A 56,453-nucleotide genomic window follows, 5' to 3' on the forward strand; every position below is an offset into this window, starting at 1 on the left:
GTGGCGAGCAGCGGCAGACCGATCAGCAGGCGCGGGGAGGGCATGGGGAGACTCCGGGGCGGCAGAACGGGGGCCATGCTGCCATAGCCGCCACCGGCGCAACAGCACGGCGGGGCGTCGCGGCTCAGGCCAGGAAGTCCGCCAGTCTCGATGCCTGCTGGAGGACGCCTTCGAGGATGGGGTCGCTGGTCGCCGCCGGGAAGTCGGCGGGCAGGTCGGCGGCGAGGTCACCGACGATCCGCTCGGCGGAGCCGGCGATCTCCTCCATCAGCGCGGTGACGCGTTCGGGCGAATAATCGACCTGCTCGGCGGTGGCGATGAAGTGCCGGGGCGCCATCCGCGACCAGCGGTAGTGGCGATTCTTGCCCTTCAGGGCCATGGCCATCTTGGCGCGCTCGGCGGCCATGCTGCCCTGGCGCATGAGCGGGTAGGCCGAGATGACGTCATACATCGGCGTCATTCGATAGGCGCTTCCCGGCTCGAGGAACAGGCTGAAGTTCTTGGCATGCCCGTCGATGGCGGCCAGCAGCCAGAACAGGATCTGGGCCTTGAAGAAGCGCTCCCGGTCCACGCCGGCCTGCTGGGAGCCGCGCAGCAGGCGCATGGCCTGGGCGATTCCCGGGCCGCCGTCGCTCTCGTACTTGAGCGCCGGGGCAATTCCCAGCGCCTGGCAGAAGTCTTCCTGGGGCAGGCGCATGAGCCAGGACCCGTCCCGCGACCAGCGGCGGTCGAAGCGTTCGACTACCAGCACCTCCTGGTCGCCGAAGCGGGCGAGCGCGGTCTTCGCCGCCGGCAGGCCGAAGGCCTCCAGCAGGCGCAGGCACAGCCACTCGTTGGCGTTGCTCTGGCGCAGATCGATGTTGCTGTGTTCGAGAAAGCCGATCGGCAGCTTGAAGATGTGACTGGTGGGTGTGCTGCCGGTGGGGCGCTGCCAGCGGCCCTGATGCCAGAGTAGCGCCGTCTTTTCCTGGGCGCCGGCCAGCGAGATGCGAAAATCCTGGCCCTCGGCCATGCCCAGCGGAGCGTCCTGATAGCCGGACAGCAGCGCCTCGATGGCGTGATCATCGAGCGGCTCGGCGGTGACGCCGTGGACGTCGCCACTCGGGGCATCCTCGGGGGTGAGCTGGATGGCGCCGACGCAGTCTCGGCCGATGCTCGCCAGCAGGTCGAAGGGGTGGCGCGTCGGCACTCGGAAGCGGGCCTGCATGCGGGCGCGGATCGCCTCCGAGTCCGGCAGCAGGTTGTCGAAGAAGTTGTAGACTCGCTCGCCGCGGTACGCCGCCGTGGAGAGCGGCAGCGAGAGCGAGACGGCCCGGGCGCCGGGGCGCTCGATCCATTCACGACGGTACTGGAAGGCCATGGCGCCGGAGCGCGCCAGGCTCAGGGTGCCGACCTCGATGCCGTTCATCGCGACGGTGAGATTCGCCATGGCCTACCACTCCTGGTCCCAGCACGCCTCGGGGCTTGCCGATTCCTCGGTGCTGTCGCGTTCGGTGACGTGAAGCTCCAGCTCGAGGGCCGACAGCAGCTTGAACAGCGTCTCGAGCCGGCTGCGCTCCGGGTGGTGCTCGAAGCCGGAGACGGTCGCCTGCTTGATGCCGATCTGCTCGGCGGTGGCCTGCTGCGTCAGCTGGCGGCGCTTGCGCGCGTTCTTCAGCGAGTGCGCGAGCATCTCGGGTGAGGTGATCTTCATGGTATCCCCTGTAGAGGATAAAAAGACGTTTATCCGCTATAGAGGATATTAGCACAATATCCTCTATAGCGGATATTACGGCGTCATCTCGACATGCGATGGCACTGAGCCATTTGCTAGGATGAGCGTTCTACTCAAGCTGGCCAGGAGGTGTGCCATGACGGACCTTCACGACGATGCCGATTTCCAGGCCCTGATGGGCGATGTGAAACCCCTGTCGCGCGGCCAGGGCCGGGCGCATACCGGCCAGACCCGCCGCGTGCCCACCGAGGCGCAGCTCGCCAAGCGCGAAAGCGCGGCCGGTGACGGCGCGGGTCGCGATATCCTCTCCGACGACTTCGTCGATCTGGTGCCGCCCTTCGATCCGCTGGACTTTCGCCGCGACGGCATCCAGCGCGGCGTGGCGGAGCGCCTGCGCCAGGGCGGCTATCCGATGCAGGCCAGCCTGCACCTGCTGCGCCGCCCGGTGGAGGAGGCCCGACAGGCGCTGCCGGCCTTCCTGCGCGAGGCCGTGGAGCACGACCTGCGCTCGGTGATGATCGTCCACGGACGAGGCCGCGAGATCGACAGCCCCGCCAACGTGCTGCGCTCCTACCTGGCCAAGTGGCTGCCGGCCTTCGACGAGGTCCAGGCCTTTGCCTCGGCGAGCCAGGCCGACGGCGGCCTGGGCGCCACCTGGGTGATGCTGCGCAAGAGCGAACGGGCGAGGGCGGCCAACCGGGAGCGTCAGCAGAAGCGCCGGGGTTGATGCCGGAGGCGCGACTCAGAAACGACGAAGCCGGCCCTAGGGCCGGCTTCGTGCGTTCTGGCGAGGCGATCCGTCAGGCGACTTCGCCCTTGTGGGCCTCGCGCAGGCGACGGCGGAACAGCGGTTCCGGGTCGTCGGTACCGGGCTGGTAGCTGCGGCTGAAGGTGCTCAGGGCGTTGAGGGCATCCTCGACGATCTGATCCTCGCGCAGCAAGAAGGCGTCGAAACCGCAGCGCGACATGTAGAACAGCTGGTCGATCAGCACGTCGCCGATGGCGCGGATCTGGCCCTGGTAGCCGTGCCGCTCGCGCAGCAGCCGGGCAATGCTGTAACCGCGGCCGTCGGTGAACTTCGGGAAGTCGATGGCCACCAGCGGCGCGGCGTCGAGCTCACGCGCCAGCGCGTCGGTCATCTCGGTGTCGCTGGGCAGCCAGGGGGCGACGTCGTCGCCCTTGCTGGAGGCCTGCCAGTCGGCCAGCGGCAGCAGGGCCGGCTGGCCCTTGGGGCGCTGGGTGGCGTCCTCGCAGAGGACCCACTCATCGGTCACGACGCGGCGGTCGGCGATCAGGGGGCGAGAGGTCTGCTCAGGCATAGACACGCTCCTTGAAGGGTTTGAGGCCGATGCGGCGATAGGTGTCGAGGAAGGTCTCGTCGGGGGTGCGCTCGCCGACATAGACCTGCAGCAGCTTGTCGATCACGCCCGGCACGTCCTCGCGGTAGAAGGAGGGGCCGAGGATCTTGCCGAGCGAGGACTCGTTGCCCTGGCTGCCGCCCAGCGAGATCTGATAGTACTCCTCGCCCTTCTTGTCGACGCCGAGGATGCCGATGTGGCCGACGTGGTGGTGGCCGCAGGCGTTCATGCAGCCGGAAATGTTGAGCTCCAGCGGGCCGAGGTCGTAGAGGAAATCCAGGTCCTCGAAGCGCTCCTGAATGGACTGAGCCACCGGGATCGACTTGGCGTTGGCCAGACTGCAGTAGTCGCCGCCGGGGCAGCAGATCAGATCGGCCAGGGTGCCCACGGTGGGGTTGGCCAGGCCGAGCTCGTCGAGGCGCTGCCAGAGTTCTTCGATGCGGTCCACGGCCACGTCGGTGAGCACCAGGTTCTGCTCGTGGGTCACGCGCAGTTCGCCGTAGCTGAATTCGTCGGCCAGGTCGGCGATGGCGGCCATCTGCTCGGAGGTGACGTCGCCCGGCGAATGCTCGCGGCGCTTCAGCGACAGGGTCACGGCCTTGTAGCCGGGGACCTTGTGGTCGGTGACGTTGTTGGTCACGAAGCGACCGAAGGCGCGGTTGTCGGCGCGCAGGGTCTCGTAGGCCTCGATCGCCTCGGTGCCGATCTCGCGACGTTCGGGATCGACGAAGTGATCGGCCACGGCCGCCACGGCCTCGTCGGTGAGGGTCTGGGGGCCGTCCTTGAGGTGCGCCCACTCTTCCTCGACGCGGCGACGGAATTCGTCGATGCCGAGTGCCTTGACCAAGATCTTGATGCGCGCCTTGAACTTGTTGTCGCGGCGGCCAAACTGGTTGTAGACCCGCAGGATCGCCTCGAGGTAGGTCAGCAGGTGCTGCCAGGGCAGGTCCTCGCAGACCGTGTTACCGATCATCGGGGTACGGCCCAGACCGCCACCGGCCAGCACCTTGACCCGCACCTCGCCGGCGTCGTCGCGCCAGAAGCGCAGGCCCACGTCATGGACCTGGATCGCCGCGCGATCCTCTTCGGCGCCGGTCACCGCGATCTTGAACTTGCGTGGCAGGTAGGCGAACTCGGGGTGGAAGGTCGACCACTGACGGATCAGTTCGCACCACGGGCGCGGGTCGACCTGCTCGTCGGCAGCGATGCCGGAGAACTGATCGGTGGAGGTGTTGCGGATATCGTTGCCGCTGGTCTGGATGGCGTGCATCTGCACGCTGGCCAGGTCGGCGAGGATGTCCGGCACGTCCTCCATCTTGGGCCAGTTCAGCTGCAGGTTGGTGCGCGTGGTGAAGTGGCCGTAGCCGCGGTCGTAGCGTGCGGCGATCTCGCCCAGCTTGCGCAGCTGGTAGGCGGCCAGCATGCCGTAGGGAATGGCGATACGCAGCATGGGCGCATAGCGCTGCACATAGAGGCCGTTCTGCACGCGCAGCGGCAGGAATTCCTCGTCGCTGATCTTGCCCTCGAGGTAGCGACGCATCTGGTCGCGGAACTGGGCGACGCGTTCGTCGACCAGGGTCTGATCATGGGTGTCGTAGCGATACATTCAGCGCTTACCTGAAACGGGGAAGTGGCGAAGCTTGGCGACTACCTTAACGGGTCGCAATTATTCTATAAAAGAATAAATCTTCATAGTTTATATTCGAAACGGAATGAGTACTGGGCCTGTTCATCGGCACTTTTCGCTCATACCGCCAACCGCTGCCAACCCCGGTGCTGCCAGATCAGCATGAAACCGAGGGAGTTGAGGCAGCGATAGCCGAGCTGGATCCACCAGATACCGAGCAGCCCGGCCTCCTGATGCACGCCGACCCACCAGGCCAGCGGCAGGAATATCATCCATTGTAGCGTCAGGGTGAGGGTCATCACCGTACGCTGGGCGCCGGCGCCGAGCAGCGCCTGGGCGAAGACCAGGGCCGCGGCGTCGAGCACGATCATCGCCGCCGTGAGCTGCAGCGGCAAGCGGCCCAGCGCGATCAGCGCCTGGTCGTGCAGGAACAGCCCCAGCACGGCGTCGGGCAGCACCACCATCGGCAGGGCGATCAGCGCCAGGCAGGGAAAGGCCAGGCGCACCACGTCCCAGCCCCAGCGGTGAGCGTCGCGATGGTCGTGGCGCCCCAGCGACTCGCCGACCAGGCTCATCGCCGCCATGCCCAGCCCCACGCCGGGCAGGATCAGCAACAGCGACAGGTTCACCAGCACGTGCCCGACCGCCACGCTGGCGGTGTCGATCCGTCCGAGTATCCAGAACAGCACCGCATAGCCGGCGGCGAACCATATCTGCTGGAAGGAGTGTGGCACGGTCAGGCGCAGCGTGGTGGTGAAGGTGCCGGCGCAGGGGCGGCGCGTCAAGAAGCCGCTCGAGCGCGCGTGACGCAGGCTATGCCATGCCCACAGGCCGAGGCCGGCGAACAGCGACAGGGTGGTCCCGGCACCGGCCCCGGCACTGCCCATGGCGGGCAGGCCGGCCAGGCCGAAGATCAGTCCCACGCTCGCCACCACGTTGATCAGGTGCATGGCCAGGATGATACGCAGATAGAGGCCGGTCTGCTGGATGCCGTTCCAATAGCCGCGAAAGCAGAAGATCATCGCCACCGGCACCAGCGACGCGACACGCCACTGGAAGTAGCCGGCCGCCTCGGCGTTCACAGCCGGGTCCTGATTGATCAGCGCCAGCAACGCCGGCGCCTGCCACAGGCACAGGAGGGTCAGCGGGCCGGCCACGGCCAGCGCGATCAGCAGGCCTGCGTTGAGCGACACGGCGCGGCGCGTCCAGTCCTGCTCGCCGTGGCGGCGCGATGCCTGGGCTTGTACCGCCGACGACAGCCCGAAGACCACGGCGGTGATCAGGAAGATGGCGTAGCCGCCGATGCCCACCGCGGCCAACGGCACCTCGCCGAGCGAGCCCACCAGGGCGGCATCGACGAGGTTGAGCAGGCTCTGGGTGAGCATGCCACCGATGATCGGCAGGGCGAGGCGCAGAATGGTCTGGCGTCTGGAGGTCTCAGGCAGCATGCCGGCCTCCATGGATCGACTGGACGAGGGGGAGAATGGTCTGACGACGAGAGGGTTCAGGCAGCATGCCGACTTCCAGGAATGACGAAACCGGGCCCGCTGAGCGGGCCCGGAGCGAGCGAGACGACCATCAGCTGGGGTCGTAGGAAAGCACCGGCGACAGCCAACGCTCCATCTCGGCTTGCGTCATGCCCTTGCGCTCGGCCAGCGCCTCGACCTGGTCGCGGGTGATCTTGCCGGTCGAGAAGTACTTCGACTGCGGGTGGGCGAAGTACCAGCCGGACACCGCGGCGGCGGGCCACATGGCGAAGCTGTCGGTGAGCTCGAGGCCGGCGTTGGCCTCGGCCTCGAGCAGCCGGAACAGGGTCGCCTTCTCGGTGTGGTCGGGGCAGGCCGGATAGCCCGGCGCCGGGCGGATGCCCTGGTACTTCTCGGCGATCAGCGCCTCGTTGTCGAGGGTCTCGTCGGCGGCGTAGCCCCAGAACTCCTTGCGCACCCGCTCGTGCATGCGCTCGGCGAAGGCCTCGGCGAGGCGGTCGGCCAGCGCCTGGACCATGATGGCGTTGTAGTCGTCGCCGGCGGCCTTGTAGCGGTTGGCGAGCTCCTCGACGCCGTGGCCGGTGGTGACGGCGAAGCCGCCGATCCAGTCCGGCTTGCCGGATGCCTTGGGCGCGATGAAGTCGGCCAGGCTGTAGCAGACGCCCTCGCGGTTCTTGGTGGTCTGCTGGCGGATATGGTGCAGCCGCTCGATGACCTCGCTGCGTGACTCGTCGGCGTAGACCTCGATGACGTCGTCATCGACGGCGTTGGCCGGCCACTGGCCGATCACGCCGCGGGCATGAACCAGCCCCTCGTCGATCAGCTTGCGAAGCATCGCCTGGGCGTCGGCGAACAGGCTGCGGGCCGCTTCGCCGACCACCTCGTCGTCGAGGATCTTCGGATACTTGCCGGCCAGCTCCCAGCTCATGAAGAACGGCGTCCAGTCGATGCGCTCGACCAGCTCGTTGAGGTCGTAGTCCTCGAACACCTTGAGGCCGGTGAAGCCGGGCGCCGGCGGTGTGTAGCCGTCCCAGTCGAGGACCGGCTTGCGCGCACGGGCCTCGGCGTAGCTGAGGTCGGCCGCCTTGGGGCGACGCTTGGCGTTGCGCTCGCGCACGACCTCGTACTCGGCGCGGATCTCGGCCACGTACTCCGGTTTCAGCGCCGGCGACAGCAGCTTGCCGGCCACGCCCACGGCCCGCGAGGCGTCGGTGACGTAGATCACGGGATGCTCGTAGCCCGGCTCGATCTTGACCGCGGTATGGGCCTTGGAGGTGGTGGCGCCACCGATCAGCAGCGGGAGCTCGAAGCCCTGGCGCTGCATCTCCTTGGCCACGTGGACCATCTCGTCCAGCGACGGGGTGATCAGCCCGGAGAGGCCGATGATGTCGGCGTTCTCTTCCCTGGCGGTCTGCAGGATCTTCTCCGCCGGCACCATCACGCCGAGGTCGATCACCTCGTAGTTGTTGCACTGCAGGACCACGCCGACGATGTTCTTGCCGATGTCGTGGACGTCGCCCTTGACCGTGGCCATGACGATCTTGCCCTTGGTTTGAGTATCCTCGCTCTTTTCCGCCTCGATGTAAGGCAGCAGGTAGGCCACCGCCTGCTTCATGACCCGCGCCGACTTGACCACCTGGGGCAGGAACATCTTGCCGGCACCGAACAGGTCGCCGACCACATTCATGCCGTCCATCAGCGGTCCTTCGATCACCTCGATGGGGCGCGCGGCCCGCTGGCGGGCGAGCTCGGTATCCTCCTCGATATAGGCGGTGATGCCCTTGACCAGGGCGTGCTCGATGCGCTTCTCGACCTCCTCGTTGCGCCACTCGAGGTCTTCCTTCTTGGCGCCGCCGGAACCGTCGCCCTTGTATTCGTCGGCGATCTCCAGCAGGCGCTCGGTGCTGTCGCTGCGGTGATTGAGCACCACGTCCTCGACCGCCTCGCGCAGCGCCTCGGGCAGGTCGTCGTAGACCGCCAGCTGGCCGGCGTTGACGATGCCCATGGTCAGCCCGGCGCGGATGGCATGGTAGAGGAACACCGAGTGGATCGCCTCGCGCACCGGGTTGTTGCCGCGGAACGAGAACGACACGTTCGACACCCCGCCGGAGACCATCGCGTGGGGCAGGTGCTCGCGGATCCAGCGGGTGGCCTCGATGAAGTCGACGGCGTAGTTGTCGTGCTCCTCGATGCCGGTGGCGATGGCGAAGATGTTGGGGTCGAAGATGATGTCTTCGGCAGGGAAGCCGATCTCGTCGACCAGCAGGCGATAGGCGCGCTGGCAGATCTCGGTCTTGCGCGCGAAGGTGTCGGCCTGGCCTTCCTCGTCGAAGGCCATCACCACGATGGCGGCGCCGTAGCGCATGCAGCGGGTGGCCTGCTCGCGGAAGATGTCCTCGCCTTCCTTCAGCGAGATCGAGTTGACCACCGCCTTGCCCTGAATGCACTTGAGGCCGGCCTCGACGATCTCCCACTTGGAGGAGTCGACCATGATCGGCACCCGGGCGATGTCGGGCTCGCCGGCGATCAGGTTGAGGAATCGCACCATGGCTTCCTGGGACTCCAGCATGCCCTCGTCCATGTTGACGTCGATGACCTGGGCCCCGTTCTCGACCTGCTCCAGGGCCACCTCCAGGGCGGTGGTGTAGTCCTCTTCCTTGATCAGGCGCTTGAAGCGCGCCGAGCCGGTGACGTTGGTGCGCTCGCCGACGTTCACGAACAGCGAGTCGTGGGCGATGTTGAACGGCTCGAGGCCGGACAGCCGGCAGGCCAGCGCGCGCTCGGGCACTTCACGGGGCGCGGTGTCCCGGATCGCCCGATGGATGGCGGCGATGTGCTCGGGGGTGGAGCCGCAGCAGCCGCCGATGATGTTGACCAGGCCGCTGGCGGCGAAGTCGGCGACGATGGCGGCCATCTCCTCCGGCGTCTGGTCGTACTCGCCGAACTCGTTGGGCAGCCCGGCGTTGGGGTGCGCCGAGACGAAGGTGTCGGCCTTGTCGGAGAGCTCCTGCAGGTAGGGGCGCAGCTCCTCGGCGCCCAGCGCGCAGTTCAGGCCCACGGAGATCGGCTTGGCGTGACGCACCGAATTCCAGAACGCCTCGGTGGTCTGGCCCGACAGGGTGCGGCCGGAAGCGTCGGTGATGGTGCCGGAGATCATCACCGGCAGCCGCTCGCCGCGATCCTCGAACAGCTCTTCCAGGGCGTAGATGGCGGCCTTGGCGTTGAGAGTGTCGAAGATGGTCTCGATCAGAATCAGGTCGCTGCCGCCCTCGATCAGCGCCTCGGCGGCCTCGCGATAGTTGTCCCGCAGCTCGTCGAAGGTGACGTTGCGCTTGGCCGGGTCATTGACGTCCGGCGACAGCGAGGCGGTGCGCGAGGTCGGGCCCAGCACGCCGGCCACGTAGCGTGGCACGCCGGTTTCCTCGGCCACGGCGTCGCAGACCGCACGGGCCAGGCGGGCCGACTCGCGGTTGAGCTCGGCGACCAGGTCTTCCATGCCGTAGTCTGCTTGGGACAGGCGGGTGCTGTTGAAGGTGTTGGTCTCGACGATGTCGGCGCCGGCTTCCAGATAGTCGCGGTGGATGCGCGTTACCAGGTCCGGGCAGGTCAGTGCCAGCAGGTCGTTGTTGCCCTTTAGATCGGTGGGCCAGTCGGCGAAGCGCTCCCCGCGGAACTCTTCCTCCGACAGCGCGGCATTCTGCAGCATGGTGCCCATGCCGCCGTCGAGCATCAGGATGCGGTGGCGAAGACTGTCGGTCAGCGAAGCGGTCAGGGGAGTCGGAACGGCGGCCATGGGTCGAGTCTATCTCCAGCGATAAGGGCATCGGGGCGCGACAGCGGCGCATATTTATGAGGTGTAGCGCTCGTCACGGATCGGCGCGAGGCCGGACAAACGCCGCATCTTAGCAAAAGCCGACGTCCCGCGGCAGGGTCGCGACGAGAGCGTCCTTCATGTCGTGCGTGACCGGTTTTCATGCAGCCGCTTGGGGTATAACCCAGTGCGGCGGTCGGGATTGTCAGGGTTCGGGCAGTCGCTTACCATAGTGGCAGACCCTCATCCCGGCCCGACCGTGCCGGGCTCGACCAGCGAGAGAGCAATGAGCGACAGCATTCAGATCACCGACAGCGCCCAGGATTACCTTGCCGAACTGCTGGCCAAGCAGAACGTCGAGGGTATCGCCGTGCGCATCTTCATCACTCAGCCGGGCACGCCCTATGCCGAGACCTGCCTGGCGTACTGCCGCCCCGGTGAGGAAGAGCCGACGGACGAGCGTCTGGAACTCGACAAGATCGTCGTCTACCTCGACAAGAACAGCATCGCCTTCCTCGAGGAAGCGGTGGTCGACTTCAACGCCGACCGCATGGGCGGCCAGCTGACCATCAAGGCGCCCAACGCCAAGATGCCCAAGGTCAACGAAGACAGCCCGCTGGCGGATCGCGTCAACTACGTGCTCTACAGCGAGATCAACCCGGGGCTCGCGGCCCACGGCGGCGAGATCAAGCTGGTCGAGCTGACCGACGAGCAGGTGGCCGTGCTGGCCTTCGGCGGCGGCTGCCAGGGCTGCGCCGCGGTCGACCTGACCCTCAAGGAAGGCGTCGAGAAGACCCTGATGGAGCGCATTCCCGGGCTGGCCGGCATCCGCGACGTGACCGACCACTCGGACACCACCAACGCCTACTATCAATAGGGCCAGGTCAGTGGCGATGGCCGGCGCCGACGACGCGCCGACCAAGTCGTGACCTAGTCCTGGCTGTCCTGGTTCTCGGGCCCCGCATCGTCGGGGCCCGAGGCGTTTTCGGCCGCGGCCTCGAGCCGGGCCTGGCTCTCCTGCATCTTCTCCAGCGATGACCACAGTCGCGCCTCGAGCTGCTGCTCAAGAGTCTCCACGCGGGCCTGGCGGCTGGCGAGGGCGGCCTGGGCGTCCTCCAGTCGGGCGCCCAGGCGGGTGCGTTCCTCGTCGAGGCCGGACCGGGCGGTTTCGGCATCGCGCCGCGCCTGCTCCTCGCCGCGACGCTTCTTCTCTTCCTCCTTGAGGGCATCCTGCAGCGCCTGCTGCTCCGCCTTGGCGCCCTCCAGGCGCTTCTCCAGCCGCTCGTGTCGCGTGGCATGGGCCTTCTCGGCGGCCTGGCGTTCCTGACGGGCCTCGTCGAGCAGCCCCATCAGCCTCGCCTCGGCAGCCTCGTGGCGCTGCTCCTCCTGGGTGAGCCGCGCCTGGTGCGCGGCTTCCAGCTCTTCCTGCGCCTGACGGTGAGCTTGGGCCTGACGTTCGAGCTCGTCCTGCAGTTCGTCCAGGCGTGTCTCAAGCCGGCCGCGGACCTCGCGCTGACGGGTGGTCTCGGCCTGCAGGGTGTCGTGCTCTGCCTGCAGGCGGCTGAGCTCGGCGGTCCGCTCGTTGAGGCGCTCCTCACTGTGAGTCAGGTGGGACGACAGGGCGTTCTCGCGCTGTTCGGCGTCCTCGGCGCGGCGCTCGGCGGCGGCCACGGCCTGCTGCGCATCGGCGACCTTGTCGTCGGCCTCGCGGCGGTAGTGGGCCAGGGCCTCGTTGGCGGCGTCCTGGGCCTGCTGCCACAGCGACTCGGCGAGCTCCTGGAGCGGTGCCGGCATGCCGCGGGGCGGCGGCACGTCGCGGTTCTCCTCGCGACGCTTTCGCCATTCGCGCAGATGCTCGCTGATGGTGGTGAAGCTGCCGGTGCCGAGCGTCTCGCGAATCCGCTGCACGCTGGGCGCCTGCCCGGCGGCCATCAGCTCGTCGATCGCTCGCTGCACGTCTTCAAAGCGTACGCCGCTGCGCGCCATGCCGTTCTCCTCGTCTCGTGAGCCCGCCCGTCGGGACTTTCAGATCGCACTATACCCGTCCCGGGTGTCGGGATAAAGATAATTACATTAAACGTAATACGTAATTTACATTATCAAAAGAAGCAAATAATCAAGATTACGCGGCTTATCTTGATTATTCTGGTCGTAACGCCGATACTGCGGTCTGGTGGGGCAGACGATTGAATTCAAAGGGCGAAATGCGGATGAAAGCTGGCGGGAAGGGTGGTCAGGCGCCTGGCTAGGTCGCCCGCTGCGACACAATAGCCACGAGGGAGGTGTAAACGGCCGTGGAAAGGGATAGCGAGAAGCCGGGCGCGTTGATCGCCCGGGCGGCGGCGCTGAACGAGGCGATGGGCGATGTAGTGAGTCGGGACGAGCCGTCGACGACATCGACGCTGGCTCCGGCCGCCGGACACGCCCATATCGCCGCGACCAGCGATGCCGAGGCGGTGGCCCAGTGGCTCGGCGAGTATCGCGCCAGCCCCAACACTCAGCGGGCCTATCGGCGCGAAGCGGAGCGGCTGCTGCTGTGGCTGGCCGAACAGGAGCTCGCGCTTTCCGAGGTGCGCCGCGATCATCTGGACGCCTTCGAGGCCTTCCTGGCCGATCCACAGCCCCGCGAGCGCTGGGCCGGGCCGACCCGGCCGCGCCACGACCCGCGCTGGCGGCCGTTTCGCGGCCCGCTGTCGCCGGCCAGCCGCCGGCAGTGCCTGGTGATCCTGCAGGGGCTGTTCGCCTGGCTGGTGGAGGCGGGTTGGGTCGGGCACAACCCGTTCCGGCTGATGCGCGACAAGCGCCGCCGGCTGGACAATCGCCAGGGCAGGGTGGAGCGCTACCTGGAGAAGCCGCTGTGGGACTGGCTATGGCGGTGGCTGAACGAGGCGCCGGGCGAGGACGCCACGTCGCGGGCACGCTTCGAGCATGAGCGCCGCCGCTTCGCCTTCGGCTTCGCCTACCTGCTGGCCCCGCGGATCGGCGAGATGGCAGCGGCCCGCATGCACGACGTCCACCGCCGCGAAGGCCGCTGGTGGTGGCACACGGTGGGGAAGGGTGGCAAGGCGGCGAGCATCCCGGTGCCGCCGGACATGATGCGCCTGCTCGGGGAATGGCGAACGGCGCTCGGTCTGGCGCCCGAGCCGGGGCCGGACGAGGTCATGCCGCTACTCAGGGGGCTCGACGGCCGGCGCGGGCTCGGCGAGAACCGGCTCTATCGGCTGATGCGCGAGACCTTCGCCCGGGCGGCGGATACCCTGGCGGCGCGACAGGGCGCCGAGAGCACCCGCGAGGTGACGCTATTGCGTCGCGCTACCCCGCACTGGCTGCGCCATACCGCGCTGACTCACCAGGCTCAGGCCGGCGTCGAACTGCGCTATCTCGCCGAGACGGCGCGCCACTCGCGGCTTGACACCACCGCCCGTTACCTGCACGCCGAGGACGCCGAATGGCATCGTCAGCAGTCGCGTCACGGGCTGTCGCCGGGGGCGGACGACGACGGGGGCCAGCCGTTATAATGGCGTTAACCGTTTCAAGGAGTGTTGCATGACCACGACCGCCGAACAGGCCCAGCAGGAACTCTTAGACGAGTTCGAAATGTTCGACAACTGGATGGACCGCTACCAGTACATCATCGACATGGGCAAGCAGCTGCCGGCCTTCCCCGAGGAGTGGAAGCGCGACGAGCTCAAGATCCAGGGCTGCCAGTCCAACGTCTGGATGCACCACGAGCGCGACGGCGAGCGGCTGCGCTTCCAGGCGATCTCCGACGCCGCCATCGTCTCCGGGCTGATCGCCGTGCTGATGCGCATCTACGATGATCGCCGTCCGGAGGACATTCGCGACACCAGCCCGCACTTCCTCAAGGACCTGGGCCTCGACAAGCATCTCTCGCCGACGCGCAGCAACGGCCTGAATGCCATGCTCGAGCGCATCTATCGCGTCGCCGAGCAGGAAGCCGCCTGAGTCCAGGCCCACGAGCCGGCGATACGAGACCGCCCGCGATGGAGACATCGCGGGCGGTCTGCGTTCAGGCATGGATACGCCTCGTGCTGCGGCTACCGCGCGGCCTTGTCGTTTGGCGATGCCTCTTCGCTACCGCGACAGCGGAAATGCTCGTCGAGCTCGGGGTCTTCCCGGCACAGCCGTTCGCTGGGGCCGCCGGGCACCGGGTCGATGCCGCCCTCGGCGCCGGGATGGCAGCGCAGGAGGCGGCGCAGGCCCAGCCAGCCGCCCTGGAGCGGGCCGTGGACCTTCAGCGCTTCGGCCGTGTAGTGGGAGCAGCTTGGCCAGTAGCGACAGCGCGGCCCGAGCAGCGGGCTCAGGATCAGCTGGTAGGCCCTGACCAGGCCCAGCAGGGGGCAGGTCAGGAGGCATCCGGCGAGGCGCCGGACTCGGCGGAGCGGGGCGGTCATGGCCTCAGCGCTTGCCGTAGAGGGCCTCGGGCTCGATCAGCGGCGCCGAGGTGATGCGCGCATCCTCGCCCTCGAGGGAGACGTAGAAGCAGCTGCGACGGCCGCTGTGACAGGCCGGCCCGGTCTGGTCGACCTGCATCAGCAGGGTGTCGCCGTCGCAGTCGAGGGCGGCGCTGCGCAGATGCTGCTGCTGGCCGGAGGATTCGCCCTTGCGCCACAGCTTGCTCTTGGAGCGCGACCAGTAGCAGACGCGACCGGTGGCCAGCGTCTCTTCCAGCGCTTCGCGGTTCATCCACGCCATCATCAGCACCTCGCCGCTGTCGTGCTGCTGGGCGATGGCGGGAATCAGGCCGTCATCATTGAAGCGGATGGCGTCGAGGATCTCGCCGAGCGGATAACGGCTGTCGAGGGAGGCGCCTTCCAGGCGCTTGAAGGTGTCGGTCATGGGGCGTCCGGCTCAGGAGGTGGCAATGGCCGACCGGCAGGCCTCGCACCGGCCGAGCAGCTCGATGGTCTGACGCTGCACGACGAAACCGAGCTCTCGGGCACGTTGGCCGAGGCGCTCGTTGATGTCATCGAGGTGCAGCTCCTCGACCCGCCCGCAGTCGCGACAGATCAGCAGCTGGAAGCCATGGGCGTGTTCCGGGCAGGGGCAGGCCACGTAGGCGTTGAGCGATTCGATGCGATGCACCAGCCCCTGGTCGATCAGAAACTCCAGGGCGCGATACACGGTGGGCGGGCGCGCCGAGGCGTGCTCGGTGGCGAGGCGATCGAGCAGCTCGTAAGCCTTCAGGCCGCCTCGGGTGTCGGCGATGATCTGCAACACCCGCTGGCGGATCGGGGTGAAGCGCACGCCGCGCTGGCGGCACTGTCGCTCGGCCTGTTGTATCAGGGCGCTGGTATCGGTCATGCGAGCCATGCGGTCGAGGATTGAGGGGGCCATTCTACGCGCCCGGCATGGCCCGAGCCAGCCGTGGTGGGTGAGAAGGGCGCGTCGCTTCAGGCCTCGGCCGCCTCGCGAGCTTCCTGCGCCACTCGCTCGAGCTCGCTGCCGCGGGCGAAATGGTGCTGGGCGAAGGCCACTCGAGCTTCCGGCGAGACACCTTCCGGCTGGCGTTCGATGAGGTCGAGCCGCTTGCGCAGTCCCTCCCCATTGGCCATCTGGATCGCCAGACCCGGCCGGGCGTTGAGTTCCAGCAGCATCGGCCCGTGCTGGCGATCGATTACCATGTCGGTGCCGAGATAGCCCAGCGAGGTCATCTCGTAGCAGCCGGCCGCCAGCTCGAGCAGTGTCTTCCAGTCGGGAATGCGCAGGCTGGCCAGCTCGTGTCCGGTATCCGGGTGGTCGTGGCGGGCGCGATCGAACTGCACGCCGCGAATCGCCGTGCCGCTGGCGATGTCGATGCCCACGCCCACCGCGCCCTGGTGCAGGTTCGCCTTGCCGTCGGAGGCGGCGGTCGAGAGGCGCATCATGGCCATTACCGGATAGCCCTGGAAGACGATCACGCGGATGTCCGGCACGCCTTCGTAGCTGTACTCGGCAAAGGAGGCATCGAAGTCGATCAGCGCCTCGATCACCGCCACGTCCGGCGACCCGCCCAGGGAGTAGAGCCCGGAGAGGATGTTGGAGACGTGGCGCTCGACGTCCTCGAGGCTGAGATGAGCGCCGCTGGGCTTGACGAAGTGCGCCCCGTCACGCTTCTCGATCACCAGGATGCCCTTGCCGCCGCTGCCCTTGGCCGGCTTGATCACGAAGCCGCCGTGGGTGGCCAGCATCTCGTGGATGCGCTTGACGCCAAACTGCGTCGACACCGTACCGATCAGCGCCGGAGTGGTGATGCCGTACTGCTGGGCGAGCAGCTTGGTCTGGAGCTTGTCATCGACCAGCGGATACAGCCGGCGGTCGTTGTAGCGCCCGATGTAGCGGATGTTGCGCTGGTTCATGCCGATGATGCCCTTGGCGCGCAGCTTGCCCGGAGAGGTCCACATGGGCTCAGTCCTCCGTGACGGGCTTGAAGCGACGCAGCTCCAGCAGCCGGTAGCCGGTGTAGTTGCCGAGCATCAGGATCAGCGCCATCAGGATCAGCTGCACACCGAGGAAGTTGAAGGTGATATGGCGAATCCAGGGATTGTTCATCGCCAGGTAGGCCAGCACCGCGGTGAGCATGCTGCCGCCGCCCTGGATCAGTACCTCCTTGGGACCTTCCTCTTCCCACAGGATGGACATGCGCTCGATGGTCCACGACAGGATGATCATCGGGAAGAAGGTGATCTGCAGGCCAGCGTTGAGGCCCATGCGGAAGGACACCACCGAGAACAGCGAGATGATGGCGATGACCGTGATGATCACCGCCGTGACCCTGGCCACCAGCAGCAGGTTCAGGTACGACAGGTAGTTGCGGATCACCAGACCCACGGCCACGACCAGCAGGAAGCCCGCGAGCCCGGTCACCAGCGAGGTCTGGATGAAGGCCAGCGCGATCAGTACCGGCATGAAGGTGCCGGATGTCTTGATGCCCACCAGTACCCGCAGCAGCACCACCACCAGTGCGCCGATGGGAATCAGCAGGATGGTCTGGAACAGCGCCTGTTCCTCGAGCGGCAGGCTGTGGATCGAGAAGTTGAGCAGGGTGTCGGCATCCTTGGCCAGCTGGCTGCGCACAGCGGCAGCGGCGGGCTGGTTGCGCGAGATCATCGAGAAGCTGATCCGCGAGTTGGTGCCGCCCTGGACCTCCAGCACCGATTGGCCGGCATTTTCCCACAGCAGCAGGTTGTCCGGGCGTCCACGCTCGCCGTTGGCCGGGTCGAACAGCGCGCTCTCGTCACCGTCGTAGACCTGGATCCAGGTGGTCAGCGTCTGACGGCGACGGCCGTTCTCCAGCTGCAGGCCGCTGACGTTGCGGGCCTGGACGTCGGCCTGGTGGAGCAGCCGAAGCAGCAGCGGTGCGCGGTCGAACTGGGTCAGCAGCAGGCGGACGTTTTCATCGCGACGCTCGTCGCTGAACTCGCTGATCAGCTGCTGGGTGAAGGTGAAGGCATCGGCGCTGCGCGACCAGGCATCGTCGATGACTTCCTGGGCTGCGGTGTCATAGGGAGGCTCCCAGACCACATTGGCCGCCGACCGCGGAGGCGGCACCTCGGCGGGCTTGGCGTTCTCGGCGACGAGCACCTGGGCGCTGTAGTAGAGCTGCTGGTTGCCACGGGCCTCGCGCACCGACCACAGGGCGCGGCGGGCGCCGTCTTCCTCGAGATAGTTGAGGCCGTAGCCGGGAGAAGCAGTGTGCTCGGTAAGCACCCGGAAGCCGGGCTGGGTCGAGGGCAGGGCCATCTCGACCTTGGCGGGGCCGCCATCGGCCTGGAAGTTGACCTGGGCCTCGATCTCCCAGACCTTGCGCTGTTCGCCCGGCGTCCAGGGGACCTCGAACTGGACGTGGCGATGAACGCTCATGGCGATACCGGTGACCAGCAGCAGGGCGACGATCAGATAGAAGGGCAGTCGGGACATGTCGGCTTCCTTGGGCGCGGGACGCTCGGCCTATGCAGAAATCAGGGGCTCGGTGCCGCGTCGGGTGTCTCGGTCGTGTCGTCGGCTTCCGTTGCCGACGATGAAGCGTACTCGGGGCGTGCATAGATATGGCGGCGCGCCACGTCCACGATGGTGATGTCCATCAGGAAGCGCCGCCCCAGCAGCACCGGATAGTCGAGGTGGGTGCGATCATTGAGAGTGAATTCCACGCTCTCGCGCAGCGGGCCCAGCGTCACCAGCTGACGAATCACGGGGCGCGAGGCTTCGCCATTGGCCTGGACGATCTTGACCCGGCGCTCCACAGGGGCCTCGATCCACTGGTCGCGCATGCTCTCGACCACGGTGTCCTCGTCGTTGAGCCCCAGCTTGAAGCGGACCCAGTCCTCACCGTCGCGCTCGAACGGCGTGATCTCGGTGGCCGACAGCGACGAGGTCTGGGCGCCGGAATCGATGCGGGCTTCCAGATAGGTGCCGACTTGCGGCAGGCCGATCCATTCGCTGCGACCCACCAGCGTCTTGTTGTCGAGACGCTCGTCGGCCACCGGGCAGTCGCGTGACGCCGGCTCATGGCGGCTCTCGTCGCGTATTGACTCGAGTTCGCCGCGCACGTTTCGGAGCAGGTAGCCGACCTCGCGAACATCGGCCCGCAGGCCGAGCTGTTCCTCGCGATGCGTCGCCAGGGCCTGGAGGTTGGCATCACAGCGTGCGGTCAGCTCGGTTTCGAGTCGATCCATGCGATTCGCGAAGGCCTGTTGCGAGACCGGCTGGGGCGACGCTTCGTGCTGGGGCACCAGACCGCAACCACCGAGCGATAACAAGGCGGCGAGAGGTGCAATCAGCAGGGGGCGAATCGGCATGTCGACGACATCCTTGGCTCAGGCGAGTGGAGAGGCTAACGCCTCGCGAACTGACGGGATGATAAGGAGCAGGGAGCAGGCTGTCCATGTCGCGGCGGGGAGGAAGACGGTGGCAATGCGGGGTTACAGGAGAGCCTCTCCATCATTGCCATTGCCTCGATTTAACATAATATATATTATGCGAAATGTGTGTCGTGGCGGCTTGATGCCCTTGTGTCGTTATCGCGACACCCCGGCAGCCTGTCATGATGCCAAGTGTCGTCCAGCCTTCACGCTTCCGCCATGGGAACGCGCGTCGCGGTGCCGGAGAATGTCATGATCGACACGCCGGCACCCGGAACCCCTGCCGGGATTCCGGGCGCACGGCCCTGCGGTTGATGATGTCAGGCCGTCTCGGCGTCCAGCCGCTGGCTGGGTGCAGCGTGCTCGAGCCGGATCGCGATGAACTTCGAGGTCGGCGTGAAGGTCTGCTCGCCGTAGCTGTCGAGCGGCACCAGCGGGTTGGTTTCCGGATAGTAGGCAGCGGCCTGCCCGTCCGGCATGTCATAGGCCACCAGCTGAAAATCGCTGACCCGACGCTCGCGGCCGTCGTCCCACAGCGACACCAGGTCCACCCGGTCACCGGGTGCGAAGCCAAGTCGCCGGATCTCCGTCTCGCTGGCGAACACCACCTCGCGTAGCCCGAAGACGCCGCGGTAGCGATCGTCCAGTCCGTAGAGCGTGGTGTTGTACTGATCATGTGAGCGCAGCGTCTGCAGGATCAGGTCCGGCGTCTCGCCGCGGGCCAGCACCCCGGCGTTGACCAGCGCCTCGGGCAGCGCGTGGGACCGGAACCGGGCCTTGCCGCTGTCCGTGTGCCACACGCGCTCCGCGGCGGGATTGCCCAGATGGAAACCGCCGGGCTGGTCCAGCCGTGCATGGAAGTCCTCGAAGCCGGGAATGGTGTCCGCGATCAGCTCGCGGATGCGGCCATAGTCGGCGATCAGCGACACCCAGTCCACGGGATGATCGCCCAGTGTCGCCCGGGCGATGCCCGCGATGATCGCGGGCTCCGAGCGCAAATGTGCAGATCGCGGTGTCAGCTGGCCGTGGGAAATGTGCACCATGCTGAAGGTATCCTCGACGGTGACGCCCTGGGGGCCCTCGGCCTGCATGTCGATCTCGGTGCGGCCGAGGCACGGCAGGATCAGGGCCTCCCGGCCGGTCACCAGGTGCGAGCGGTTCAGCTTGGTGGCGATGTGCACGGTCAGCTCGCAGTGTCGCAGTGCGGCGTGGGTGCGCTCGGTATCCGGCGTGGCCTGGGCGAAATTGCCGCCCAGGCCGAGAAAGACCTTCGACCGCCCTTCTTCCATCGCCTGTATCGCCTGCACCGTGTTGTGGCCGTGGTCGCGCGGCACCTCGAACCGGAAACGCTCCTTCAGGGCATCGAGCAGCGCCGCCGGCGGCTTCTCGTCGATGCCCATGGTGCGATCGCCCTGCACGTTGCTGTGGCCGCGCACCGGCGACAGCCCCGCTCCCGGCTTGCCGACATTGCCGCGCAGCAGCTGAAGATTGACGATTTCCTGCACCGTGGCCACTGAATGGCGGTGCTGGGTGATGCCCATTGCCCAGCACATCACCACCCGTTTGGCGCGGCGATACATCCGGGCGGCCCGCTCGATGTCGTCCAGCGAGAGCCCCGATTGCGCGCGGATATGCGCCCAGGGCGTGGCGTCGACGGCGGCCAGGTAGTCGTTCAGGCCGTCGGTGTGTTCCTCGAGGAAGGCGTAATCGAACACCGGCGGCTCTCCGGCCGCCAGCGCTTCGCGCTCCCAGCCCAGCAGATACTTCGCGATGCCGCGCATCAGTGCCATGTCGCCACCGAGGGCCGGCCGGAAATAGGCGGTGCTGGTGGGTTCGGCGCCGTTGCCGAGCATTTCCAGCGGTTTCTGGGGATGCTGGAAACGCTCGAGGCCACGCTCCTTGAGCGGATTGATGCAGATGACCTGGGCGCCGCGCTGCACCGCTTCGCGCAGCGGCTCCAGCATGCGCGGATGATTGGTGCCGGGATTCTGGCCGATGACGAAGATCGCATCGGCGTGCTCGAGATCGTCGAACACCACCGTGCCCTTGCCGACGCCGAGGCTGTCGGTCATGCCGATGCCGCTGGCTTCGTGGCACATGTTCGAGCAGTCGGGAAAGTTGTTGGTGCCGAAGGCGCGGACGAACAGCTGATAGAGATAGGCGGCCTCGTTGCTGGCCCGTCCGGAGGTGTAGAACTCGGCCTGATGCGGCGACTCGAGGCGATTGAGATGCTGGGCGATCAGCGCGAACGCTTCCTCCCAAGGGATCTCGACGTAGCGATCGCTGTCGGCGTCATAGCGCATGGGATGCGACAAGCGTCCCTGGTATTCCAGCCAGTAGTCGCTCTGCCTGAGCAGGTCAGAGACGCGGTGTTCGGCGAAGAAGGCCGGGCCGACGGTGCGTCCGGTGGACTCCCAGTTGACCGCCTTGGCGCCGTTCTCGCAGAACTTCACCAAACCGTTCTCGGGCGCCTCGCCCCAGGCGCAGCCCGGGCAATCGAAGCCGTGATCCTGGTTGGTCTTGAGCATGGCACGGATGTTCTTGACCGCATTGTCGCTGCCCAGCCAGCTCCTGGTCACGCTTTTCAATGCGCCCCAGCCACCCGCCGCCCCCGAATACTCCCTGATAGGATCGTCCTGGCTCATCGTCTCTTCTTTCCCAACTAATGAGCTACCTAACATATTCCTCTTGTCGCGCCGCATCCAATCGAAACTCGTGAAGAATTCATCTGGTTTGTCTATCGATTGCGTCCTACAAGGTCGGATTGTATAGATGGGTTCAATGAAATGACGCGACGACCCGATGGTGTCGCGCCCTTCCGCCCGCGATGACCGACAGGATCCGACATGGACATCAAGCAGCTGAAGTTTCTCCTCGCCCTGGCCGAGACGCATCATTTCGGCAAGGCCGCCGAGCGTTGCCACGTGACGCAGCCGACGCTGTCCATGCGCCTGCGCGCCCTGGAGGAGGAACTGGATCTGGTGCTGGTCAACCGCGGCCATCGGTTCGAGGGGCTCACCGAGGCCGGCGAGCGTATCCTGGCCTGGGCCCGTTCCCTGCTATCGGCCCACGACGGGTTGCAGTCGGAGGCGGCCAACTGCCGAGGTCAGCTGGTGGGCACGTTGCGCCTGGGCATGGTACCGCTGGCGGCCATCGACCCCATGCAGCTCATCCAGCCGCTGAATCGCGCCTTTCCGGAGCTGCGCTTCGCCCTGCAGTCGCAGAGCTCGGAGCGCATCATCGACGACCTCAATCGCAACCAGCTGGATATCGGGCTGTGCTATCTCGAGCCGCTGGACGCGACCGATTTCGACGTCATTCGCCTCGGTGCCACCGACATGGGGTTGCTGCACGATACCCGCTACTTCACCTTCGAGGAGACGACGACGCTCGACTGGTCACGTCTCGACGGTCTGCCCCTGGGACTGCTGACCAAGGGGATGCACTATCGTCACTCCATCGGCGTCAGTTTCCGCCGCCACGGCCTGGATCCGTCCCCGGTGCTGGAGAGCGACTCCACCTTCCAGCTCGTACAGGCCGTCGGCGCCGGACTCTGCTGCGCGATCATGCCCTTGAACAGCGGCATCGAGGCGCTCAGCGAGCACCTGCGCATGATCCCCATCGCCGAGGCCAGCACCCAGGCGCCGATGGGGCTGCTGATGCGTCGCACCGAGCCCCGCTCCGCCCTCGCCGAGCAGTGCTTCGCCGAGATTCGCACGCTGTTTCCGGAATCTGATGATATGCCGACAGCCTGATGCCAGATCTGACCGGCTCGGATGGCACCCACGCCACCGCTCCGCTATATTATTGTACAAAGTCGATCCAAGGACTCTGCAATGTATAGAAAACTGTTGGGCCGGGGCCCGGTCGTCTGGCTGGCGATGGCGCTGATGCTCGTCGGCTGTGCCGGTGCCGATGTGGCGCGCTATGCGGGGACCACGCCGCGGCTCGATATCGCCGACTACTTCGAGGGGCAGACACGAGCCTGGGGCATGGTGCAGGACTACAGCGGCGAGGTGCAGCGCCGCTTCACCGTGGACATCGACGGCAGCGTCGAGGGCGATACCCTGACCCTGGATGAGCGTTTCGCCTATGCCGACGGCGAGACCGATCGCCGCGTCTGGACCTTCGAGCGTCGCGACGGTGGCCGCTGGGAGGGGCGCGCCAATGATGTCGAGGGCGTTGTGGTCGCCCGCCAGGTCGGCCATGTCTTTCATATGAGCTATCCGCTCGAGGTGACGGTCGACGGACGCGATCTCACCTTCCAGATGGACGACTGGATGTACCTGCAGCCCGACGGTCGGCTGATCAATCGTACGTCCATGAAGAAGTTCGGCTTCACGCTGGCGGAGATCACCATCGTCTTCGATCGCGACGCCCCGCGCTAGCCGATGTCGAGTGGCGTCCGCTCACCGGTACTCGCCTCGCCTCTTGCCGAAACGACACGGCCCCGACTCCTGGTGGAATCGGGGCCGTTGTCGTCATGGCCTGGGCGGCTGATGATCAGTCGTCGGCCGGGGCGTAGGAGCCATCCTCGCGGTGCACCTCGTTGCCGGTCAGGCCCGGGGTGAACACGCAGGCCAGGTGCATGGTCTTGGTGGCCCGCAGCAGGTGCTCGTCGTGCTGATCGAGGATATAGATGTCGCCCGGCTTGATCGGCCAGATCTTGCCGTCGGCCAGGGTCTCGACCTCGCCCTCGCCCTCGATGCAGTACACCGCCTCGAAGTGGTGCTTGTAGTGGATATGGGTCTCGGTGCCCTCGAAGATCCGGGTGATATGGAAGGAGCAGTTGCCGCCGTCATCGGCCAGCGACAGACGGGTGCTGTCCCAGTTGCCGTTCTCGGCGGTGACCAGGCGGTCGGTCTGGCGGGCTTCCTCGAGATTGCGAACGATCATTGGCGCTCTCCATGGGGTGTCTGGTGTGACGGGCGGTCGGGCCTGATCCCGTTCGATCGAGGCCGCCGCCGATGACCGCCCGCCTCGTCGTCAACGAGGCGGGCCAGGGGAATCGATCAGCTCAGGGCCTGGCGGGCGCTGGCCTCGAGAATGTCCAGGGCCTCGATCAGGTCCTCGTCGGGAATGGTCAGCGGGCACAGGCACTTGACCACTTCGCCGTCCTGGCCGCTGGTCTCGATGATCAGGCCGTTCTCGAAGGCCTGGCCGGTGATCTTGTCGGCGATCGCACCGCTGCCCACGTCGATGCCACGCATCAGGCCGCGGCCACGTTCGCTGGCCTCGATGCCGCGCTCGTCGGTGAGCCAGGCGGCGATCTTCTGGAAGCGCTCCTCGACGATGCGGCCCTTGCGCTGCACGTCACGCTCGAAGACGTCATCGCTCCAGTACTGGCGCAGCGTCGCGGCGGCGGTGGTGAAGGCCAGGTTGAAGCCGCGGAAGGTGCCGTTGTACTGGCCCGGCTTCCACTTGTCGAGCTCGGGGCGCATCAGCACGTGGGCGAACGGCAGGCCGAAGCCGGACAGCGACTTGGAGTTGGTGACGATGTCCGGCACCACGTCGGCATGTTCGAAGCTGAAGAACTTGCCGGTGCGACCGCAGCCGGCCTGGATGTCGTCGACGATCAGCAGGATGTCGTGGGCGCGGCAGATGCCTTCGAGACGCTTGAGCCAGTCGAGGCCGGCCACGTTGATGCCGCCCTCGCCCTGCACGGTCTCGACGATCACGCCGGCCGGCACGTCCAGGCCGCCGGACTTGTCGCCGAGCAGCTTCTCGAAATAGTCCAGGGTGTCGGTGGCTTCGCCCATGTAGCCGTCGTACGGCAGGAAGGATGCCCCCTGGGTCGGGACGCCGCCGGTGGCCTCGCGGAACTTGCGGTTACCGGTGGTGGCCAGCGCCCCCATGGTCACGCCGTGGAAGCCATTGGTGAAGGTCACGATGTTGTGACGGCCCTTGGCCACGCGGGCCAGACGGATGGCCGCCTCGACGGCGTTGGTGCCGGTCGGCCCCGGGAAGTGGACCTTGTAGTCCAGGCCCCGCGGTTTGAAGATCACTTCCTCGAGGGTCTCGAGGTAGTCGCGCTTGGCGGCGGTCCAGAAGTCCAGGCCGTGAACGATGCCGTCGCTGGCCAGGTAGTCGACCAGGGCCTGCTTGATCTTGGGGTTGTTGTGACCGTAGTTCAGGGTGCCGGCGCCGGCCAGGAAGTCGATGTACTCGCGGCCCGTCTCGTCGGTCAGGCGCGCGTTCTGCGCCTTGGTGAAGACGACCGGGAAGGAGCGTGAATAGGTCCGGACGTCGGATTCCATGCGTTCGAGGGTCTGGGTCTGCATTGCGACCTCCTGTCGGGGAACGGAAAAAGGATGAAGGAAACGATCGGGTGTCGCGGCGCCGGCGAGATGTGCCGGCGCCGCGACGGGAGACATCAGATGTCGGCAGTCTGGAAGGGACCGATGCGCACGAGGTTCTCGGGGTCGTGCTCACCGCCGAGCTGATCGGTGGAGAAGTATTCGCGGCTGTTGAGCGGCGCCTGCCAGCGGTCGGCCAGTCGGCGGAACAGCCCCCAGGACGCCTGATTGTCCGGGGTGATGGTGGTCTCGAGGTGATGTACCTCGGAAAGCTCCGGGCGGGTCATCACGGCTTCCACCAGACGGCGGGCCAGGCCGGTGCCACGGGCCTTCTCGCCCACGGCGACCTGCCACAGGAAATAGGTGTCAGGGCAGTTGCTCTTCACGTAGCCCGAGACGAAGCCGACAATCTCGCCTTCCTCGTTGGTGGCCACGGCACAGCTGTCGCGGAACTGGGTGGCCAGGAGCAGGTAGGCGTAGGCGGAGTTGACGTCCAGCGGCGGGCAGGACTTGACCAGTTCATAGATCCCCCAGCCGTCGTCCGGGTTCGGCTTGCGGATGAACAACGGGGCGGTCTGATGACCGACGACGGTGTCGGCGATACTGGGCCGGGCAAGCTCGGCGGAGGGAATGAAAGGCTCTGTGGTCGCGTTCATTATCATGTTCGCTTAGCGAATTCGGGAATTATCATAACAGCCGCTTATTACTATTTCAAAAGCCATGTTATCCAGGCGGCAGAAAACCATAAACATACATTATGGATTTCGCGGAAACACTGCCATGGCGGGCTTTTCACAGCATAGTCCCGCTTCGTCTCCAGGGCCTTCCGGGCTACCAACGCAAGCGGGCCACCCGGTCAGGGTGGCCCGCTCATGTGGCGATGACGTGACGGCGAGATGTCGCCGTCGGTGGCGTCAGTTCCGGGTCGGCGTGCGCATGGTCACGAATTCCTCGGCGCCGGTGGGATGGATGCCCACGGTCTGGTCGAACTGGGCCTTGGTCAGTCCGGCGCGCACCGCGATGGCGATGCCCTGGATCACCTCGCCGGCCTCGTCGCCCACCATGTGGGCGCCGACTACCACGTCGCTCGCGTCATCGACGATCAGCTTCATCAGGCAGCGCTCGCTGCTGCCGGACAGCGTGTGCTTCATGGGGCGAAAATCGGCGCTGTAGACGCGAATGGCATCGAAACGCTCGCGGGCGGCCTCTTCGGAGAGGCCCACGGTGCCGATGTTGGGATGACAGAACACCGCGGTGGCGATGCGCTCGTAATCCAGCGGTGCCGGCGTGGTGTCGCCGAAGTGGTGCTCGACCAGCTTCATCGCCTCTTCCAGCGCCACCGGGGTCAGCTCGGGGCCGTCGGTCACGTCGCCCAGCGCCAGAATCGACGGTACCGAGGTCTCGAAGCGCTCGTTGATCTTGAGCTTGCCGTCGTCGCTGGTGGCCACGTCGAGCTTGTCCAGCCCCAGGCCCTCGAGGTGCGGGCGACGGCCGGTGGCGGCCAGCACGGCGTCGACTTCCAGGGTCTCGCCGCTGGTCAGGGTGACCTTGAGCCCGCCCTCGACCTTCTCGATGGTCTCGATGTTGGTGCCGAAGTGCAGGTTGACGCCCTTCTTGGCCATCTCGTCGCGGGTGAACTCGCGCACTTCCTGGTCGAAGCCGCGCAGGAACAGGTCGCCACGATAGATCAGGTGGGTGTCGCTACCCAGGCCGTTGAAGATGCTGGCGAACTCCACGGCGATATAGCCGCCGCCGAGCACCAGAAAGCGTTCCGGAAAACTGTCGAGGTCGAAGACGCGGTTGGAGTCCAGTGTCAGCTCCTTGCCCGGGAAGTCCGGCACCCAGGGCCAGCCGCCCACGGCGACCAGGATCTTCTCGGCGCTGATGGTCTCGCCGCCGACGCTGACGTGATGGGCGTCGACCACGCTGGCGCGGCCGTTGATCAGCCGCACGCCGGCGTTGTCGAGCAGCCGGCCGTAGATGCCGTTGAGGCGCTTGATCTCGCCGATCTTGTTGTCGCGCAGGGTCGCCCAGTCGAAGGTCGGTGCCTCGGGCAGGTTCCAGCCGAAGCCGCCGGCGTCCTCGAAGCTGTCATGGAAATGGGCGGCGTAGGAATACAGCTTCTTGGGCACGCAGCCGACGTTGACGCAGGTGCCGCCCAGGTAGCGATCCTCGGCCACGGCGACGCGGGCTCCGGTGGCGGCGGCGGTGCGTGCGGCGCGCACGCCGCCGGATCCCGCCCCGATGACGAAGAGGTCGTAGTCGAACTCGGACACAGGCATCTCCTGATAGATGAATGAGAATAAGGGGATGGGCGTGGAGTGGCAGCGATCATACCAGCCGTCGGCAGCCCCCGGGAGGCCCGTCGCCATTGACCGGCGCTATGTCGGTAATAAAAAATGCGAGTGGTCCGCAGCCCCGATCATAAGAGACCCCTTCTCAATGAAAACCGAAATGCAGCAGCTGCTCGAGCGCAACCGCGCCTGGGCGGAGAGCGTCAGCCGGGAAGATCCCGATTTCTTCGCCCGCCTCTCCCAGCAGCAGAATCCCGATTACCTGTGGATCGGCTGCTCGGACTCCCGCGTCCCGGCGAACCAGATCATCGATCTGCCGCCGGGTGAAGTCTTCGTCCATCGCAATGTCGCCAACCTGCTCCATCACAACGACATGAACGCCCTGTCGGTGGTGCAATACGCCGTGGACGTGCTCAAGGTCAAGCACATCATGATCGTCGGCCACTACGGCTGTGGCGGGGTGAAGGCGGCGGTGACCGGCGGCGAGTGCGGCATTGTCGACTACTGGCTGCATTCGGTACGCGAGCTCTACAGCCTGCATCGCCCGTACCTCGAGCGCCTGCCGCTGGGCGAGCAGGTCGATCGCATGTGCGAGCTCAACGTCCGAGCACAGGTCAACAACCTGTGCCGCACCAAGATCCTCCAGCGGGCCTGGCAGCGTGGCCAGCCGCTGGCCGTGCACGGCTGGGTCTACGGCCTGAACGATGGACTCGCCACCGACCTGGACTGCAGCGTGACCGGCCTCGATCAGGTCTCGACCCTGTACCGGATCGACCGCGTGGCGCCCTCCGGCGACGACTGATCCTCTGCCGCCCGGGGCGCCTATTCGCCGGGCGCATGACGCCTCTCGTTATTTCGATTGTCCTGACGCCGCGGAACTCTCTATGTTGAATGCCGGACCGGAACAAACGGTCGTTCGCCTCATTCCGGGGCGCTACGCATAACAATCCATCCGGCATGGAATCCAACATGACAATCAAGAAGACTCTTCTGGCCAGCGCCGTCGGCGCGGCCATGACCGCGGCTGCCATCGCCCCGGCCGCCCAGGCCGAGACCACCCTCAGCATGGCCTATGATGCCGATCCGGTGTCGCTCGACATCCACGAGCAGCTCTCCGGCGGCATCCTGCAGCTCTCGCACATGACCTTCGATCCGCTGGTGCGCTGGAACCAGGACCTCGAGTTCGCGCCGCGCCTGGCCACCGACTGGGAGCAGGTCGACGACACCACCCTGCGCATGACCCTGCGTGAGGGCGTCGAATTCCACAGCGGCAATGCCTTCACCGCCGATGACGTGGTGTGGACCGTGGAGCGTCTCAAGCGCAGCCCCGACTTCAAGGCGATCTTCGCGCCCATCGACTCGGTGACCGCGGTCGACGAGCACACCGTGGAGTTCACCACCGAAAAGCCCTACCCGCTGCTGCTCAACCTGGCGACCTATATCTTCCCGATGGACAGCCAGTTCTACAGCGGTGAAGACGCCGACGGCGATCCCAAGGACGAGATCGTCAAGAACGGCAATTCCTACGCCTCGCGGCATCTCTCCGGCACCGGCCCCTTCGAGGTCACCGAACGCCAGCAGGGCGTGCGCGTGGTGTTCGAGCGCAACGACGACTACTGGGACGAGGAGTCCCCGGGCAACGTCGACGAGATCGTGATGACGCCGATCAGCGAGAACGCCACCCGCGTGGCCGCCCTGCTCTCCGGCGACGTCGATTTCATCGCCCCGGTGCCACCCAACGATCTGGAACGCATCCGCAACGACGACGATACCCAGCTGGTCACCATGTCCGGCACCCGGATCATCCTGTTCCACATGAACCAGGAGCGGGTCGAGGCCTTCCAGGACCCGCGGGTGCGTCAGGCCTTCGCCTACGCCATCAACCAGGAAGGCATCGCCGACCGGCTGATGAAGGGCTTCGCCACCCCGGCGGCCCAGATGTCGCCGCAGGGCTATGCCGGTCACGTGGACGGCCTCGAGCCGCGCTACGACGTCGAACGGGCCAAGGAGCTGATGGCCGAGGCCGGCTATGAAGACGGCTTCGAGATCACCATGATGGCGCCCAACAACCGCTACGTGAACGATGCCAAGATCGCTCAGGCGGTGGCCGCCATGCTGGCGCGCATCAACGTTACGGTGGATCTCAAGACCCTGCCCAAGGCCCAGTACTGGGGCGAGTATGACGATCGCGTGGCCGACATGATGATGATCGGCTGGCACGCCGACACCGAGGACTCGGCCAACCTGCACGAGTACCTCACCGCCTGCCCGGATGCCGACAGCGGGGCCGGTCAGTACAACGCCGGCAACTACTGCAACCCGGAGCTCGACGCCCTGGTCGCCGAGGCCAACCTGGAGGTCGACCTCGAGGCGCGTGCCGAGATGCTGCAGCAGGTCGAGCAGACCCTCCATGACGAGGCCGCCTTCATCCCGCTGCACTGGCAGGATCTGGCGTGGGCGTCCGCCGCCAACGTCAACATCGAGCCGATCGTCAACGTGATGAACTTCCCCTACCTCGGGGACCTGGTCGTCGAGGAGGAGTGATTCCTCCCCTCGCCGGCGGACCGTCGGCGAGGCCTTCCCCATCCTGACCCGGTGGTGCGCTCGGGACGAGCGTGCCACCCCGTATTGCCTACGGGACGCCACTCATGATCGCCTTTCTGATCAAGCGCCTTTTCCATGCGCTGCTGGTGATGTTCGTCATCAGCGTGATCGCCTTCGCCATCCAGGACAATCTGGGCGACCCCATCCAGCAGATGGTCGGCCAGTCGGTCCCGGAGAGCGAGCGCGCGGCACTGCGCGAGGAGCTGGGCCTGAACGACCCCTTCGCGGTCCAGTACCTGCGCTTCGCCGTCAACGCGGTGCAGTTCGACTTCGGCTATTCCTACGTCTTCAACGAGCCGACCACCGAAGTCATCCTGCGCCATCTGCCCGCGACCCTGGAGCTGGTGGCCGCGTCCACCTTCCTGATCATCGCCCTGTCGATCCCCATCGGGGTCTACAGCGCCATTCGGCCGCGCGCCTGGCTGTCGCGGTTCTTCATGGGCGTGTCGATCATCGGCATCTCGATCCCGGTGTTCCTGACCGCCATCGTGCTGATCCAGCTGTTCGCCATCGGCGTGTCCTGGTCGCCCTTCCCCGCCGATACCGGCTGGGGCGCCTGGCTCAATGATCTCGTCAGCACCGACGGCGGCATGCCGGCCTACGGGCGCGGGGACCCGGTGCCGGTGTTCGGCACCTGGGAGACCAACTTCGCCTCCCTCGAGGGGCTGACCTACCTGGTGCTGCCCGCCATCTCGCTGGCCTCGATCATGCTGCCGCTGTTCATCCGCCTGATCCGCGCCGAGATGCTCGAGGTGATGCAGTCGGAGTACGTGAAGTTCGCCCGCGCCAAGGGCATCTCGCTGCGCCGCATCTATTTCCTGCACGCGCTGAAGAACACCATGCTGCCGGTGATCACCGTCGGCGGGGTGCAGATCGGCACCCTGGTCGCCTACACCATCCTCACCGAGACGGTGTTCCAGTGGCCCGGCATGGGCCTGATGTTCCTCGACGCCATCGAGCGTTCCGACATTCCGCTGATCGTCACCTACCTGATGATCGTGGGGCTGATCTTCGTGATCACCAATACCCTGGTCGACCTGATCTACGGCCTGGTCAACCCCACCGTCAAGCTGACAGGAAAGCCCGCATGACCACCTCGACTTCATCCGCTGCGAGCTCGTCCACGGCGAGCCGCTGGGAGCGCTTCCGCGACTCCTATCTGCTCTACAGCTTCCTGCGCGATCCGATCGCCCAGGTCAGCCTGGCGGTGTTCATCCTGATGGTAGCCTGCGCCGCTCTGGCGCCCTGGCTGGCGCCGATGAACCCCTACGACCTGGCGCAGATCGACATCCTGGCCTCGGAGCTGCCGCCGTTCTGGGTCGACGGCAGCGATCCGGCCTATACCATGGGCACCGATGCCCAGGGCCGCGACCTGCTCTCGACCATCCTCTATGGCCTCAGGGTCTCGCTGATCATCGGCTTCGGCGCGGTGGCGCTGCAGGCCACCCTCGGCGTGTGCTTCGGCCTGCTGGCCGGCTATCTGGGCGGGCGCGTCGATGCCTTCCTGATGCGCATGGCGGATATCCAGCTATCGTTCTCCACCCTGATGGTGGCGATCGTGGTCGGCGCGCTGTTCAAGGCGATCTTCGGCGGCGCCACCTTCAGCACCTATGCGGTGCCGCTGCTGGTGCTGATCATCGGCCTGGCCGAATGGCCCCAGTACGCGCGCACCGTGCGCGCCTCGGTGCTGGCCGAGAAGGGCAAGGAATATGTCGACGCCGCCCGCGTGATGGGGCTGCCGAGCCGGCGCATCATGTTCCGCCACATCCTGCCCAACACCCTGTCGCCGATCTTCGTCATCTCCACCGTGCAGGTGGCCAATGCCATCATCTCCGAGGCGGCGCTGTCCTTCCTCGGCCTCGGCATGCCCGAGACCCAGCCCTCGCTGGGTTCGCTGATCAAGTCCGGGTTCGACTACATCCAGTCCGGCTCCTGGTGGATCACCCTGATCCCGGGCCTGGTGCTGGTGGTGCTGGTGCTGGTGATCAACCTGCTCGGCGACTGGCTGCGCGACGTCCTCAACCCGCGTCTCTACAAGGGCTGAGGCCATGCTGCATATCGATACGTACTCAATACCCGACGGTCGCCGGCACGACGTGCTCAACCCGCGCCTCTTCATGCTGCACAAGGGCTGAGGCCAAGGAGTTTCCATGTCACTTCTCGAAGTCAACCACCTCGACGTGCGCTTCGCGCTGCGCCGCGGCGACGTCCAGGCCCTGCGCGACGTCTGCTTCAGCCTGGATCGCGGCGAGCGCCTGGGGATCGTCGGCGAGTCCGGCGCCGGCAAGTCCGTGGCCGCCTTCAGCCTGCTCAACCTGATCGCCAGGCCCGGCTATATCGCCGGCGGCAGCATCACGTTCGACGGCCAGGAGCTGATCGGCCTGTCCGACCGGGCCCTGCGTCGCATCCGCGGGCATCGCATCTCGATGATCTTCCAGGACCCGATGATGACGCTCAATCCGGTGCTGACCATCGGCGAGCAGATGGTCGAGTGCCTGAAGGCCCACCGGCGCATCTCGACCCGCGATGCCCGGGCGATCTCGCTGCGCAAGCTTGAGCAGGTGCAGATCCCCTCGCCCGAGGCGCGCCTCGACCAGTATCCCCATGAGCTGTCCGGCGGCATGCGTCAGCGCGTGATCATCGCCATCGCGCTGCTGCTCGACCCGGACATCATCATCGCCGACGAGCCGACCACGGCGCTGGACGTGACCATCCAGGCCGAGATCATGGCGCTGCTGCTGGAGCTGTGCGAGGAGCACAACGTCGGCCTGGTGCTGATCACCCACGACCTGGGCGTGGTCAGTCAGGTCACCCAGCGCATGCTGGTGATGTACGCCGGCCGCGTGATCGAGCAGGGCCCGACCCGCGAGATCATCAACGACCCGCAGCACCCCTACACCCAGGGCCTGCTCAACGCCCTGCCGCAGATGGCCACGCCCGGCGAGCGGCTCAACCAGATCCCCGGCAGCATGCCGTCGCTCAGCCACCTGCCGAGCGGCTGTGCCTTTCATCCGCGCTGCGGTTTCGTCAATCGGCCCGACGGCTCGCGTCGCCAGGCCTGCGTCGACGAGGTGCCCGGCTTCGTCGCCTCGGGCAACTGCCAGGCGGCCTGCCACATGGTGGCCGAGATGATCGAACGCGAACGCATTCCGGCCGAGGAGCAAGACTGATGACCACCGCCTCTCTTTCTTCATCCACCGGCTCCACCCCGGGCGCTTCCACGGCGCCGGAAGCGGCCGGGCCGCTGCTGTCGATCCGCGGCCTGGAGAAGCGCTTCTCGCTGTCCGGCGACTTCCTCGAGCAGCTCAAGTTCAAGGGCGGCAAGCTGGTGCGCGAGCAGAAACACGTGCACGCCATCAACGGCGTCGACCTGGACATCCGGCGCGGCGAGGCGCTGTGCGTGGTCGGCGAGTCCGGCTGCGGCAAGTCCACGGTGGCCCGCACCGTGATGGGTCTGATCACCCCCAGCGCCGGCGAGATCCGCTACGACGGCGAGCGCATCGACGACCGCTCCACCAAGGAGCTGCTGCCCTACCGTCGGCGCATGCAGATGATCTTCCAGAATCCCTATGCGTCGCTGAACCCGCGCATGACCATCCAGCAGACGCTGGAGGAGCCGATCCGCCTGCACCACCCCGACTGGTTGCCGGCGAAGGTCCAGGACAAGGTCGCCGAGGTGATGAGCGCGGTGGGCATCGCGCCGGACTGGGGCGCCCGCTACGGCCACGAGTTCTCCGGCGGCCAGCGTCAGCGCATCGCCATCGCCCGGGCGCTGGCGGTGGACCCGGAGTTCATCGTCGCCGACGAGCCGATCTCGGCGCTTGACGTCTCGATCCAGGCCCAGGTGCTCAACCTGCTGATGGAGGCCCAGCAAGAGCGCAACCTGACCTACCTGTTCATCACCCACGACCTGGCCGTGGTCGAGCACTTCGGCACCCGGGTGGCGGTGATGTATCTGGGCCGGGTGTGCGAGGTGGCGCCCACGGCGACGCTGTTCGCCACCCCGCGCCATCCCTACACCCAGGCGCTGATGTCGGCGATTCCCCGGCTCGAGGACGACCGCCCGCAGCACATCCGCCTGCAGGGCGAGGTGCCCACGCCGGTGAACCTGCCGTCGGGCTGCGTCTTCCACGGCCGCTGCCCGCATGCCAATGCGCGCTGCCGCGACGAGGTCCCGGCGCTGATCGCCACCGACCAGGGCGGGCAGGTGGCCTGTCATGGGGTCGAGGAAGGCCGGATTTAGAGTGGCTGAACGGGGATGATGCCGGGAGCCAGGCGTAGCGAGGGTCCTGCGCCAGGGGTGAGGAGCACTGCTCCGAACGGGCTGGCCATGGATGGCCAGCACTGGCCCTGCGAGCGGCGCAGGATGCGAAAGCGCCGCAGGGCGTCGGTAGCGCCCAGGGAAGGGTTCACAGCGCCCTCGCGGTGGTCCGACACTTCGGGGCTGGCTTCCGGCTGTTCCAGACCAGCCCGCTTGTTTCGGCCACACCTGACCATCTGGTCGAATAACGCTAACCTGAGTAGACTCCCCGTCCCGGTGATCCGGCAACAAGGAATACGATGGAATTACGCTGGCTGGAAGACTTCATCGCCCTGGCGCGCACGCGCCACTTCTCACGGGCGGCGGAGACCCAGAACGTGACCCAGCCGACCTTCTCGCGCCGCATCAAGCTGCTCGAGGAAGAGATGGGGGCCACCCTGATCAATCGCCAGACCCTGCCGCTGTCGCTGACGCCGGCCGGCGAGGAGTTCCTGGCGCTGTGCGAGGACGTGACCCGGCGAGTCGACACCGCCAGGGAGCGTCTCGGTCAGCTGGCCGAGGCCGACGCCAGCCGCCTGCGGCTGGCCGCGCCCCAGAGCCTGCTGGCCAACTTCCTGCCGGACTGGCTGGCCGGCTTTGATCCCGCCCCGCCGGTCACGCCTTACCTGCGCGCCACCGGCTGGCTGGCCGACGACTACTTTCGGGCCCTGGAACGCCAGGAATGCGACCTGGTGCTCTGCTACTGGCCCGCCACGCCAGGCACGCTGCCCCTGGAAACCGCAGGCCTGGAGGCCCGGGTGCTCGGCCGCGAGCGGCTGGTGCCGGTGTCGCTGCCCGACGCCGAGGGCCGCCCGCGCTTCTCGCTCGAGGACACCGGGCGTCGCCCGCTGCCGCTGATCGCCTATCACCCCCGCGGGGTGATCGACCAATGCATCCGTGCGCACCTGCAGTCGCTCGGCCAGATGCCGACCTTCAGCGTGCTCAACGAGAGCATCCAGAGCGGCAATATCCGCGAACTGGTGGGCCTCGGCTACGGGCTCGGCTGGCTGCCGGCCCGCTCGATCCAGGCCGCGCTGTCGTCGGGAACCCTGGTTCCAGCCGGCGGCACGCGCTGGCAGGTGCCGCTGGAGATCCGCCTCTTCCGATATCGCGAGAACCCCCATCCGGCGGTGGACGCCCTGTGGCAGCGGATCCCCGATGCCAGGGCCGACGCCACATGACCCCGGAGCGCCATGACGCGGACTTCCAGGCCCCGCCGGGCCTGGCCAATCGCCATCTCCAGACCCTGCTGCCGAGGCTGCTGCCGGCGCCCTCCCCCGTGCTCAGCTGGGAGACGCTGGCGCTGCCCGACGGGGATGTGGTCGAGCTCTGCTGGATCGCGCCGGGGCCCGCCGACGAAGACGCGCCGCTGTTCGTGCTGTTCCATGGGCTGGAAGGTTCCGTGGATTCGCCCTACGCCCGGCAACTGCTCACGGCCGCCGGCGAGCGGGGCTATCGTGCTCTGCTGATGCATTTCCGCGGCTGCGGGCGGCACCCGAACCGTCGACCGCGGGCCTATCACAGCGGTGATACCGCCGATGCCCACTGGCTGTTGACCCGGTTAGCCCGGCGCTATCCCCGGGCACCGCGCATCGCCTGCGGCGTCTCGCTGGGGGCCAATATGCTGCTCAAGCTGGTGGCCGAAGACGCCCAGCGCGAGTTTCCGGCGCTGCATGGCGCGATCGCCATCGCCCCGCCGGTGGACCTTGCGGCGAGTGCCGACTGCCTGGAGCGGGGTTTCGCCCGAGTCTACCAGCGCCACCTGCTCGGCTCGCTGAAGGCCAAGGTGGCGCCGAGGCTCGACGCCGGCGAGCTGCCGTTGGCGCTGTCGTCCCGGCACCTGAACGGTCTTGGCACCCTGCGGCAATATGACGACGCGGTGACCGCGCCGCTGCACGGCTTCGCCGGTGCTGCCGACTACTATCGCCGCGCCTCGGCCGGTCCGAGGCTGGCCGGCATTCGTCTGCCGACCCTGATCCTTCATGCTGAGGATGACCCTTTCATGCCGTCGCGCCTGTACCAGAACGTCGCGCTGGGCCCGGGCATTCGTCTGGAAACATCCCGCCACGGCGGGCATGTGGGCTTCATCGAACGCCGAGGCCGAAGGCTGGCGAGCTGGCTGGCGCGCCGCGTCGGCGCTCAGCTGGATGGCTGGGCCGGCGCGACGCCTTCCATGCGCGAGGCGTTCAGCCGATCGGACAGCTGACGCCGGTGCCCTTGAGGCCGCAGTAGCCGTCGGGCTTCTTGTCGAGGTACTGCTGGTGGTAGTCCTCGGCGTAGTAGAAGGTCTCGAGGGGCTCGATGACGGTGGTGACGGGGCCACGCCCGACCTGAGCCAGTGCCTGTTCGTAGGCGTCACGGCTGTGCTCGGCGACCTCGCGCTGGACCTCGTCGGTGACCAGGATGATCGAGCGGTATTGGGGACCGATATCGTTGCCCTGGCGGTTGCCCTGGGTCGGGTCGTGGGCCTCCCAGAAGTGGCGCAGCAGGGTCGCGAGATCGATCGTCGCGGGGTCGAACACGACGCGTACCACCTCGGCGTGGCCGGTGCGTCCGGTGCAGGTCTCCTCGTAGGTGGGGTTGGGCGTCACGCCGCCGGCATAGCCCACGGCGGTGACGTGCACGCCGGGCAGCTGCCAGAACAGCCGCTCAGCGCCCCAGAAGCAGCCCAGACCAAGTACGATCTCCTGCATGCCCGCCGGCCAGGGCGGTGTCATGGCGTGGCCGCTGACCGTATGGCGGCCCTGTATCTGCAGTGGCGTGTCGCGGCCCTCGGGGGCGTACAGCGGCGAAGTGGTCATCGTGTGGCTCCTTGGTTCGTCTTGCTCGTGTCGCTCATCGCGTCAGCGTCGGGGGATCGCCCGGCAGGCTGAAGGTGTAGATCAGGTCGACCGCCTGATTGGCGCCGGAGACCGCTTCCAGGTAGAGATCGCGCCACAGCTTGTAGCGCAGGCTCAGCTCGGCGATCGGCGAGAAGATCCCGACACCATAGCCGACGCTCAACCGGTCGGTCAGGTTCCCGGTCACGACGACCTGGCTGTCTTCGCCGCTGCCGGACGTGTCCAGGCTCAAGTCATCGATGCCGAAGGCCTCGCCGATCGCACCCACGGCGCCGCCGGCCTGGCCCAAGGTGACGCCGATCAGCGCCGAGGTCAGCGCCCCGTCGGCGCCGCCGCTGTCATCCGGCGCCCGGCCACGCAGCGCGTAGGACAGCGCCCGGGCCTCGTTCATGGCCGGCTCGGAGAAGATCTCCAGGCTCGGGTTGGCCGCAGGCCCGGTGACCCGAAGGCCGGCTACCACGCCATCCTGGGTGTTGTCCGGGTTGCGTACCGCCTCGAAGTCGAGCAGCGGCTGTCCCGGCGGGCCGCTGAAATAGAGGATGCCCTGGCGGATGATCAGGTCCTGGCCGAAGGCCCGGAAGCGGCCGTCTTCCAGGTTGACGTTGCCGAACAGCTGCACCGGGCCGTCGGACTGGCGCACCTGCAGGTCGCCGAGCAGCTCGGTTTCCAGCCCGTAGGCCTCGAGGCGCATGTCCGGGCCCAGTACCAGGTCCACCTGAACGTCCAGTGCCATGCCGGCCTGCTGCATGGCCTCGGCGGTGCCGGCGCCCGGCTCACCGCTGGCGGCCTGGCGGTCGGCCGCTTCCGCCTCCTCGCGGGTGAGGATGACCTCGTCGGGGCTCGGCGAGACCGCCGAGGCCGGGACCCGACCAATTTCCAGCCGGGCCCAGGGCACGGCCACCTCGCCGCGGACCTGAAGCCGCTCGGGCGTGGCGCGGATCGCCAGGTCGGGGGCCAGGCGCAGGCGCCCGAAGCCCGGTAGCGCGGCCAGCAGCGGAGCCTCGCGCCCTTCCAGGTCGAGGGCTGCCTGCCAGGCGCCGGCCGAGGGCCAGCTCGCGTCGCCGACGATGTTCAGTCGGCCCTCCTCGCTTTGCAGGTAGCCGTCGATGTCGGCGCTGTCGCCGGCCAGGTCGACGGCCAGCTGGCCGTCGACCACCGACAGCGGCAGGCCGAGGCCTTCGGCACGCAGGCCGTCGAGAGCCAGACGGCCGTCCAGGCGCGGCTGCTCGCGATTCCCGGTGATGTCGATACCGGCGGCGAGCGCGCCTTCCAGGGTCTCCAGGTCGGCGATCAGCGGCCGGTAGGGCGCCAGTCGGACATCGTCGATCTCGAAGCGGCCTTCGAGCCGGCCGGTGCCCAGGGGATCGACGATGCCCAGGTCGAGTTGCATCGCCCCCTGATCGCCGAAGGTCAGCCCCAGGTCCAGGTCAGCGCGGCCCTGGTCGGCATCGAGGGCGAGCGAGAGTCCGGTGCCGGGCACCGACCAGGGCTGGCCATAGGCGTCCTCGCCGTTGATTTCGACGCGGCTGTCGAGGTTGGCGGTGGCCTGCCAGGCGCCGCCGTTCGACCATTCGGCCACCAGATCGCCCTCGGTGGCGCCCTCCACGCCCCACCCCACCGGCATGGCGTCGTTGATCAGGTCCATCGGCAGCTCGCGGATGGCCAGCTCGGCGCGGCCGCTGTCCGGCGAGGCCGACAGCGGTGCCGTCAGGCACAGCCCGCCGCCCTCGGCTCGAATCAGGCAGAACGGCTGGACGTCCACGGCGCTGGCCGTCAGATCGGCGTCGAAGGCCAGCGCCTCGTCGAGGCCGAGGCTGCCGTAGGCGGTGTCGGCGTCCAGCGGCATCAGTCGCCCGCGGTAGCGCTCGCGGGCCTCGTCCAGCGCCCCTTCCAGGGCCAGGTCCAGCGCCGCCAGCGGCCCGTCCGGGTCGCCGTCCACGTCGAGGGTCAGGCGATGCGCCGAGAGCCGGCCATCGAGGGCCAGCGCGATGGTCGGGAAGGCCTGGCCGCCGGCGGTGACGTCGTCGGCGGTCAGGCTCAGGTCGAGGCTGGGGTCGTCCAGGCCGGCCACCTCACCCGCCAGGCGTAGCCGGGCGAGGCGATTGTCGCCGAAGGTCAGCCGGTCGCCGTTCAGGGTCAAGGAGAGCTGAGGTTGCTCGAAGCTGCCGCGGGCCGCGATGTCGCCATCCAGCGCCCCGTCGAGGTCGGGATAGAGGGTGTCCAGGCGCGGCATGTCGATGCGGGCGTCCAGATCCAGGCGACTCGGCGCGACCCGGCCCGAGGCGTCCAGCCGATTCTCGCCCTGGCGCAGACTCAGCGAGGCGATGTCCCAGTTCATGTCGTGATCGCCGGACAGCTGACCCGACAGTGAAAACGGCTGCTGGGCGAGCTCGCCGTCCACGGCAAGCGTCGGCACGCCGAGCCGCCAGCCGTCGGCACTCTGGGAGAAGGCCACCTGTAGCCCACCGTTCAGCCGTCCACTCAGCCCTTCGACGAAGGGCTCGGGGTCGAAGCCGTCGACGTCGAGGCGTGCCGACATCGACAGTGCCTCGGACCAGTCGATCCGCCCTTCGCTGGTCAGCGTGCCTTCCGGCGGCGTCAGGCGCAGCGGCGTCCAGTCGAAGCGCTGCAGGTTGCCCTGACCGTTCAGCGCGAGTTCGGTGCGCGGCAGCGACGGCCCCCGGGCGGCCAGCCCCAGGCTGACCCGATAGTCGTCGAGGGTGCCTTCAGCGTCGAGATCGAGGTGCTCGACCCGCCACGGCTCGGGGGGGCCAGACGCGTCATCGCTCTCGTCATCCTCGTCGCCGGTGGTCGGCATGGCGCCAGGCAGCGGCCACTGCAGCCCGGGGCTGGTCAGCCGGGCGGTGAACGGCCGTGCCGGGTCCAGGGCGTCGAGGTGGGCCGACAGATCGGCTGCCACGGGGCCGGTGGCCGACAGTGCCACGTCCAGGTCGCCGAGATCGCCGGTCAGGGCCAGCTCGAGCCGCTGCCCGGCCAGGGCCGGCAGGCGTTCGGGCAAATAGAAGTCGGCGCCGAGGCTCACGTCGAGGGGGTAATCGTCGCGCAGGGTGACCTCGGCCTCGAGGGTGGCGTCGGCCTCCCGGGAGGTCACCGCCAGCGGGTGCACGGTCACCTGCTGATCGCGGGCCGTGACGCTGAGGTCGAGCCGGTCGATGACGTAGGCCTGGGGCCCCTCGAAGGCGGTGTCTTCCAGGGTCAGACTTGGCACCTCCACTGCCAGTGGCAGGGTGATGTCCGGCAGCCGGAGACGCTCGTCGGCGGGAGCGTCAGTCGACGGCTGCGAATCCCTCACGCCTTCGGCAGCCGGGGCGACGCTGGACGGCAGCGGCGATCGGACCACTACCGCCGCGTCGATCGCGATGGCCGTGAGCACATCATCGCGGCTTTCCGCCTCGCTCAGGGCGAGCCGGTTGCCCGGCGAGATCGACGGTGTGAGTCGCAGCCCGACGAGCCGCGTGGGCGACAGGGTCAGGGCATTGCCCTCGGCCTCGGCGCCGCTCTCGAAGTGCTGCCAGCGCAGGCGGGTGCCATTGGCGAGGCGCACCTCGACGTCGTCCAGCAGCAGCTCGCGCAGCGCCATCGGCAGCGGCAGACGGATCGCTCCGGGCGGGCCGCCGGCGCTCTCCTGCTCTTCCGGGGCGGGTTCGTCGGCGGCGTCGCTGGCACCGAGGCGGATGCGGGCGCCGGTCACGCCCAGGCGGTCGATGCACAGCCGGCCGTGGAGCAGGCAATCGTCGGCCCAGGCGAGCTCGAAGTCCTCGACCGCGACGCTGGCCGGACCGGCCGTCAGGCGCAGGCCTTCGATCGTCAGCGTGTCCAGGGGCGCGCCCTCGACGCGCTCGACCTCGAGCAGCCCGAGTCGCTCGGCCTGGGCGAACAGGGCGCTGGTCCCCCAGGGCGACAGGACCAGGCCCAGCAGCAGCATGACCAGGCCGATCAGCCACAGCGGCAGCAGGATCAACAGCCGGACCAGGGCCCAGCTCAGGCGGCGCATTCTCACGATGATGACTCTCGCAGGCTCAGGTGACGGGCCTCGGCCCGATGCGATGGATGCAGGTTCACGATGACGCTTCAGAATTCCGGGCCGATGGCGAAGTGGATGCGGTAGCTATCGTCGCTGTCGAACGGGTGGGCGACGTCGAAGCGGATCGGCCCTACCGGCGAGATCCAGCGCACGCCGAGGCCGGCACTGGTATTCAGCTCCTCGGGCCACCAGTCGGTGAAGGCATCACCGGTGTCGACGAAGCTGGCCAGCCACCAGGCACCGGTCAGGCGGCGCTGGGCTTCGACGCTGCCCACCAGGCGCTGTTCGCCGCCGACCAGTTCGCCGTCGGCATTCTTCGGGGCCAGACTCTCGTAACCGTAGCCGCGCACGCTGCTGTCGCCGCCGGCGAAGAAGCGTAGCGATGGCGGCACGTTGGTGAAGTCGTCGGTGACGATGCTGCCCGCGCCGATGCGACCCACGAAGCGGTAGTCGTCGCCGAGGCTGCGGATCCACTGGGAGTCGGCGTCCATGCGCAGGAACTCCGCGTCGGATCCCCAGGCCTCGCTGGAATACTGCACCGAGATCTGCTGACGATCGCCCCAGCGCGGAAAGGTCGGATTGCGCGAGCGGGTGCGGGTCCAGCGCACCCCGGGATAGACCAGCAGCACCTGATTGCTCTCGTCGGCCTGGGTGAAGTCCTCGTAGGTGGTGCGCAGGTAGACGATCTGCTCCCAGGCGTTGTCGAACTGCCAGCGACGACCGAATTCCACGCTGGCTTCCAGGGTCTCGGTGTCCTCGTTGTCCTTGTTCAGCAGGCCGTACTGCAGGCGATAGCTGTCGCGTCGCGGGTCGTCCAGCGGCATGTCGTAGACGCCGCTGAACTGCTGTTCCGGCCCCGAGAGGTAGAGATCGTGCTTGAGGCTGTGGCCGTAGCGATTGACCCAGGGCTGGTCCCAGGAGAAACGCAGCCGCGGGCCGACGTCGGTGGCGAAGCCCAGACCGACCTCGAACTGGTGGCGGTCGGCGGGGGTGACGCTGACCTCGATGGGCACCTCGGGCACTGCCGGCGCCTCGAGGGTGGCGACCGCGGCCAGCGCCGTCGCGCTGAGGCGAGGTTCGGGGACGGCCGTGGCCGTCAGGCCCTCCACGTCGAGCTCGTTGAGAAAGCCGATGGGGGCCGGCGGCAGGGCCAGCTGGCCGATGCCCGCATCCAGCAGGGGGCGCACGCTGACCGAGCCGAACCATTCGGTCTGACCGAGGCGCTGATTGAAGGTGGCCACATCGGCGGCGAGATAGGGCTTGCCCTCGTGGAACGGCGCCAGGGCCTGAAGGCGCTCGGTCTCGATGTGCTGGCCCTGGAAGTGAACCGGCCCGAAGCGATAGCGCTCGCCGCTGTCCAGGGCCAGCGACAGCCGGGCGCTGTGGGCCCAGGGGCGGATCTCCATGCGCCGCTCGGTGAAGCGCCAGTCGAAGTAGCCACGTTCCAGGGCCAGGCCGGAGAGCTGGCTGCGCAGCGCATCGAACGGCGCGTGAAGCAGCACCTCCCCTTCCTGCTGGGGATAGGCGTCGATGGCGTCTCGGAAGGGAGCGTCCTCGGCGGCGCCACCGGCCAGGTCGAAGTCGAGGCGTTCGATGCGTACCGGCTCGCCGGGATCGACGCGGATCGTCACCTCTTCCGGCGCATCGGGGTCGTCGAAGCGAACCTCGAAGGTCGGCTCGTAATAGCCGTAGACCCTGAGCGACTCGGCGGCGAGCCGGCGTACCTCGGCCTCGAGGCGCTGGGGCGAATAATCGTCGGCATCCAGCCCGTCGAGATAGGTCTCGAGGTTGTCGGCGGGGTCGCCCTCGATGCCCTCGAGGCTGGCGTCGAGGGCATGGGCAGCCCCGGGGGCCGCGAGTCCGATCGACAGCGAGGCGACCGCGAGACGGTTGGCGAGACGCTTGTCCATGATGTCGTGGATCCCTGGCTGACGTCCTGTCACTGCCGCAGCGCTTCGAGCTGGGCGTTCATCGCCAGCTGTGACTGGCGCAGTTCCCGCAGTTCGGCCTGCAGGTCCGCGAGCCTCGCCTCTAGGGCCTCGGCTCGTTCGCGCTCATCATCGCGCGCCGTGGCCAGGGCTTCAACGTCGTCGGCGAGGTCGGACAGGGCCGCCTCGGACTCGTCGAGACGCGCGACCAGCGCTTGCTGGCGCTCGGCCTCGCCCTGCTGGGTCGTCTCCAGGGCCGCCAGGCGCTCGGTGAGAGCGGCGAGCCCCTCGCGGTTGGCCGTCTCCAGGGCCTTCATGGAGTCGCGCACCGCGGCCAGGGTCTCGGCACGTACCTCGCCGTTCTCGGCCAGGGTGGCGACCCGCCCCTCGAGGGCGGAACGGGCGTCGGCCAGCGGCGCCAGGTGTTCGTCCTGCCAGTCGGCCAGACGCTGTGCGAGACGGTCGTCCAGCGCGTCTCTTAGCGTGTTGTCCAGCCCCTCGAGTTCATCGAGCCGCGCCTGGATCTCCGACAGCAGTTCGCCGCGCCCCTCGGAGGCGTCGAAGCGGGCATGGAGGTTGGAGATATCGCCGTTGAGTCGGGTCAACCGCTGTTCCAGCCGCTGACGCTCCAGCCAGCCGGCGTAGGCCAGCCCGGCCAGGGCCGCGACGAGCAGCAGGATCAGCAGCCACAGCGGCCAGACGGTCGCCTTGGGCGGGGCATGTGGCCGGTGGTGCCCGGCCAGGCTGGCATCCGGGTCCGGCACGATCGGGCGTGGCTGCCGGCGGTCTTCCGGGCGCTCTGCCATGATGGTCTCCTTGCGCGTTGCGTGTCGGCGTCCCGCCGGCGATATCGCCGGCACGCGTCCCATGCCCGAGTCCCCTGATCGGAATTGGCGGACCCTAGGGCGGGTGATATGATGCCGTGACCGGACTGGTACAGCACACTGATAGTGTACGGTTTTTTATCGAGGGAGCGAACGGGGCACGGCCGAATCCGGGCCGACATCGACCTTGCACTCCCCCAGCGCACTGGCACACCATGGGTCGCCGTGACCCATGACTAGCAACGAGGAGAAACGATAATGGCATTCGAACTGCCCGCACTGCCGTACGAAAAGAACGCCCTGGAGCCGCACATCTCCGCCGAGACCCTGGAGTACCACTACGGCAAGCACCACCAGGCCTACGTCACCAAGCTCAACGAGCTGACCGACGGCACCGAGAACGCCAACAAGTCCCTGGAAGAGATCATCCAGTCCGCCTCCGGCGGCCTGTTCAACCAGGCGGCTCAGGTCTGGAACCACACCTTCTACTGGCACTGCCTGTCGCCGAACGGCGGCGGTGAGCCGACCGGCGCCCTGGCCGAGGCCATCAACGCCAAGTTCGGTTCCTTCGAGGAATTCAAGAGCGCCTTCAACGCCAAGGCCGTCGGCAACTTCGGTTCCGGCTGGACCTGGCTGATCAAGACCGCCGACGGCGGCGTCGACATCGTCAACACCGACGACGCCGACACCCCGGTCGCCCACGGCCAGACCCCGCTGCTGACCATCGATGTGTGGGAGCACGCCTACTACATCGACTACCGCAACGCGCGTCCGAAGTACCTCGAGAACGTCTGGAACGTGCTGAACTGGGACTTCGTCGCCCAGAATTTCGCCTGATCCCCAGCGGACTCGCGAACGACAACGGCCCCGCCATCAGGCGGGGCCGTTTTGTTTCTACCGCTTATTTAGGGAGTCGGCCTCGATTTACGTCGCGAGCGAAGGCAGGCTGATTGCCGCCGGAGCGCAGCTACCGGAGTGTAGCCTGCTACATGAGGATTCGATCGGACCGGCGCCCCGGCACCGCCGGCGGCCAGCCTGTCGAGCGCAGCAGCAAATCGAGCCGACTCAAGGATCGGCGCGGCGCCCGATCCCTCGATAGTACAGCCCCATGTCGGCGACGTGGGCCGGGTCGTAGATATTGCGACCGTCGAGCAGCAGCTTGCCGTTCAGCTGCGACGCCAGGCGCGGCCAGTCCGGGTTCCAGTAGGCCTTCCACTCGGTGACCAGCATCAGGGCGTCGGCACCGTCGAGTGCCTCGTCCGGGTCGCCGTCGAACAGTGCCAGCAACGGATGGTCGCCGAGCCGTTCGCGCAGCGCCCCGGTGGCGGCGGGATCGTGCAGCCGCACGCGCACGCCCTGGGCCCAGAGGGCGCGCAGCAGCGTCAGCACCGGCGCATGATCGATGCGCGCCGTGCCGGGCTTGAAGGCCGCGCCCCAGATGGCCACGGTCAGGCCTTCCAGCCGGCCGTGGTAGTGGGCCCACAGCTTGCGGAACAGCGTCTCCTTCTTCTGCTCGTTGATGTCGAGCACCTGGTCGAGCAGCGCCGAATGGCGGCCGCTGGCCGACTGCACGTCGGCCAGACGCATCAGGTCGCGGGAAAAGCTCGGGCCGCCGAAGCCGCAGCCGGGATAGAGGTACTCGTAGCCGATGCGGCTGTCCGCGCCCATGCCCTCGCGCACGTCCTCCACGTCCACCCCCAGGGTGTCGGCGAGGCCGGCGATCTCGTTCATGTAGCTGATGCGGGTGGCCAGCATGCCGTTGATCGCCAGCTTGGTCAGCTCGGCGGCCCGCCGCGGCATGCGCTGGAAGACCTCGCGGCGGCGATTGAACGCTCGCAGCAGCTCGCGTACCTGGCGTTCGGCGTCGCGGTCGTCGCAGCCCAGCAGCCAGCGCGACGGCCGGGTGAAGGTCTCCCAGGCGCGGCCTTCCTCGAGCAGGTCGGCCAGCGCCACGGCCCGACGCCCGTTGCCGAGGCCGGCGGCCAGTCGGTCGGTTTCGCCGACCGGGAAGGTCGAATTGTTGACCAGCACCGCGTCTGCGGTCATTCGCGACGACAGTTCGGCCACGGTGGTGCGGCCTTGCTCGCGCTGTGCCGGCGACAGGGCCAGCCACAGCACCTCGAAGTCGTCGCCCTGGAGAGGTTCGCCGACGTCGAGAACCCTGAGATGGCCCTGGGCGCGCCCTTCCTCCAGGCGCGACATCAGCTGCGGCTCGCTGGCCAGCCAGCCGCTCTCGGCGAGCGTCGGCCAGTCGGCGCTGGCGTGGGGCCACCAGGTCACCCGGTGACCGACCGAGGCCAGCGCCGCCGCCGCGGTGGCGGCGGCCAGCTCGCTGCCGTGGACCAGAACGCGCATGGCTTACTCCTCGCCGCTGTAGCGGGTCAGCAGTTCGCGGAAGCCCTCGCCGTAGCGGGCGTGGCGGCGGCCGTAGGCGAGAATCGCCTCGAGGTAGCCGAGCTGGTGGCCGCAGTCGTAGGTGCGACCGCGCATGCGCCAGGCGTCGACGCCGCTCTGCTGGCGCAGCGTCTCGATGGCGTCGGTCAGCTGGATCTCGTTGCCGGCGCCGGGCGGCGTTTCGGCGAGCAGCGGGAAGATGGCGCCGGGCAGCGCATAGCGGCCGATCACGGCCAGGTCGGAGGGCGCCTCCTCGACCTTGGGCTTCTCGATCAGCCCGGCCAGCGCCCCGGCCTCGCCGGCGGCCGGCGGCTCACCCTCGGGGGCGACGATGCCGTACTTGTAGACCAGCTCGTGGGGCACCTCCTCCACCATCAGCTGGCTGCGGCCGGTGGCGTCGAAGGCCTCGATCATGCCGGCCAGGTCGTTGCGCTCGAGGCCGTCGTCATCGACCAGCACGTCCGGCAGCAGCACGGCGAAGGGTTCGTCGTCGCCGATCACCGGGCGCGCACAGAGCACCGCATGGCCCAGGCCCAGCGGTTCGGACTGGCGCACGCTGATGATGTTGACGTCTTCCGGCACGATCGAGCGCAGCTCCTCGAGCAGCTCCTGCTTGCCCTTGGCCTCGAGGCTGGCCTCGAGCTCGAAGTGCTTGTCGAAGTGGTTCTCGATGGCGCTCTTGCTGCCGTGGGTCACCAGCACGATGTCGCGAATGCCGGCCTCGACGGCCTCCTGGACCACGTACTGGATCACCGGGCGGTCGACGATGGTGATCATCTCCTTGGGAATCGCCTTGGAAGCGGGCAGGCAGCGAGTGCCGAAACCGGCAACGGGAAGAACGGCCTTGCGGATCATGGTGCGGTCCTTGTCATGTCGCATGTAGCCCGACGCGGCCGGGCATGGGCCGGGGCGTCGGGAACGAGTAGAATGGCATCATACCGAATCACGCCGAGCTCGCCACAGTGGCAAGCCGGCGACACCTACGGAGAGGACAGATGACGGCAAGCCAGTCGCAAGCGGACAACGTCGACGCGGCGGAGATCGCCAAGTTCGAGGCCCTGGCCCATCGCTGGTGGGATACCGACGGCGAGTTCAAGCCGCTGCACGAGATCAATCCCCTGCGCCTCGACTTCATCGACGCCCGCGCGGGGCTGGCCGGTCATCGGGTGCTCGACGTCGGCTGCGGCGGCGGCATCCTCGCCGAGGCCATGGCCCATCGCGGCGCCGAGGTCACCGGCATCGACCTGGGCGAGGCGCCGCTGGCGGTGGCCCGGCTGCACGCCGAGGAGACCGGCGCGCGCGTCGACTACCGCCAGATCAGCGTCGAGGCCATGGCCGAGGCCCATGCCGGCGAGTTCGACGTGGTCACCTGCCTGGAGATGCTCGAGCACGTGCCCGACCCCGCCTCGGTGATCCGCGCCTGCGCGCGGCTGGTCAAGCCCGGCGGGCAGGTATTCTTCTCGACCATCAACCGCAATCCCAAGGCCTATGCCCTGGCCGTGGTCGGCGCCGAGTACCTGCTGCGCATGCTGCCGCGGGGCACCCACGACTATGCCAAGTTCATCCGCCCCTCGGAGCTCGCCGGCTGGTGCCGCGAGGCCGGCCTCGCGGTCTGCGAGCAGAGCGGCCTGACCTACCAGCCGCTGACCCGTCGCTATCGGCTGTCGGCCACCGATGTATCGGTGAATTACCTGATGCACTGCCGGCGGGAGGCATCGTGAGTCGCGAATGGCCGACACCCGAGGCGCTGCTGTTCGATCTCGACGGCACCCTGGTGGATACCGCCCCGGATCTGGCCCGGGCCACCAACTCCCTGCGTGACCATCACGGGTTGGCGCCCCTGCCCTACCCGACCATCCGCGCCCAGGTCTCCAACGGCGGCAGCGCCCTGGTGACCCTGGCGCTGGGCCTCGAGCGCGAACACGACGGTCACGATGACGCCCGGGCCTTCCTGCTGGCCGCCTACGGCGAGGCGGTGGCCGTGGAGAGCCGGGTCTTTCCGCCGCTGGATCGGCTGCTGGACGCATGGCGTGACGCCGGTCGTCCCTGGGGCATCGTCACCAACAAGCCGCGCGCCTATGCCGCGCCGCTGGTGGAGGCCCTGGGCCTCGAGCCGGGCGCGCTGCTGTGCGCCGATGACCTGCCGGTCAAGAAGCCCGACCCCGCGCCGCTGCTGGAGGCCGCCCGGCGCCTCGGCGTGTCGCCGGGCGACTGCTGGTATCTCGGCGACCACCATCGCGACATGCAGGCCGCACGGGCGGCGGGCATGCCCGCGGTGGCGGTGGGCTACGGCTATATCACCGAGGACGACGACTATCGCCTGTGGCCGGCGGATCGCTGGTTCGAGACCGCCGAGGCGCTGACCGAGGCGCTGCTGCCAGGTCTTCCCAAGCGTTGATGTCCCGACACGGCGACGCCCGCTGGGGCGGCGATATCATGATGGCCTAAAAAAAGCAGGCCTCCCTGGCGGGAGGCCTGCTGGTCTTATCGCTGACGCCGTTGCGTCGGCGTCAGGTTCGGGGCGGCTGGGCGTCGAACGCCTCGCCGCTGTGGCCGCGGCTGTCGGGCCCCATCAGCCACAGATAGGTGGGCATGATGTCCTCCGGCGTGCGCAGCGTGCCCGGGTCCTCCGCCGGATAGGCGGACTGGCGCATGGCGGTACGCGTGGCGCCGGGGTTCAGGGTGTTGATGCGTAGCGTGCCGAGGTGCTCCACCTCGTCGGCCAGCACTTCCATGAACCCCTCGGTGGCGAACTTCGACACCGCATAGGCTCCCCAGTAGGCGCGGCCGCGACGGCCCACCGAGGACGAGGTGAAGATGACCGAGGCATCCGCCGACGCTTCCAGCAGCGGCAGCAGCGCCTGGGTCATCCAGATAGGCCCGTTGATGTTGACCTGCATCACCTGCTCCCACAGCGCCGGATCGTACTGGGCGAAGGGGGTGATGTCGCCCAGCAGGCCGGCGTTGTGCAGGATGCCGTCCAGGCGTCCGAACTCCTTGTCCAGGGCCGCGGCCATGTCGTGGTAGTCCTTGAGCGTCGCCCCCTCGAAGTTGAGCGGGAAGATCGCCGGCTGCGGCAGTCCCTCGGACTCGATGGCGTCGTACACCGCTTCCAGCTTGGCGATCGTCCGCCCCAGCAGGACCACCGTGGCGCCGTGGCGGGCATAGGCGAGCGCCGCGGCGCGGCCGATGCCGTCGCCCGCGCCGGTGACGAGGATCACCCGGCCGTCGAGTAGCCCCTGCGGCGCTTCGTAGTCGATCTTGCAGACCGTCATGATGTCCCTCCGGGGCTAGTTGCCCGACTGCCGCTGGAAGTCGGCCGCCAGGTTGGCGGCGCTGCTGTCGGGGTACGCCTGCTGTACCCGCTCGAGCAGCGCCTGGCCGGCTTCCGGATCCCCCTGGCGGGCCTTGAGCAGGCCCAGCTTGTAGAGGGTGTCGGGTACCTTGTTGCTGTCGGGGAAGTCGTCGAGCACGCGTTGGAAGGCCGCGTCGGCGGCGTCGAGATCACCGCCGGCCGAATGCAGCTCACCGAGCCAGTAGTAGGCGTTGGCGGTGAGGGTACTGCTCGGATGTTTGTCGACGAAGGACTCGAAGGCCCGCGTCGCGGCATCGAACTCCCGGGCCTGCACCTTGGCGAAGGCCGCCTGGTAGTCGGCCCGGGCGCCGGCATCGCTGCCGCTGGCTGACTGACCAGAGCTCGATTGGCCCGATGCCTCCGCCCCACCGCTGTCGGCCACCTGCTCGGCCGCGGCGGCACCGGCCCCGCCCGCCGCGCTGGCGGCGTTCGCGGACAGGCGCTCGTCCAGATCCATGTACTGCTGGCGGGTCTGACGCTTGAGGCGGTCGAGCTGGTAGCGCAGCTCCTCGACCTGACCACGCAGCTGGCGAAGCTGCTCCTGGTTGCGCTGCAGCTCGTTGAACAGCTCCAGATTGCCGCCCGCCGGTTCGCGGGCGGCGGTCTGGTCGTAGAAGCTGCCTGAGCCGGAGCGGGCGGTGAGATCCTCCACCACCGGCTGCTGAGCCAGCGCCGGGGCGGCCAGCAGGCTCAAGGCGCCGGCGGCGGTCCAGATTCTGAGACGCGGTCTCATCGCTTTCTCCCTTCGCTATGGTGGTGCCGTGCGTGGCGCGGGGCTCAGTAGGCGAAGACCACCCGGCGGTTCTGGGCGTAGGCTTCCTCGTTGCTGCCGCGGGCCGCCGGACGCTCCTCGCCGTAGCTGACGACCTCGACCTGGGACGGCGAGACGCCCTGCACGCTCAGGAAGCGCTTGACGGCGTCGGCGCGGCGCTCACCGAGGGCCAGGTTGTACTCGCGGGTGCCGCGCTCGTCGGTATGGCCCTGCAGCACCACGCTGGCGTTGCCGTTGTTTTGCAGGAAGCGGGCGTGGGACTGGAGTACCGACTGGAACTCGGGGCGGATGGTGTCGCTGTCGTAGGCGAAGTAGATGGTGCGGACTTCGGGAATCCGCGAGCCGGCCATCTGACCGGCGCCCTCGCCGAGGCCGCTGCCGCTGACCTGGCCGGTGCCGGTCCCCACGCCACCGGCACCGGTGCCGGCGGTGCCGTCCATGGACCCTTCCTGGGTGCCACCGGTGCTGGAGCAGCCGGCCATGACGGCCATCGACATGGCGGCGATCAGAGTGCGGGCATAAGGCTTGAATTGCATCGTTCGACTCCTTTCCTTGCGGGATACATTCAGTTCAGAAACGGGGACCAGGCGGGCTCACGCACGTCGCCCTGGGCCGCGGGAAGACGGAACGAGGCCCGGCCGTCCGCGGAAACGCCCCCCAGCACACCATTACCGCCCTGCTGGGTGGCGAAGATTACCATGGTGCCGTTGGGCGCGACACTGGGGGACTCGGCCTGGCGGGCGTCGCCGAGCTCGACCAGGCGGCCGCTCTCCAGATCCTGCTTGGCCACCCGGTAGCCGTTGCTGCCGCGGTGGATCAGGAAGATGGATTCACCGTCAGGGGCGAAGCGCGCCCGAGCGTTGTAGTTGCCGGTGAAGGTGATGCGCTCCGGCGAGCCGCCAAGCGACTGACGATAGATCTGCGGGCCGCCGCTGCGGTCCGAGGTGTAGATCAGGCTGTTGCCGTCCGGCGACCAGGCCGGCTCGGTCTCGATGCTCTGGCTGTTGGTGACGCGTTGCAGGTTCTGCGAGGCGACGTCCATGACGTAGATCTCCGGCTGCCCGTCGCGGGACAGCGCCATCGCCAGCCGACGGCCGTCCGGCGACCAGGTCGGGGCGCTGTTGAGGCCCTCGAAGGAGGTCAGGCGTGCCCGACGGCCGCTGGCCACTTCCTGCACGTAGATGCCGGGCCGGCCGGACTCGAACGACACGTAGGCCAGCTTGCCGCCATCCGGTGACCAGGCCGGCGACATGATCGGCTCGTCCGAGCTCAGCACCTGCTGGCTGTTGCGACCGTCGGCGTCGGCGACGTAGAGCTGATAGGCGGTGTCGTCGCCGACGCCCTGGGAGGTGACGTAGGCGATGCGCGTGGAGAAGGCGCCGCGAATGCCGGTGATCTCCTCGAAGATCTTGTCGCTGATGCGGTGGGCGGCGGCGCGCATCTGATCCTGACCGGCGGTGATCACCTCGCCCAGCATCCGCGATTCGCCGCTGACGTTCATCAGCTCGTACTGGATCTCGACGCCGCCGCCGGTGCGGCTGACGCGGCCGACCACCAGATAACGGGTATCCAGCGCCTGCCAGTCGCCGAAGCTGACATCGTCGCCGCGGGTCGGCTGGGCGAACATCGCCTCGCGCTCCAGGGGCGCGAAGTAGCCGCTGCGCTCCAGGTCGTCGGAGATGATCCGCGCCACGTCCTGGGGCAGGTTCTCGCCTTCGGCGAACGGCACCACGGCGATCGGCGTGGCCTGCTCGTTGCCCTGGGTGATGTCGATGGTCAGGTCGGCCTGGGCCAGCGACGTGCACAGCAACAGCACGGCCGCCAGCCAGGTGGTGATCAAGGCTCTCATCAGCGTATGTCCCCCGGTCGGAATCTGAGATTGAACTCACGGTACTGGCGCTGCACCGAAGCGGGCAGCTCGCGCAGCTCGGCGAAGGGCGCGGCGGTTTCCACCGCGCTCAGCGCCGAACGGTCGAAGGCACTGTTGCCACTGCTACGACCGATGTTGGCGGCGAATAGCTCCCCGGAGGGCCCCAGGCGAACCGATATCTCGGCCGCGGCGCCGTCGGGGACGTTGGGCGGAATCGACCAGGCCTGCTCCACCGCCTGGCGCACCAGGTTGATGAAGCCGTTGGCCGCTTCCTCTGCCTGCTTGGCGTTGGCCACGGCCTCGGATTCGCCGGCGATGGCCTGGTCGAGGCTGTTCTGGGCGGCCTCGGCGGCGCGCTTGGCGGCGGCCTCACGCTCGCGCTGTTCCTCGGCTTCACGCTGGCGACGGGCCTCTTCCTCGGCCTGGCGCTGGCGTTCGGCTTCCGCCTCGCGCCGTCGCTGCTCCTCGGCTTCACGCTGACGGCGGGCCTCCTCCTCGGCCTGACGCTGGCGTTCGGCCTCCGCCTCGCGCTGGCGCTGTTCCTCGGCTTCGCGCTGACGACGGGCCTCTTCCTCGGCTTGACGCTGGCGTTCGGCTTCCGCCTCGCGCTGCCGCTGTTCCTCGGCTTCGCGCCGCTGGCGAGCGGCCTCCTGCTGACGCTCCCGCTCGGCCGCCTGCTCCGCGGCTTCGCGCTCGCGGCGCTCTGCTTCGGCGGCGGCCTGTTCGGCGGCCTCACGGGCTTGCTCGCGCTCGGCGGCCTGGGCCGCCTCCTGTGCCTGGCGCTGGGCTTCTTGCGCCTGCCGCTCCGCTTCGGCGGCGGCCTGACGTTCCGCCTCCGCCCGTTCGGCGGCTTCGGCCTCCCGTCGCTGCTGCTCCGCCCTGGCCTCGGCCCGGGCCTGCTGCTGCGCCTGCTGGGCCTGATCGGTGGCGGTCTCGGCGCGCACCAGGGTGGCGTTGACGATGGCCTGGTTGGGCGGCTCCTGCTCGGCGCTCGGGAAGCGGATCACGCTGACGACCAGCAGCCCCAGGTGCAGCCCGACGGCGAGGATCAGCGGCAGTCCGTAGCCGACATGGCGATGTTGTTTAGCCATGCGTCCTCCTCAGGCGTCCCCGGGCGGGGGCTCGGAGATCAGCCCGACGTTGGCCACGCCCGAGGTCTGCAGGGTGCTCATCAGGGTGACGATCTGGCCATAGGCCACGTTGCGGTCGCCGCGGACCAGGACGCGGGTGCCCGGCTCGCGCTCGAGCAGGATACCGACCCGCTGGCCGAGCTCGTCGAGGTCGACGGCGGTCTCGTCACCGCTCAGGCTGACGTAGATCTGGCCCTCGCTGTCCACCGAGACGACGATCGGATCGCGATCCTCGCTGTCCTCGATCGGCTCGGAGGTCACCTGGGGCAGGTCCACCTTGACGCCCTGGGTCAGCATCGGCGCGGTGATCATGAAGATCACCAGCAGCACCAGCATCACGTCGATGAAGGGGACGACGTTGATCTCGTTCATCGGCTTGCGCCGGCCCATGCGGTTGAAGGGTCCGTGCATGGCGTGCCCTCCTTAGCCGGCGGCGGATTCGCCGCGACCCTGCAGGTTGCGGTGCAGGATGGAATGGAACTCCTCGGCGAAGTCCTCGTACTTGCCCAGCAGGCGGCTGGATTCCGCCGACAGCCGGTTGTAGAAGATCACCGCGGGGATGGCCGCGAACAGGCCCATGGCGGTGGCGATCAGCGCCTCGGCGATCCACGGCGCCACGGTGCCGAGCGTGGCCTGCTGGGCCATGGACAGCGACTGGAAGGAGCCCATGATGCCCCACACGGTGCCGAACAGCCCGATGTAGGGGCTGGACGAGGCCACGGTGGCCAGGAACACCAGGTGCAGGTTGAGGCGGTCCTCCTCGCGGGACCAGGCCACGCGCATGCTGCGCTGCACGCCGTCGAGGATGGCCTGGGGACTCTGGGTCTTCGGCATCAGGCGATTGAACTCGCGGAAGCCGGCGCGAAAGATGTGCTCGGCGCCCAGGGTCTCCTGCTCGGCGGGCGTCTCGCGATACAGCTCGTTGAGGTCGACCCCGGACCAGAAGCGGTCCTCGAATTCACGGTGGGCCTTGCGCGCGCGGCGCATCACGAAGGTGCGCTGGAAGATCACCACCCAGGACAGCAGCGAACCCAGCAGCAGCAGCAGCATCACCGCCTGGACCACGCCGCTGGCGTTCATGATCAGGTGGGGAATGGACATGGCGTCGTTCACGGGAATCCTCGTCTCGTCGAAGTCAGTCTTGGGAAGGCGTCGGCGCCGGGGCGCGGTCGTCCGGAGCCAGGCCGAAGTGCTGCCAGGCCTGACGGGTCACCACCCGGCCGCGGGCGGTGCGCATCATCAGCCCCTGCTGGATCAGGTAGGGCTCGATGACGTCCTCGATGGTGTCGCGCTCCTCGCCGATGGCCGCGGCCAGGGAGTCGACGCCCACCGGGCCGCCGTCGAATTTCTCGATCATCGCCAGCAGCAGCCGGCGGTCCATGTGGTCCAGGCCGTGGTGGTCGACGTGGAGCATGTTCAGGGCCTGGTCGGCGATCTCGGCGTCGATGCGTCCGCCGCCGCGTACCTCGGCGTAGTCGCGCACGCGGCGCAGCAGGCGGTTGGCGATGCGCGGGGTGCCGCGGGAGCGGCGCGCCACTTCCCGGGCGCCGGCGTCGTCGGTGGTCACGCCCAGCAGCCGCGCTGAACGGGCGACGATCTCGCTGAGCTCGTCGATGGAGTAGAACTCCAGGCGCTGGACGATGCCGAAGCGGTCGCGCAGCGGCGAGGTCAGCAGGCCTGCCCGGGTGGTGGCGCCGACCAGGGTGAACGGTGGCAGGTCGAGCTTGATCGAGCGCGCGGCCGGCCCCTCGCCGATCACGATGTCGAGCTGGAAATCCTCCATGGCGGGATAGAGGATCTCTTCCACCACCGCCGACAGGCGATGGATCTCGTCGATGAACAGCACGTCGCCGGGCTGAAGGTTGGTGAGCATGGCGGCGAGATCGCCGGCCCGCTCGAGCACCGGCCCGGAGGTCGACTTCAGGCCGACGCCCATCTCGGTGGCGATGATGTTGGCGAGCGTGGTCTTGCCGAGCCCCGGTGGGCCGAACACCAGGGTGTGGTCGAGGCTCTCGTCGCGGCCGCGGGCGGCGTGGATGAAGATCTCCAGCTGCTCGCGGACCCGCGGCTGGCCGATGTAGTCGCCGAGCTGCTTGGGGCGGATGGCGTGATCGAGATGGCCCTCGCCCTCGCGATCCTCGGCGGCGATCAGGCGGTCAGTCTCCAGCATGGGTGTCCTCCGCCGGCATCGTGATGAAAGGCTGCGTATCGGGCATGGTCATCAACCGGCCATGCGACGCGCGAGCGCCGCCTTGATGATCGCCTCGGTGCTGCCCTCTTCCTCGAGGCCGGTGAGCATGCGCGCGGCCTCGGCCGGCTTGTAGCCGAGGCTGACCAGCGCCGCCTCGGCCTCGGCCAGCGGCTCCTGGCGCGGTTCGGCGGCGGCGCCGGGCGACGGTGCCACGCCGGCGGCGGGCGCTTCGGCCTCCCAGTGCGGGAAGCGGTCGCGCATCTCGACGATCAGCCGCTCGGCGGTCTTCTTGCCGACGCCGGGCAGGCGCGTCAGCGACTTGACGTCGTCGTCCATCACGCAGCGGATGAAGGCTTCCTCGTCCATGCCGGAGAGGATGGCCAGGGCCAGCTTGGGGCCGACGCCGTTGACCTTGATCAGGGCACGGAACAGCGCCCGCTCCTGCTCGCGGGCGAAGCCGTAGAGCAGGTGGGCGTCGTCGCGTACGGTGAGATGGGTATGCAGCACCACGTCCTCGCCGACCCCGGGCAATGCCACCAGGGTGGTCATGGAGGCCTCCAGCTCGTAGCCGACCCCGGCCACGTCCAACAGCAGCCAGGGCGGCTGCTTGTCGATCAGGGTGCCTCGCAAGCGTCCGATCATGATATGTCACTGTCCTTGATGATGAATCCGCAGCGCGTCGCGCTCACTATACTGGTCCCCTCCGGGCCATGCCAGCCCGCGGAACGCTGTTCGACAACCGACTCGGCGTC

The 56,453-nt window shown here is 67.8% G+C and carries 50 protein-coding genes; 17 read left to right on the plus strand and 33 right to left on the minus strand.

Going from position 1 to position 56,453, the window contains the following annotated elements:
- Nucleotides 1-124 precede the first annotated feature (124 nt).
- Both C9J49_RS14850 and C9J49_RS14855 read right to left on the minus strand, forming a co-directional pair.
- On the minus strand, nt 125-1,429 hold the full coding sequence (locus C9J49_RS14850; protein WP_046078661.1) for a type II toxin-antitoxin system HipA family toxin: 1,305 nt from the start codon (nt 1,427-1,429) through the stop codon (nt 125-127).
- A 3-nt stretch (nt 1,430-1,432) separates the two neighbouring features.
- Nucleotides 1,433-1,693 carry a helix-turn-helix domain-containing protein gene (locus C9J49_RS14855; protein ID WP_046078662.1) on the minus strand — a complete coding sequence of 87 codons (261 nt, stop codon included), beginning with the start codon at nt 1,691-1,693 and terminating at the stop codon, nt 1,433-1,435.
- A 157-nt stretch (nt 1,694-1,850) separates the two neighbouring features.
- Between C9J49_RS14855 and smrA the strand changes: the two genes are divergently transcribed.
- Complete coding sequence (gene smrA / locus C9J49_RS14860) at nt 1,851-2,441, plus strand: DNA endonuclease SmrA (RefSeq protein WP_035593255.1); 591 nt, start codon at nt 1,851-1,853, stop codon at nt 2,439-2,441.
- A gap of 73 nt (nt 2,442-2,514) precedes the next feature.
- Here smrA and C9J49_RS14865 read toward each other — a convergent pair whose 3' ends face one another.
- The 4 genes from C9J49_RS14865 to metH all read right to left on the minus strand — a co-directional run bounded on the left by C9J49_RS14865 (nt 2,515) and on the right by metH (nt 9,979).
- Nucleotides 2,515-3,033, minus strand: coding sequence for a DUF934 domain-containing protein (locus tag C9J49_RS14865; protein ID WP_107181891.1), 519 nt, complete (start codon nt 3,031-3,033; stop codon nt 2,515-2,517).
- Entirely contained in the window at nt 3,026-4,678 is a 1,653-nt protein-coding gene (locus tag C9J49_RS14870) for a nitrite/sulfite reductase (protein WP_107181892.1), read from the minus strand. Before C9J49_RS14870 ends, C9J49_RS14865 begins: the two co-directional genes overlap by 8 nt.
- Before the next feature lie 140 nt (nt 4,679-4,818).
- Nucleotides 4,819-6,147, minus strand: a complete 1,329-nt coding sequence (locus C9J49_RS14875) for an MATE family efflux transporter (RefSeq protein ID WP_107181893.1) — start codon at nt 6,145-6,147, stop codon at nt 4,819-4,821.
- Between the two features lie 130 nt (nt 6,148-6,277).
- A complete protein-coding gene (metH, locus tag C9J49_RS14880; protein ID WP_107181894.1) occupies nt 6,278-9,979 on the minus strand; it encodes a methionine synthase in 3,702 nt (1,233 codons plus the stop codon).
- 304 nt (nt 9,980-10,283) lie between these two features.
- Here metH and nfuA point away from each other — a divergent pair, with 304 nt between their 5' ends.
- Nucleotides 10,284-10,874 (plus strand): Fe-S biogenesis protein NfuA, encoded by a 591-nt coding sequence (gene nfuA / locus C9J49_RS14885; RefSeq protein WP_107181895.1) that lies wholly within the window; start codon nt 10,284-10,286, stop codon nt 10,872-10,874.
- Between the two features lie 53 nt (nt 10,875-10,927).
- On the opposite strand, the gene C9J49_RS14890 is transcribed toward nfuA, so the two are convergent.
- Complete coding sequence (locus tag C9J49_RS14890; RefSeq protein WP_107181896.1) at nt 10,928-11,983, minus strand: DNA-binding protein; 1,056 nt, start codon at nt 11,981-11,983, stop codon at nt 10,928-10,930.
- Nucleotides 11,984-12,354: 371 nt separating this feature from the next.
- On the opposite strand from C9J49_RS14890, the gene C9J49_RS14895 reads away from it, so the two are divergent.
- Both C9J49_RS14895 and C9J49_RS14900 read left to right on the plus strand, forming a co-directional pair.
- Complete coding sequence (locus C9J49_RS14895) at nt 12,355-13,515, plus strand: tyrosine-type recombinase/integrase (protein WP_375700494.1); 1,161 nt, start codon at nt 12,355-12,357, stop codon at nt 13,513-13,515.
- A 28-nt stretch (nt 13,516-13,543) separates the two neighbouring features.
- Nucleotides 13,544-13,963: a SufE family protein gene (locus C9J49_RS14900; protein ID WP_107181897.1), complete on the plus strand. Its 420-nt coding sequence runs from the start codon at nt 13,544-13,546 to the stop codon at nt 13,961-13,963.
- A 92-nt stretch (nt 13,964-14,055) separates the two neighbouring features.
- On the opposite strand, the gene yidD is transcribed toward C9J49_RS14900, so the two are convergent.
- The 7 genes from yidD to C9J49_RS14935 all read right to left on the minus strand — a co-directional run bounded on the left by yidD (nt 14,056) and on the right by C9J49_RS14935 (nt 21,503).
- Nucleotides 14,056-14,412, minus strand: coding sequence for a membrane protein insertion efficiency factor YidD (yidD, locus tag C9J49_RS14905; RefSeq protein WP_107181898.1), 357 nt, complete (start codon nt 14,410-14,412; stop codon nt 14,056-14,058).
- Between the two features lie 4 nt (nt 14,413-14,416).
- The gene (gene hisI, locus C9J49_RS14910; protein WP_046078673.1) at nt 14,417-14,857 is read right to left on the minus strand and encodes a phosphoribosyl-AMP cyclohydrolase; all 441 of its coding nucleotides are present in this window, start codon (nt 14,855-14,857) and stop codon (nt 14,417-14,419) included.
- A 12-nt stretch (nt 14,858-14,869) separates the two neighbouring features.
- Complete coding sequence (locus C9J49_RS14915; RefSeq protein ID WP_046078674.1) at nt 14,870-15,322, minus strand: Fur family transcriptional regulator; 453 nt, start codon at nt 15,320-15,322, stop codon at nt 14,870-14,872.
- A gap of 89 nt (nt 15,323-15,411) precedes the next feature.
- Entirely contained in the window at nt 15,412-16,401 is a 990-nt protein-coding gene (locus C9J49_RS14920; protein ID WP_046078675.1) for an alpha-L-glutamate ligase-like protein, read from the minus strand.
- 4 nt (nt 16,402-16,405) lie between these two features.
- Nucleotides 16,406-17,917, minus strand: a complete 1,512-nt coding sequence (locus C9J49_RS14925) for an inactive transglutaminase family protein (RefSeq protein WP_107181899.1) — start codon at nt 17,915-17,917, stop codon at nt 16,406-16,408.
- A gap of 41 nt (nt 17,918-17,958) precedes the next feature.
- On the minus strand, nt 17,959-18,795 hold the full coding sequence (locus C9J49_RS14930; RefSeq protein WP_035593215.1) for an ATP-dependent zinc protease: 837 nt from the start codon (nt 18,793-18,795) through the stop codon (nt 17,959-17,961).
- A gap of 383 nt (nt 18,796-19,178) precedes the next feature.
- Nucleotides 19,179-21,503 carry an FdhF/YdeP family oxidoreductase gene (locus tag C9J49_RS14935; RefSeq protein WP_107181900.1) on the minus strand — a complete coding sequence of 775 codons (2,325 nt, stop codon included), beginning with the start codon at nt 21,501-21,503 and terminating at the stop codon, nt 19,179-19,181.
- Between the two features lie 201 nt (nt 21,504-21,704).
- Here C9J49_RS14935 and C9J49_RS14940 point away from each other — a divergent pair, with 201 nt between their 5' ends.
- Entirely contained in the window at nt 21,705-22,613 is a 909-nt protein-coding gene (locus C9J49_RS14940) for a LysR family transcriptional regulator (RefSeq protein ID WP_046078685.1), read from the plus strand.
- 81 nt (nt 22,614-22,694) lie between these two features.
- On the plus strand, nt 22,695-23,246 hold the full coding sequence (locus C9J49_RS14945) for a DUF3833 domain-containing protein (protein ID WP_046078686.1): 552 nt from the start codon (nt 22,695-22,697) through the stop codon (nt 23,244-23,246).
- A gap of 115 nt (nt 23,247-23,361) precedes the next feature.
- Here the strand turns inward: C9J49_RS14945 and C9J49_RS14950 are convergent, their stop codons facing one another.
- The 4 genes from C9J49_RS14950 to gorA form a co-directional block, all read right to left on the minus strand.
- Nucleotides 23,362-23,754 (minus strand): ectoine synthase, encoded by a 393-nt coding sequence (locus C9J49_RS14950; protein ID WP_035593206.1) that lies wholly within the window; start codon nt 23,752-23,754, stop codon nt 23,362-23,364.
- Between the two features lie 116 nt (nt 23,755-23,870).
- Entirely contained in the window at nt 23,871-25,139 is a 1,269-nt protein-coding gene (ectB, locus tag C9J49_RS14955) for a diaminobutyrate--2-oxoglutarate transaminase (protein ID WP_046078687.1), read from the minus strand.
- Nucleotides 25,140-25,231: 92 nt separating this feature from the next.
- A complete protein-coding gene (gene ectA / locus C9J49_RS14960) occupies nt 25,232-25,810 on the minus strand; it encodes a diaminobutyrate acetyltransferase (protein ID WP_035593201.1) in 579 nt (192 codons plus the stop codon).
- A 258-nt stretch (nt 25,811-26,068) separates the two neighbouring features.
- Nucleotides 26,069-27,436, minus strand: coding sequence for a glutathione-disulfide reductase (gorA, locus tag C9J49_RS14965; RefSeq protein WP_046078688.1), 1,368 nt, complete (start codon nt 27,434-27,436; stop codon nt 26,069-26,071).
- 160 nt (nt 27,437-27,596) lie between these two features.
- On the opposite strand from gorA, the gene can reads away from it, so the two are divergent.
- From can to C9J49_RS15005, 8 genes are all read left to right on the plus strand, one after another.
- Entirely contained in the window at nt 27,597-28,250 is a 654-nt protein-coding gene (gene can, locus C9J49_RS14970) for a carbonate dehydratase (RefSeq protein ID WP_107181901.1), read from the plus strand.
- 167 nt (nt 28,251-28,417) lie between these two features.
- Nucleotides 28,418-29,992 (plus strand): ABC transporter substrate-binding protein, encoded by a 1,575-nt coding sequence (locus C9J49_RS14975; RefSeq protein WP_107181902.1) that lies wholly within the window; start codon nt 28,418-28,420, stop codon nt 29,990-29,992.
- 104 nt (nt 29,993-30,096) lie between these two features.
- Nucleotides 30,097-31,143: an ABC transporter permease gene (locus C9J49_RS14980; RefSeq protein WP_107181903.1), complete on the plus strand. Its 1,047-nt coding sequence runs from the start codon at nt 30,097-30,099 to the stop codon at nt 31,141-31,143.
- Entirely contained in the window at nt 31,140-32,096 is a 957-nt protein-coding gene (locus C9J49_RS14985) for an ABC transporter permease (protein ID WP_035593190.1), read from the plus strand. The genes C9J49_RS14980 and C9J49_RS14985 overlap by 4 nt, the downstream gene beginning before the upstream one ends.
- A gap of 106 nt (nt 32,097-32,202) precedes the next feature.
- Entirely contained in the window at nt 32,203-33,222 is a 1,020-nt protein-coding gene (locus C9J49_RS14990) for an ABC transporter ATP-binding protein (RefSeq protein ID WP_046078690.1), read from the plus strand.
- Nucleotides 33,222-34,295 (plus strand): ABC transporter ATP-binding protein, encoded by a 1,074-nt coding sequence (locus C9J49_RS14995; RefSeq protein WP_107181904.1) that lies wholly within the window; start codon nt 33,222-33,224, stop codon nt 34,293-34,295. Before C9J49_RS14990 ends, C9J49_RS14995 begins: the two co-directional genes overlap by 1 nt.
- 317 nt (nt 34,296-34,612) lie before the next feature.
- Nucleotides 34,613-35,533: a LysR family transcriptional regulator gene (locus C9J49_RS15000; RefSeq protein ID WP_107181905.1), complete on the plus strand. Its 921-nt coding sequence runs from the start codon at nt 34,613-34,615 to the stop codon at nt 35,531-35,533.
- On the plus strand, nt 35,530-36,558 hold the full coding sequence (locus C9J49_RS15005) for a hydrolase (RefSeq protein WP_107181906.1): 1,029 nt from the start codon (nt 35,530-35,532) through the stop codon (nt 36,556-36,558). The genes C9J49_RS15000 and C9J49_RS15005 overlap by 4 nt, the downstream gene beginning before the upstream one ends.
- On the opposite strand, the gene msrA is transcribed toward C9J49_RS15005, so the two are convergent.
- From msrA to C9J49_RS15025, 4 genes are all read right to left on the minus strand, one after another.
- On the minus strand, nt 36,539-37,153 hold the full coding sequence (gene msrA / locus C9J49_RS15010) for a peptide-methionine (S)-S-oxide reductase MsrA (RefSeq protein ID WP_046078694.1): 615 nt from the start codon (nt 37,151-37,153) through the stop codon (nt 36,539-36,541). The genes C9J49_RS15005 and msrA overlap by 20 nt on opposite strands.
- A gap of 34 nt (nt 37,154-37,187) precedes the next feature.
- Complete coding sequence (locus tag C9J49_RS15015; RefSeq protein WP_107181907.1) at nt 37,188-41,207, minus strand: translocation/assembly module TamB domain-containing protein; 4,020 nt, start codon at nt 41,205-41,207, stop codon at nt 37,188-37,190.
- 77 nt (nt 41,208-41,284) lie between these two features.
- Nucleotides 41,285-43,147 (minus strand): autotransporter assembly complex family protein, encoded by a 1,863-nt coding sequence (locus C9J49_RS15020; protein ID WP_052719315.1) that lies wholly within the window; start codon nt 43,145-43,147, stop codon nt 41,285-41,287.
- Between the two features lie 29 nt (nt 43,148-43,176).
- On the minus strand, nt 43,177-43,971 hold the full coding sequence (locus tag C9J49_RS15025) for a hypothetical protein (RefSeq protein ID WP_107181908.1): 795 nt from the start codon (nt 43,969-43,971) through the stop codon (nt 43,177-43,179).
- 276 nt (nt 43,972-44,247) lie between these two features.
- Between C9J49_RS15025 and C9J49_RS15030 the strand changes: the two genes are divergently transcribed.
- Nucleotides 44,248-44,826: a superoxide dismutase gene (locus C9J49_RS15030; protein ID WP_035593170.1), complete on the plus strand. Its 579-nt coding sequence runs from the start codon at nt 44,248-44,250 to the stop codon at nt 44,824-44,826.
- A gap of 228 nt (nt 44,827-45,054) precedes the next feature.
- Here C9J49_RS15030 and C9J49_RS15035 read toward each other — a convergent pair whose 3' ends face one another.
- Both C9J49_RS15035 and galU read right to left on the minus strand, forming a co-directional pair.
- On the minus strand, nt 45,055-46,344 hold the full coding sequence (locus C9J49_RS15035) for a nucleotide sugar dehydrogenase (RefSeq protein WP_046078697.1): 1,290 nt from the start codon (nt 46,342-46,344) through the stop codon (nt 45,055-45,057).
- A 3-nt stretch (nt 46,345-46,347) separates the two neighbouring features.
- Nucleotides 46,348-47,238, minus strand: coding sequence for a UTP--glucose-1-phosphate uridylyltransferase GalU (gene galU / locus C9J49_RS15040; RefSeq protein ID WP_046078698.1), 891 nt, complete (start codon nt 47,236-47,238; stop codon nt 46,348-46,350).
- A 140-nt stretch (nt 47,239-47,378) separates the two neighbouring features.
- Here galU and ubiG point away from each other — a divergent pair, with 140 nt between their 5' ends.
- Nucleotides 47,379-48,104 (plus strand): bifunctional 2-polyprenyl-6-hydroxyphenol methylase/3-demethylubiquinol 3-O-methyltransferase UbiG, encoded by a 726-nt coding sequence (gene ubiG, locus C9J49_RS15045; protein WP_035593162.1) that lies wholly within the window; start codon nt 47,379-47,381, stop codon nt 48,102-48,104.
- Nucleotides 48,101-48,781: an HAD-IA family hydrolase gene (locus C9J49_RS15050; protein WP_046078699.1), complete on the plus strand. Its 681-nt coding sequence runs from the start codon at nt 48,101-48,103 to the stop codon at nt 48,779-48,781. Before ubiG ends, C9J49_RS15050 begins: the two co-directional genes overlap by 4 nt.
- Nucleotides 48,782-48,893: 112 nt before the next feature.
- On the opposite strand, the gene C9J49_RS15055 is transcribed toward C9J49_RS15050, so the two are convergent.
- Genes C9J49_RS15055 through ruvA form a run of 9 tightly spaced genes read right to left on the minus strand, consistent with a single transcriptional unit; the run spans nt 48,894 to nt 56,343 of the window.
- Nucleotides 48,894-49,658 (minus strand): YciK family oxidoreductase, encoded by a 765-nt coding sequence (locus tag C9J49_RS15055; RefSeq protein ID WP_035593158.1) that lies wholly within the window; start codon nt 49,656-49,658, stop codon nt 48,894-48,896.
- 15 nt (nt 49,659-49,673) lie between these two features.
- Nucleotides 49,674-50,471 (minus strand): tol-pal system protein YbgF, encoded by a 798-nt coding sequence (gene ybgF, locus C9J49_RS15060; protein ID WP_046078700.1) that lies wholly within the window; start codon nt 50,469-50,471, stop codon nt 49,674-49,676.
- Nucleotides 50,472-50,515: 44 nt separating this feature from the next.
- Entirely contained in the window at nt 50,516-51,046 is a 531-nt protein-coding gene (pal, locus tag C9J49_RS15065) for a peptidoglycan-associated lipoprotein Pal (protein WP_107181909.1), read from the minus strand.
- A 29-nt stretch (nt 51,047-51,075) separates the two neighbouring features.
- A complete protein-coding gene (gene tolB / locus C9J49_RS15070; RefSeq protein WP_106487579.1) occupies nt 51,076-52,359 on the minus strand; it encodes a Tol-Pal system beta propeller repeat protein TolB in 1,284 nt (427 codons plus the stop codon).
- Nucleotides 52,359-53,471, minus strand: a complete 1,113-nt coding sequence (tolA, locus tag C9J49_RS15075; protein ID WP_107181910.1) for a cell envelope integrity protein TolA — start codon at nt 53,469-53,471, stop codon at nt 52,359-52,361. Before tolA ends, tolB begins: the two co-directional genes overlap by 1 nt.
- A gap of 9 nt (nt 53,472-53,480) precedes the next feature.
- Nucleotides 53,481-53,921, minus strand: coding sequence for a protein TolR (tolR, locus tag C9J49_RS15080; protein WP_046078704.1), 441 nt, complete (start codon nt 53,919-53,921; stop codon nt 53,481-53,483).
- Nucleotides 53,922-53,933: 12 nt separating this feature from the next.
- On the minus strand, nt 53,934-54,611 hold the full coding sequence (gene tolQ, locus C9J49_RS15085) for a protein TolQ (RefSeq protein WP_172977757.1): 678 nt from the start codon (nt 54,609-54,611) through the stop codon (nt 53,934-53,936).
- A gap of 34 nt (nt 54,612-54,645) precedes the next feature.
- Nucleotides 54,646-55,680 (minus strand): Holliday junction branch migration DNA helicase RuvB, encoded by a 1,035-nt coding sequence (gene ruvB / locus C9J49_RS15090; protein WP_035593142.1) that lies wholly within the window; start codon nt 55,678-55,680, stop codon nt 54,646-54,648.
- Between the two features lie 51 nt (nt 55,681-55,731).
- The gene (gene ruvA / locus C9J49_RS15095; protein WP_107181911.1) at nt 55,732-56,343 is read right to left on the minus strand and encodes a Holliday junction branch migration protein RuvA; all 612 of its coding nucleotides are present in this window, start codon (nt 56,341-56,343) and stop codon (nt 55,732-55,734) included.
- Nucleotides 56,344-56,453: the final 110 nt, after the last annotated feature.

It is taken from the genome of Halomonas sp. SL1, from assembly GCF_003030865.2.
GTDB classification, from domain to species: Bacteria; Pseudomonadota; Gammaproteobacteria; order Pseudomonadales; family Halomonadaceae; genus Halomonas; species Halomonas halophila.

Coding starts and splice junctions, on each gene's coding strand:
- C9J49_RS14850 (WP_046078661.1), bottom strand. CDS start 1,429: ATGGCGAATCTCACCGTCGCGATGAACGGCATCGAGGTCGGCACCCTG.
- C9J49_RS14855 (WP_046078662.1), bottom strand. CDS start 1,693: ATGAAGATCACCTCACCCGAGATGCTCGCGCACTCGCTGAAGAACGCG.
- smrA (WP_035593255.1), top strand. CDS start 1,851: ATGACGGACCTTCACGACGATGCCGATTTCCAGGCCCTGATGGGCGAT.
- C9J49_RS14865 (WP_107181891.1), bottom strand. CDS start 3,033: ATGCCTGAGCAGACCTCTCGCCCCCTGATCGCCGACCGCCGCGTCGTG.
- C9J49_RS14870 (WP_107181892.1), bottom strand. CDS start 4,678: ATGTATCGCTACGACACCCATGATCAGACCCTGGTCGACGAACGCGTC.
- C9J49_RS14875 (WP_107181893.1), bottom strand. CDS start 6,147: ATGCTGCCTGAGACCTCCAGACGCCAGACCATTCTGCGCCTCGCCCTG.
- metH (WP_107181894.1), bottom strand. CDS start 9,979: ATGGCCGCCGTTCCGACTCCCCTGACCGCTTCGCTGACCGACAGTCTT.
- nfuA (WP_107181895.1), top strand. CDS start 10,284: ATGAGCGACAGCATTCAGATCACCGACAGCGCCCAGGATTACCTTGCC.
- C9J49_RS14890 (WP_107181896.1), bottom strand. CDS start 11,983: ATGGCGCGCAGCGGCGTACGCTTTGAAGACGTGCAGCGAGCGATCGAC.
- C9J49_RS14895 (WP_375700494.1), top strand. CDS start 12,355: ATGGGCGATGTAGTGAGTCGGGACGAGCCGTCGACGACATCGACGCTG.
- C9J49_RS14900 (WP_107181897.1), top strand. CDS start 13,544: ATGACCACGACCGCCGAACAGGCCCAGCAGGAACTCTTAGACGAGTTC.
- yidD (WP_107181898.1), bottom strand. CDS start 14,412: ATGACCGCCCCGCTCCGCCGAGTCCGGCGCCTCGCCGGATGCCTCCTG.
- hisI (WP_046078673.1), bottom strand. CDS start 14,857: ATGACCGACACCTTCAAGCGCCTGGAAGGCGCCTCCCTCGACAGCCGT.
- C9J49_RS14915 (WP_046078674.1), bottom strand. CDS start 15,322: ATGACCGATACCAGCGCCCTGATACAACAGGCCGAGCGACAGTGCCGC.
- C9J49_RS14920 (WP_046078675.1), bottom strand. CDS start 16,401: ATGTGGACCTCTCCGGGCAAGCTGCGCGCCAAGGGCATCATCGGCATG.
- C9J49_RS14925 (WP_107181899.1), bottom strand. CDS start 17,917: ATGTCCCGACTGCCCTTCTATCTGATCGTCGCCCTGCTGCTGGTCACC.
- C9J49_RS14930 (WP_035593215.1), bottom strand. CDS start 18,795: ATGCCGATTCGCCCCCTGCTGATTGCACCTCTCGCCGCCTTGTTATCG.
- C9J49_RS14935 (WP_107181900.1), bottom strand. CDS start 21,503: ATGAGCCAGGACGATCCTATCAGGGAGTATTCGGGGGCGGCGGGTGGC.
- C9J49_RS14940 (WP_046078685.1), top strand. CDS start 21,705: ATGGACATCAAGCAGCTGAAGTTTCTCCTCGCCCTGGCCGAGACGCAT.
- C9J49_RS14945 (WP_046078686.1), top strand. CDS start 22,695: ATGTATAGAAAACTGTTGGGCCGGGGCCCGGTCGTCTGGCTGGCGATG.
- C9J49_RS14950 (WP_035593206.1), bottom strand. CDS start 23,754: ATGATCGTTCGCAATCTCGAGGAAGCCCGCCAGACCGACCGCCTGGTC.
- ectB (WP_046078687.1), bottom strand. CDS start 25,139: ATGCAGACCCAGACCCTCGAACGCATGGAATCCGACGTCCGGACCTAT.
- ectA (WP_035593201.1), bottom strand. CDS start 25,810: ATGAACGCGACCACAGAGCCTTTCATTCCCTCCGCCGAGCTTGCCCGG.
- gorA (WP_046078688.1), bottom strand. CDS start 27,436: ATGCCTGTGTCCGAGTTCGACTACGACCTCTTCGTCATCGGGGCGGGA.
- can (WP_107181901.1), top strand. CDS start 27,597: ATGAAAACCGAAATGCAGCAGCTGCTCGAGCGCAACCGCGCCTGGGCG.
- C9J49_RS14975 (WP_107181902.1), top strand. CDS start 28,418: ATGACAATCAAGAAGACTCTTCTGGCCAGCGCCGTCGGCGCGGCCATG.
- C9J49_RS14980 (WP_107181903.1), top strand. CDS start 30,097: ATGATCGCCTTTCTGATCAAGCGCCTTTTCCATGCGCTGCTGGTGATG.
- C9J49_RS14985 (WP_035593190.1), top strand. CDS start 31,140: ATGACCACCTCGACTTCATCCGCTGCGAGCTCGTCCACGGCGAGCCGC.
- C9J49_RS14990 (WP_046078690.1), top strand. CDS start 32,203: ATGTCACTTCTCGAAGTCAACCACCTCGACGTGCGCTTCGCGCTGCGC.
- C9J49_RS14995 (WP_107181904.1), top strand. CDS start 33,222: ATGACCACCGCCTCTCTTTCTTCATCCACCGGCTCCACCCCGGGCGCT.
- C9J49_RS15000 (WP_107181905.1), top strand. CDS start 34,613: ATGGAATTACGCTGGCTGGAAGACTTCATCGCCCTGGCGCGCACGCGC.
- C9J49_RS15005 (WP_107181906.1), top strand. CDS start 35,530: ATGACCCCGGAGCGCCATGACGCGGACTTCCAGGCCCCGCCGGGCCTG.
- msrA (WP_046078694.1), bottom strand. CDS start 37,153: ATGACCACTTCGCCGCTGTACGCCCCCGAGGGCCGCGACACGCCACTG.
- C9J49_RS15015 (WP_107181907.1), bottom strand. CDS start 41,207: ATGCGCCGCCTGAGCTGGGCCCTGGTCCGGCTGTTGATCCTGCTGCCG.
- C9J49_RS15020 (WP_052719315.1), bottom strand. CDS start 43,147: ATGGACAAGCGTCTCGCCAACCGTCTCGCGGTCGCCTCGCTGTCGATC.
- C9J49_RS15025 (WP_107181908.1), bottom strand. CDS start 43,971: ATGGCAGAGCGCCCGGAAGACCGCCGGCAGCCACGCCCGATCGTGCCG.
- C9J49_RS15030 (WP_035593170.1), top strand. CDS start 44,248: ATGGCATTCGAACTGCCCGCACTGCCGTACGAAAAGAACGCCCTGGAG.
- C9J49_RS15035 (WP_046078697.1), bottom strand. CDS start 46,344: ATGCGCGTTCTGGTCCACGGCAGCGAGCTGGCCGCCGCCACCGCGGCG.
- galU (WP_046078698.1), bottom strand. CDS start 47,238: ATGATCCGCAAGGCCGTTCTTCCCGTTGCCGGTTTCGGCACTCGCTGC.
- ubiG (WP_035593162.1), top strand. CDS start 47,379: ATGACGGCAAGCCAGTCGCAAGCGGACAACGTCGACGCGGCGGAGATC.
- C9J49_RS15055 (WP_035593158.1), bottom strand. CDS start 49,658: ATGACGGTCTGCAAGATCGACTACGAAGCGCCGCAGGGGCTACTCGAC.
- ybgF (WP_046078700.1), bottom strand. CDS start 50,471: ATGAGACCGCGTCTCAGAATCTGGACCGCCGCCGGCGCCTTGAGCCTG.
- pal (WP_107181909.1), bottom strand. CDS start 51,046: ATGCAATTCAAGCCTTATGCCCGCACTCTGATCGCCGCCATGTCGATG.
- tolB (WP_106487579.1), bottom strand. CDS start 52,359: ATGAGAGCCTTGATCACCACCTGGCTGGCGGCCGTGCTGTTGCTGTGC.
- tolA (WP_107181910.1), bottom strand. CDS start 53,471: ATGGCTAAACAACATCGCCATGTCGGCTACGGACTGCCGCTGATCCTC.
- tolR (WP_046078704.1), bottom strand. CDS start 53,921: ATGCACGGACCCTTCAACCGCATGGGCCGGCGCAAGCCGATGAACGAG.
- tolQ (WP_172977757.1), bottom strand. CDS start 54,611: ATGTCCATTCCCCACCTGATCATGAACGCCAGCGGCGTGGTCCAGGCG.
- ruvB (WP_035593142.1), bottom strand. CDS start 55,680: ATGCTGGAGACTGACCGCCTGATCGCCGCCGAGGATCGCGAGGGCGAG.
- ruvA (WP_107181911.1), bottom strand. CDS start 56,343: ATGATCGGACGCTTGCGAGGCACCCTGATCGACAAGCAGCCGCCCTGG.